The sequence below is a fragment of the Campylobacter sp. US33a genome (genome assembly GCF_004378855.1).
Lineage (GTDB): Bacteria > Campylobacterota > Campylobacteria > Campylobacterales > Campylobacteraceae > Campylobacter_D.
Window position 1 is genome coordinate 57,672 of record NZ_RYYL01000002.1, and the last position, 56,793, is coordinate 114,464.

At 30.7% G+C, this 56,793-nt stretch carries 63 protein-coding genes and 2 pseudogenes (2 of these 65 running past the window's edge); 46 read left to right on the forward strand and 19 right to left on the reverse strand.

Annotated features, from left to right (window positions below):
* The 3 genes in view from ELQ16_RS10135 to ilvE are tightly spaced (at most 16 nt apart) and all read right to left on the reverse strand, a layout consistent with a single transcriptional unit that may run on beyond the window.
* Nucleotides 1-221 carry the 5' portion of a DUF2393 family protein gene (locus ELQ16_RS10135; RefSeq protein ID WP_134237799.1) on the reverse strand. Its footprint begins 310 nt before the window's first position, so the window shows 221 of its 531 coding nt (coding positions 1-221); it begins with the start codon at nt 219-221; the stop codon falls past the left edge of the window.
* 16 nt (nt 222-237) lie between these two features.
* The gene (locus tag ELQ16_RS01455; RefSeq protein ID WP_134237800.1) at nt 238-1,290 is read right to left on the reverse strand and encodes a prohibitin family protein; all 1,053 of its coding nucleotides are present in this window, start codon (nt 1,288-1,290) and stop codon (nt 238-240) included.
* 12 nt (nt 1,291-1,302) lie between these two features.
* Nucleotides 1,303-2,217: a branched-chain-amino-acid transaminase gene (gene ilvE, locus ELQ16_RS01460; RefSeq protein ID WP_134237801.1), complete on the reverse strand. Its 915-nt coding sequence runs from the start codon at nt 2,215-2,217 to the stop codon at nt 1,303-1,305.
* Nucleotides 2,218-2,399: 182 nt separating this feature from the next.
* Between ilvE and ELQ16_RS01465 the strand changes: the two genes are divergently transcribed.
* From ELQ16_RS01465 to mreC, 8 genes are all read left to right on the forward strand, one after another.
* Entirely contained in the window at nt 2,400-2,606 is a 207-nt protein-coding gene (locus ELQ16_RS01465; RefSeq protein WP_134237802.1) for a 4-oxalocrotonate tautomerase family protein, read from the forward strand.
* Nucleotides 2,603-3,061 (forward strand): thioredoxin-dependent thiol peroxidase, encoded by a 459-nt coding sequence (gene bcp, locus ELQ16_RS01470; protein ID WP_134237803.1) that lies wholly within the window; start codon nt 2,603-2,605, stop codon nt 3,059-3,061. The genes ELQ16_RS01465 and bcp overlap by 4 nt, the downstream gene beginning before the upstream one ends.
* Nucleotides 3,061-4,155: an epoxyqueuosine reductase QueH gene (locus tag ELQ16_RS01475; protein WP_134237804.1), complete on the forward strand. Its 1,095-nt coding sequence runs from the start codon at nt 3,061-3,063 to the stop codon at nt 4,153-4,155. The genes bcp and ELQ16_RS01475 overlap by 1 nt, the downstream gene beginning before the upstream one ends.
* A gap of 87 nt (nt 4,156-4,242) precedes the next feature.
* On the forward strand, nt 4,243-4,683 hold the full coding sequence (gene fabZ, locus ELQ16_RS01480) for a 3-hydroxyacyl-ACP dehydratase FabZ (protein WP_134237805.1): 441 nt from the start codon (nt 4,243-4,245) through the stop codon (nt 4,681-4,683).
* Nucleotides 4,683-5,474, forward strand: coding sequence for an acyl-ACP--UDP-N-acetylglucosamine O-acyltransferase (lpxA, locus tag ELQ16_RS01485; RefSeq protein WP_134237806.1), 792 nt, complete (start codon nt 4,683-4,685; stop codon nt 5,472-5,474). Before fabZ ends, lpxA begins: the two co-directional genes overlap by 1 nt.
* Nucleotides 5,467-6,705 carry an ATP-dependent Clp protease ATP-binding subunit ClpX gene (gene clpX, locus ELQ16_RS01490; protein ID WP_134237807.1) on the forward strand — a complete coding sequence of 413 codons (1,239 nt, stop codon included), beginning with the start codon at nt 5,467-5,469 and terminating at the stop codon, nt 6,703-6,705. The genes lpxA and clpX overlap by 8 nt, the downstream gene beginning before the upstream one ends.
* Nucleotides 6,702-7,742 carry a rod shape-determining protein gene (locus ELQ16_RS01495; RefSeq protein ID WP_134237808.1) on the forward strand — a complete coding sequence of 347 codons (1,041 nt, stop codon included), beginning with the start codon at nt 6,702-6,704 and terminating at the stop codon, nt 7,740-7,742. The genes clpX and ELQ16_RS01495 overlap by 4 nt, the downstream gene beginning before the upstream one ends.
* Nucleotides 7,732-8,481: a rod shape-determining protein MreC gene (gene mreC, locus ELQ16_RS01500; protein ID WP_134237809.1), complete on the forward strand. Its 750-nt coding sequence runs from the start codon at nt 7,732-7,734 to the stop codon at nt 8,479-8,481. The genes ELQ16_RS01495 and mreC overlap by 11 nt, the downstream gene beginning before the upstream one ends.
* Before the next feature lie 7 nt (nt 8,482-8,488).
* Here mreC and ELQ16_RS01505 read toward each other — a convergent pair whose 3' ends face one another.
* Nucleotides 8,489-9,424, reverse strand: a complete 936-nt coding sequence (locus tag ELQ16_RS01505) for a hypothetical protein (protein ID WP_134237810.1) — start codon at nt 9,422-9,424, stop codon at nt 8,489-8,491.
* Between the two features lie 244 nt (nt 9,425-9,668).
* Here ELQ16_RS01505 and ELQ16_RS01510 point away from each other — a divergent pair, with 244 nt between their 5' ends.
* The 6 genes and pseudogenes from ELQ16_RS01510 (at nt 9,669) to ELQ16_RS01535 (ending at nt 16,920) form a co-directional block, all read left to right on the forward strand.
* Nucleotides 9,669-11,576, forward strand: coding sequence for a propionyl-CoA synthetase (locus ELQ16_RS01510; RefSeq protein WP_134237811.1), 1,908 nt, complete (start codon nt 9,669-9,671; stop codon nt 11,574-11,576).
* 1 nt (nt 11,577) lies between these two features.
* Nucleotides 11,578-12,453, forward strand: coding sequence for a methylisocitrate lyase (gene prpB, locus ELQ16_RS01515; RefSeq protein WP_134237812.1), 876 nt, complete (start codon nt 11,578-11,580; stop codon nt 12,451-12,453).
* Nucleotides 12,450-13,577 carry a citrate/2-methylcitrate synthase gene (locus ELQ16_RS01520; protein ID WP_134237813.1) on the forward strand — a complete coding sequence of 376 codons (1,128 nt, stop codon included), beginning with the start codon at nt 12,450-12,452 and terminating at the stop codon, nt 13,575-13,577. The genes prpB and ELQ16_RS01520 overlap by 4 nt, the downstream gene beginning before the upstream one ends.
* A gap of 9 nt (nt 13,578-13,586) precedes the next feature.
* Nucleotides 13,587-15,041, forward strand: a complete 1,455-nt coding sequence (prpD, locus tag ELQ16_RS01525) for a 2-methylcitrate dehydratase (RefSeq protein ID WP_134237814.1) — start codon at nt 13,587-13,589, stop codon at nt 15,039-15,041.
* Between the two features lie 290 nt (nt 15,042-15,331).
* Entirely contained in the window at nt 15,332-16,015 is a 684-nt protein-coding gene (locus ELQ16_RS01530; RefSeq protein WP_208335054.1) for a fatty acid desaturase family protein, read from the forward strand.
* Nucleotides 16,016-16,043: 28 nt separating this feature from the next.
* Nucleotides 16,044-16,920, forward strand: a pseudogene (locus tag ELQ16_RS01535) (DMT family transporter).
* Nucleotides 16,921-17,396: 476 nt separating this feature from the next.
* Here ELQ16_RS01535 and ELQ16_RS01540 read toward each other — a convergent pair.
* The 5 genes from ELQ16_RS01540 to ELQ16_RS01565 all read right to left on the reverse strand — a co-directional run bounded on the left by ELQ16_RS01540 (nt 17,397) and on the right by ELQ16_RS01565 (nt 20,076).
* Complete coding sequence (locus tag ELQ16_RS01540; protein ID WP_134237815.1) at nt 17,397-17,630, reverse strand: hypothetical protein; 234 nt, start codon at nt 17,628-17,630, stop codon at nt 17,397-17,399.
* Between the two features lie 58 nt (nt 17,631-17,688).
* On the reverse strand, nt 17,689-17,862 hold the full coding sequence (locus ELQ16_RS01545; RefSeq protein WP_243832563.1) for a hypothetical protein: 174 nt from the start codon (nt 17,860-17,862) through the stop codon (nt 17,689-17,691).
* Nucleotides 17,863-17,951: 89 nt separating this feature from the next.
* A complete protein-coding gene (locus ELQ16_RS01550) occupies nt 17,952-18,197 on the reverse strand; it encodes a hypothetical protein (protein WP_243832564.1) in 246 nt (81 codons plus the stop codon).
* Between the two features lie 340 nt (nt 18,198-18,537).
* Nucleotides 18,538-18,702, reverse strand: a complete 165-nt coding sequence (locus ELQ16_RS01560; RefSeq protein WP_134237816.1) for a DUF2892 domain-containing protein — start codon at nt 18,700-18,702, stop codon at nt 18,538-18,540.
* A 12-nt stretch (nt 18,703-18,714) separates the two neighbouring features.
* Complete coding sequence (locus ELQ16_RS01565) at nt 18,715-20,076, reverse strand: NAD(P)/FAD-dependent oxidoreductase (protein WP_134237817.1); 1,362 nt, start codon at nt 20,074-20,076, stop codon at nt 18,715-18,717.
* 165 nt (nt 20,077-20,241) lie between these two features.
* Between ELQ16_RS01565 and ELQ16_RS01570 the strand changes: the two genes are divergently transcribed.
* Genes ELQ16_RS01570 through ELQ16_RS01600 form a run of 7 tightly spaced genes read left to right on the forward strand, consistent with a single transcriptional unit; the run spans nt 20,242 to nt 25,864 of the window.
* Nucleotides 20,242-21,288 carry a flagellar basal body P-ring protein FlgI gene (locus ELQ16_RS01570; RefSeq protein ID WP_134237818.1) on the forward strand — a complete coding sequence of 349 codons (1,047 nt, stop codon included), beginning with the start codon at nt 20,242-20,244 and terminating at the stop codon, nt 21,286-21,288.
* Nucleotides 21,288-21,653, forward strand: coding sequence for a rod-binding protein (locus tag ELQ16_RS01575; RefSeq protein WP_134237819.1), 366 nt, complete (start codon nt 21,288-21,290; stop codon nt 21,651-21,653). Before ELQ16_RS01570 ends, ELQ16_RS01575 begins: the two co-directional genes overlap by 1 nt.
* A 54-nt stretch (nt 21,654-21,707) precedes the next feature.
* Nucleotides 21,708-21,911: a flagellar biosynthesis anti-sigma factor FlgM gene (locus ELQ16_RS01580; protein WP_134237820.1), complete on the forward strand. Its 204-nt coding sequence runs from the start codon at nt 21,708-21,710 to the stop codon at nt 21,909-21,911.
* A gap of 45 nt (nt 21,912-21,956) precedes the next feature.
* Nucleotides 21,957-22,391 carry a flagellar export chaperone FlgN gene (flgN, locus tag ELQ16_RS01585; protein WP_134237821.1) on the forward strand — a complete coding sequence of 145 codons (435 nt, stop codon included), beginning with the start codon at nt 21,957-21,959 and terminating at the stop codon, nt 22,389-22,391.
* Between the two features lie 14 nt (nt 22,392-22,405).
* Complete coding sequence (flgK, locus tag ELQ16_RS01590; protein ID WP_134237822.1) at nt 22,406-24,235, forward strand: flagellar hook-associated protein FlgK; 1,830 nt, start codon at nt 22,406-22,408, stop codon at nt 24,233-24,235.
* Nucleotides 24,236-24,293: 58 nt separating this feature from the next.
* A complete protein-coding gene (locus ELQ16_RS01595) occupies nt 24,294-25,049 on the forward strand; it encodes a TIGR02757 family protein (RefSeq protein WP_134237823.1) in 756 nt (251 codons plus the stop codon).
* A gap of 35 nt (nt 25,050-25,084) precedes the next feature.
* Nucleotides 25,085-25,864, forward strand: coding sequence for a TSUP family transporter (locus ELQ16_RS01600; RefSeq protein WP_134237824.1), 780 nt, complete (start codon nt 25,085-25,087; stop codon nt 25,862-25,864).
* Between the two features lie 36 nt (nt 25,865-25,900).
* On the opposite strand, the gene prfB is transcribed toward ELQ16_RS01600, so the two are convergent.
* Both prfB and ELQ16_RS10515 read right to left on the reverse strand, forming a co-directional pair.
* Nucleotides 25,901-26,998, reverse strand: a complete 1,098-nt coding sequence (prfB, locus tag ELQ16_RS01605) for a peptide chain release factor 2 (protein WP_134237825.1) — start codon at nt 26,996-26,998, stop codon at nt 25,901-25,903.
* A gap of 130 nt (nt 26,999-27,128) precedes the next feature.
* A pseudogene (locus ELQ16_RS10515) lies at nt 27,129-27,231 on the reverse strand (hypothetical protein); the annotation flags it as partial.
* A 117-nt stretch (nt 27,232-27,348) separates the two neighbouring features.
* On the opposite strand from ELQ16_RS10515, the gene rimO reads away from it, so the two are divergent.
* Both rimO and tilS read left to right on the forward strand, forming a co-directional pair.
* Nucleotides 27,349-28,668 (forward strand): 30S ribosomal protein S12 methylthiotransferase RimO, encoded by a 1,320-nt coding sequence (gene rimO / locus ELQ16_RS01610; RefSeq protein ID WP_134237826.1) that lies wholly within the window; start codon nt 27,349-27,351, stop codon nt 28,666-28,668.
* Nucleotides 28,658-29,629, forward strand: a complete 972-nt coding sequence (gene tilS / locus ELQ16_RS01615) for a tRNA lysidine(34) synthetase TilS (RefSeq protein WP_134237827.1) — start codon at nt 28,658-28,660, stop codon at nt 29,627-29,629. The genes rimO and tilS overlap by 11 nt, the downstream gene beginning before the upstream one ends.
* Here the strand turns inward: tilS and ELQ16_RS01620 are convergent.
* From ELQ16_RS01620 to ciaI, 3 genes are all read right to left on the reverse strand, one after another.
* Entirely contained in the window at nt 29,612-30,325 is a 714-nt protein-coding gene (locus tag ELQ16_RS01620; RefSeq protein ID WP_134237970.1) for an EI24 domain-containing protein, read from the reverse strand. The genes tilS and ELQ16_RS01620 overlap by 18 nt on opposite strands.
* On the reverse strand, nt 30,325-31,017 hold the full coding sequence (locus tag ELQ16_RS01625) for a dUTP diphosphatase (RefSeq protein WP_134237828.1): 693 nt from the start codon (nt 31,015-31,017) through the stop codon (nt 30,325-30,327). The genes ELQ16_RS01620 and ELQ16_RS01625 overlap by 1 nt, the downstream gene beginning before the upstream one ends.
* Nucleotides 31,018-31,079: 62 nt before the next feature.
* Complete coding sequence (gene ciaI, locus ELQ16_RS01630) at nt 31,080-31,637, reverse strand: intracellular survival protein CiaI (RefSeq protein ID WP_134237829.1); 558 nt, start codon at nt 31,635-31,637, stop codon at nt 31,080-31,082.
* Nucleotides 31,638-31,718: 81 nt separating this feature from the next.
* On the opposite strand from ciaI, the gene ELQ16_RS01635 reads away from it, so the two are divergent.
* The 21 genes from ELQ16_RS01635 (at nt 31,719) to ELQ16_RS01725 (ending at nt 51,447) form a co-directional block, all read left to right on the forward strand.
* On the forward strand, nt 31,719-32,144 hold the full coding sequence (locus ELQ16_RS01635; protein WP_134237830.1) for a hypothetical protein: 426 nt from the start codon (nt 31,719-31,721) through the stop codon (nt 32,142-32,144).
* A 38-nt stretch (nt 32,145-32,182) separates the two neighbouring features.
* Nucleotides 32,183-32,965: an ABC transporter permease gene (locus ELQ16_RS01640; RefSeq protein ID WP_134237831.1), complete on the forward strand. Its 783-nt coding sequence runs from the start codon at nt 32,183-32,185 to the stop codon at nt 32,963-32,965.
* A complete protein-coding gene (locus tag ELQ16_RS01645; protein ID WP_134237832.1) occupies nt 32,962-33,627 on the forward strand; it encodes an ABC transporter ATP-binding protein in 666 nt (221 codons plus the stop codon). Before ELQ16_RS01640 ends, ELQ16_RS01645 begins: the two co-directional genes overlap by 4 nt.
* Nucleotides 33,624-34,724: a capsule biosynthesis protein gene (locus ELQ16_RS01650; protein ID WP_134237833.1), complete on the forward strand. Its 1,101-nt coding sequence runs from the start codon at nt 33,624-33,626 to the stop codon at nt 34,722-34,724. The genes ELQ16_RS01645 and ELQ16_RS01650 overlap by 4 nt, the downstream gene beginning before the upstream one ends.
* Entirely contained in the window at nt 34,724-36,391 is a 1,668-nt protein-coding gene (locus ELQ16_RS01655) for a polysaccharide biosynthesis/export family protein (RefSeq protein WP_134237834.1), read from the forward strand. Before ELQ16_RS01650 ends, ELQ16_RS01655 begins: the two co-directional genes overlap by 1 nt.
* A 25-nt stretch (nt 36,392-36,416) precedes the next feature.
* Nucleotides 36,417-37,364: an SIS domain-containing protein gene (locus ELQ16_RS01660; protein WP_134237971.1), complete on the forward strand. Its 948-nt coding sequence runs from the start codon at nt 36,417-36,419 to the stop codon at nt 37,362-37,364.
* A gap of 17 nt (nt 37,365-37,381) precedes the next feature.
* Nucleotides 37,382-38,269 carry a glucose-1-phosphate thymidylyltransferase RfbA gene (gene rfbA, locus ELQ16_RS01665; RefSeq protein WP_134237835.1) on the forward strand — a complete coding sequence of 296 codons (888 nt, stop codon included), beginning with the start codon at nt 37,382-37,384 and terminating at the stop codon, nt 38,267-38,269.
* A 4-nt stretch (nt 38,270-38,273) separates the two neighbouring features.
* Entirely contained in the window at nt 38,274-38,852 is a 579-nt protein-coding gene (gene rfbC, locus ELQ16_RS01670; RefSeq protein ID WP_243832565.1) for a dTDP-4-dehydrorhamnose 3,5-epimerase, read from the forward strand.
* A complete protein-coding gene (rfbD, locus tag ELQ16_RS01675) occupies nt 38,845-39,723 on the forward strand; it encodes a dTDP-4-dehydrorhamnose reductase (RefSeq protein ID WP_134237836.1) in 879 nt (292 codons plus the stop codon). Before rfbC ends, rfbD begins: the two co-directional genes overlap by 8 nt.
* Nucleotides 39,720-40,727: a dTDP-glucose 4,6-dehydratase gene (gene rfbB / locus ELQ16_RS01680; protein WP_134237837.1), complete on the forward strand. Its 1,008-nt coding sequence runs from the start codon at nt 39,720-39,722 to the stop codon at nt 40,725-40,727. Before rfbD ends, rfbB begins: the two co-directional genes overlap by 4 nt.
* A complete protein-coding gene (locus ELQ16_RS01685) occupies nt 40,720-41,646 on the forward strand; it encodes a glycosyltransferase family 2 protein (protein ID WP_134237838.1) in 927 nt (308 codons plus the stop codon). Before rfbB ends, ELQ16_RS01685 begins: the two co-directional genes overlap by 8 nt.
* A 45-nt stretch (nt 41,647-41,691) precedes the next feature.
* Nucleotides 41,692-43,623 (forward strand): HAD-IA family hydrolase, encoded by a 1,932-nt coding sequence (locus ELQ16_RS01690; protein ID WP_134237839.1) that lies wholly within the window; start codon nt 41,692-41,694, stop codon nt 43,621-43,623.
* Nucleotides 43,620-44,831 carry a glycosyltransferase family 4 protein gene (locus ELQ16_RS01695; protein WP_134237840.1) on the forward strand — a complete coding sequence of 404 codons (1,212 nt, stop codon included), beginning with the start codon at nt 43,620-43,622 and terminating at the stop codon, nt 44,829-44,831. Before ELQ16_RS01690 ends, ELQ16_RS01695 begins: the two co-directional genes overlap by 4 nt.
* Before the next feature lie 43 nt (nt 44,832-44,874).
* Nucleotides 44,875-46,794, forward strand: a complete 1,920-nt coding sequence (locus ELQ16_RS01700) for a hypothetical protein (protein ID WP_134237841.1) — start codon at nt 44,875-44,877, stop codon at nt 46,792-46,794.
* Nucleotides 46,795-46,963: 169 nt separating this feature from the next.
* Nucleotides 46,964-48,253, forward strand: coding sequence for an HAD-IA family hydrolase (locus tag ELQ16_RS01705; protein WP_166739639.1), 1,290 nt, complete (start codon nt 46,964-46,966; stop codon nt 48,251-48,253).
* Between the two features lie 17 nt (nt 48,254-48,270).
* Nucleotides 48,271-48,963 (forward strand): cytidylyltransferase domain-containing protein, encoded by a 693-nt coding sequence (locus tag ELQ16_RS01710; RefSeq protein ID WP_134237843.1) that lies wholly within the window; start codon nt 48,271-48,273, stop codon nt 48,961-48,963.
* 37 nt (nt 48,964-49,000) lie between these two features.
* Complete coding sequence (locus ELQ16_RS01715; protein ID WP_134237844.1) at nt 49,001-49,675, forward strand: cytidylyltransferase domain-containing protein; 675 nt, start codon at nt 49,001-49,003, stop codon at nt 49,673-49,675.
* Nucleotides 49,676-50,116, forward strand: a complete 441-nt coding sequence (locus ELQ16_RS10235) for a hypothetical protein (protein WP_243832566.1) — start codon at nt 49,676-49,678, stop codon at nt 50,114-50,116.
* Nucleotides 50,085-50,546: a class I SAM-dependent methyltransferase gene (locus ELQ16_RS01720; protein ID WP_243832567.1), complete on the forward strand. Its 462-nt coding sequence runs from the start codon at nt 50,085-50,087 to the stop codon at nt 50,544-50,546. The genes ELQ16_RS10235 and ELQ16_RS01720 overlap by 32 nt, the downstream gene beginning before the upstream one ends.
* Nucleotides 50,547-50,561: 15 nt before the next feature.
* Nucleotides 50,562-50,702: a hypothetical protein gene (locus tag ELQ16_RS09940; protein WP_166739640.1), complete on the forward strand. Its 141-nt coding sequence runs from the start codon at nt 50,562-50,564 to the stop codon at nt 50,700-50,702.
* The gene (locus ELQ16_RS01725; protein ID WP_208335053.1) at nt 50,677-51,447 is read left to right on the forward strand and encodes a TylF/MycF/NovP-related O-methyltransferase; all 771 of its coding nucleotides are present in this window, start codon (nt 50,677-50,679) and stop codon (nt 51,445-51,447) included. The genes ELQ16_RS09940 and ELQ16_RS01725 overlap by 26 nt, the downstream gene beginning before the upstream one ends.
* Before the next feature lie 49 nt (nt 51,448-51,496).
* Here ELQ16_RS01725 and ELQ16_RS01730 read toward each other — a convergent pair whose 3' ends face one another.
* Genes ELQ16_RS01730 through ELQ16_RS01750 form a run of 5 tightly spaced genes read right to left on the reverse strand, consistent with a single transcriptional unit; the run spans nt 51,497 to nt 54,348 of the window.
* Entirely contained in the window at nt 51,497-52,438 is a 942-nt protein-coding gene (locus ELQ16_RS01730) for a glycoside hydrolase family 19 protein (protein WP_134237845.1), read from the reverse strand.
* Nucleotides 52,439-52,448: 10 nt separating this feature from the next.
* Entirely contained in the window at nt 52,449-52,823 is a 375-nt protein-coding gene (locus ELQ16_RS01735) for a hypothetical protein (protein ID WP_134237846.1), read from the reverse strand.
* The gene (locus ELQ16_RS01740) at nt 52,820-53,089 is read right to left on the reverse strand and encodes a hypothetical protein (RefSeq protein ID WP_134237847.1); all 270 of its coding nucleotides are present in this window, start codon (nt 53,087-53,089) and stop codon (nt 52,820-52,822) included. Before ELQ16_RS01740 ends, ELQ16_RS01735 begins: the two co-directional genes overlap by 4 nt.
* Before the next feature lie 32 nt (nt 53,090-53,121).
* Nucleotides 53,122-53,733 carry a DUF2589 domain-containing protein gene (locus ELQ16_RS01745; protein WP_134237848.1) on the reverse strand — a complete coding sequence of 204 codons (612 nt, stop codon included), beginning with the start codon at nt 53,731-53,733 and terminating at the stop codon, nt 53,122-53,124.
* 30 nt (nt 53,734-53,763) lie between these two features.
* Nucleotides 53,764-54,348, reverse strand: coding sequence for a DUF2589 domain-containing protein (locus ELQ16_RS01750; RefSeq protein ID WP_134237849.1), 585 nt, complete (start codon nt 54,346-54,348; stop codon nt 53,764-53,766).
* A 224-nt stretch (nt 54,349-54,572) separates the two neighbouring features.
* Between ELQ16_RS01750 and ELQ16_RS01755 the strand changes: the two genes are divergently transcribed.
* On the forward strand, nt 54,573-55,124 hold the full coding sequence (locus ELQ16_RS01755; protein ID WP_134237850.1) for a hypothetical protein: 552 nt from the start codon (nt 54,573-54,575) through the stop codon (nt 55,122-55,124).
* 133 nt (nt 55,125-55,257) lie between these two features.
* A protein-coding gene (locus tag ELQ16_RS01760; protein ID WP_134237851.1) for a capsular polysaccharide biosynthesis protein crosses the window boundary here: on the forward strand, nt 55,258-56,793 show its 5' portion. Its footprint extends 537 nt past the window's final position; 1,536 of the gene's 2,073 nt are visible here — the first part of the coding sequence; the start codon lies at nt 55,258-55,260; its stop codon lies beyond the right edge, outside the window.

Here is a 56,793-nt window from a genome sequence, read left to right on the forward strand (position 1 = left end):
CGAATTTTTTTATCTAAAAAATTGTAGCCAAAATATCCTAAAGCTCCTGATAAAATAAAGGCTAAAAAAAATATAAAAAAGGCCAAGAATGGTTTGTGTCTTGCAAACAAGCTAAGAATTAATATAAGTAAAAAGAATATAAGTACAAGGGTAAAAAAGAGATAATCAATTGTATATAAATGATTGATATAAAACATCAAAATTTCTCTGATATTTGTCATTTTTACCCTTTAGAAATTATTGTATAGAGCCTTGTTTTTTGATGTCTTTGGTATCCACCCAAATGTTTGGCACTGCTCCGCCTGGAGTTAAGAAAATTTTAGCATCTTGATTTACTTTTAAAGCCTCATTAAATTTACCTTGGACTTCAATTTGTTTTAAATTCAGTAAAGGAATGTTTAGGCTGTTTGCTATTTCTTTATTTGCATAAGATTGCGCTTGAGCTTCTATTTTAGTAGCATCTGCTTTAGCTTTTGAGTTAATAATAGTAGCATTAGCTTCACCCTCTGCTAAGATTGCTTTTCTTAAAGCTTCTTGTTGGGCACGAACTGCTTCTTGTTGGGCAATTTGTACGAGTTCAATTTGCTCTTTTACTCTAGCCGGTAAGATGATTTCTCTTAATTCTACAGACTGTAAAAATACAGGTTTATTGACAAGAGATGAAACATTTTTTGTAACTTCTTCACGGATTAAATCTGCTATGGCATTACGATTTGCTGGCAAAGTTTCTGCTGTATATTGACCTATAACACTTTGAACGACATTACGCACTGTTGGATCGATAATTTTATCTTCCCAGTTTAAATTCCAATTCGCTATAGTATTTGAAACTTGTTCTGGATTAAGATTATATTTAATGGTAATATTAACAAGAACAGTTAAACCTTTTTTATCAAGCACAGAAATGGAACTTTTGTTGATAATACCCGCCCCAGTTTGTATGCTACTTGTGCTATCTTGAGAAGTGTAAGTCATTTGCCTTTGTCTGGTATCTACAATGATGATTTTTTGAATGATTGGGACAAAAAAGTGAAGACCAGATTTTAAAGGTTTTGGATCATAACTACCTGTGGTTACCTTGATTCCCATTTCCCCTTCATTGATAATAGCAAAAGGTTTTGCAAGAACTAAAAATAAAACAATGATAATTATTCCATAAATTAAAGGCGAAAATTTCCCAAAACCTTTGAAATTAAATTCAGGCACTTTAAAATTGAAATTTTGACGATTGTTTTGGTTGTTTGAATTTCCATTTTTTTTATTAAAATAATCATTTAAATCAGCTGGCATTTATTTCCTTTTTTAGATATAAGTTAACATTGATGCGTATTTTGCATTGCGTCCATAAACCACATCAAAGAATGCATCTTGGAGTTTTTTTGTAATTTCTCCCCTTGCGCCATTGCCTATAATTCTTGTATCAATGTTGTTAATAGGCGTTATTTCAGCAGCAGTCCCAGTAAAAAATGCCTCATCTGCTGTGTAAGCTTCATCTCTTGAAATTCTTTGGCGAAGCACAGCAAGACCAAGATCGTGAGCGATTTTAAGCACAGTATCTTGAGTGATGCTTTTTAGGGAAAAATCGTTTGGCGGAGTGATTAAAACTCCATTTTTTATTATGAAGAAACACTCTCCTGTTCCTTCCGCAATGAAACCTTCTTCATCAAGCATTAAAGCTTCTTCATATCCTGCTTCAATTGCTTCAAATTTAGCGATTTGAGAATTTAGATAGTTTGCGCTTGCTTTGGCTTTTCCCATGCAAGATTTTACGCTATTTCTTGCAAAAGAGGAAATTTTTACCTTAATGCCTTTTTCTAAACCTTCTTCACCAAGATAAGCACCCCATTCCCAAGCAGCAATTCCTACTCTTACTGGAGCTTTTACATGATAAAGTCCCATAACACCATCACCTAAAAAAATCAAAGGACGAATATAAACATTGCCTTTAAAATTATTTGCTTTTAGGAGTTCAATTTGTGCATTTTCAAGTTCTTTTTGAGAAAAAGGACAGTTTAAAAGAGTGATTTTTGCAGACTCTAAAAGTCTTTTAGTGTGATCTTCGAGTCTAAAAATCGCTAAACCTTTATCTGTTTTATAAGCCCTAGTTCCTTCAAAAACAGCATTGCCATAATGCAAAGAATGGGTTAAAAAGTGCAAATTTGCATCTTTAAAATCAACTAATTTACCATCCATCCAAATTTTATCTGCTGAGATCATTTTTTTAACCTTGTAGTTTATATATGCTTAAAAAGCATTAATTTTATCAAAAGTAAATTAATGATAGGCTTTTTATGTTTTTAAATTTAAAAATTCAAAAGAATTAATTTTTGCAAAAATAAAAATAATTGTTTTTATTAAATTTCATTTGAAATAATTATAAAAATTAAAAAGGAGAAAAAATGCCAATAGTAAACATAAAATTAGCAAAACCGGCTTTAAGTAAGGAGCAAAAAGCCGAGTTAATAAGTGATATAACCGAGCTTTTAAGCACAAAATATGGCAAAGCAAAAGAAAGAGTTGTCGTAATGTTAGAAGATATTGAAGGCTATGATATAGGCTTTGGTGGGGAAAGTGTGGAAGCGATAAAAGCAAAGGCAAGCAAATGAATAGTTTGAAAATAGGCGAAAAAGCACCAAATTTTGAGCTTTTAAACCAAGATGGTGTAAAGATAGCCTTGAAAGACTTTTTAGGCAAAAAGGTGATTTTGTATTTTTATCCAAAGGACAATACCCTAGGTTGCACACAAGAAGCGTGTGATTTTAGTGCAAATTATGATAAATTCGGTGATAAAAATGCTGTGATTATCGGTATAAGTCCCGATAGTGTAAATTCACATGAAAAATTCATTACTAAATTTGATTTGAAGCATATTTTGCTAAGTGATAGCGAAAAGGAAGTTGCTAAAATGTATGGAGTTTGGGGACTTAAGAAAAATTATGGCAAAGAATATGAAGGCATTATCCGCTCTACTTTTATCATCGATGAAGCTGGAAAAATCAGCGAAATTTATAGCAATGTTCGCGTAAAAGATCATGCTTTAAAAGTGCTTGAAAGTCTTTAATGCTAGTGCATATTTGTTGCAGTGTGGATAGTCATTATTTCATAGAAGAGTTAAGAAAAGAATACCCTAAAGAAAAAATTGTAGGGTATTTTTACGATCCAAATATCCACCCTTTAAGCGAATATGAGCTTAGATTTTTAGATGTGAAAAGGTCGTGTGATAAGCTTGGAATTAAACTTTATAAGGGCAAATACGAGTATGAAAAATGGCTAAAAGCCGTAAAGGGCTATGAAGATGAGCCTGAAAAAGGTGCAAGATGTGAAATTTGCTTTGATTTAAGAATGGGCTCTAGTGTGGAATTCGCAGCAAAACTTGGAGAAAAAAAGCTTACAACCACGCTTTTAACAAGTCCTAAAAAAGATTTAGAGCAGTTAAAAAATGCTTTGCAAAAAGAATGCGAACCTTATGGAGTGGAATTTTTAGCTCCTGATTTTCGCAAAAATGGTGGCACGCAAAGGCAATTTGCTTTGGCAAAAAAAGAAATGCTTTATCATCAAAATTATTGCGGTTGCATTTATGGGCTTAAGAAGCAAAAGCAAGATAAAAGCTTTATTGATGAATTAATGTCACCTATGAATGGGCAAATAATGCCCGCAAGCATAGAAGCAAGGATTAAGCTTTATAAAAAAGTGAATTTGCTTGAAAAAAAGGGTGTTAAATTTGAAATTATAAGGCAAAAATTTTTAAATTACCGACTTTTAAGTGCTTTAATAAAGCTTGATAAAAAGGCTACAAAAAGCCATATTTTGTTTTATTCTCATTTTAAAAATCATTACACAAGATTTTCTTTAGATGAAAACAATCTAAACCAAAATTTAAAAAATGGAATTTATAAAAGCACAAAAGATGAGATGATTTTTATAGAATTTAGTCGTTTTAATACTTATTTTAAAAGCAAATGGCAAAGCTTTGAAGACTTTTTAAAACACCCTTTAAGCGTAGAAGCAGAGATTAAATTTCGCACGAAATTTTGCGGAGCTTATGATCTTTCGCCCATAATTGTGCTTGAGAAAATTCTACCCGTAAGATATGAAATTATAGCAAAAAGTGAAATTTATCACGATACAAAAGAAATCATTGAAAAATTGTCTTAAATTTTTAAATAAAATTGATTTTGTTAATATAATTTTTAATGATTTTTTTATATAATTAAATTTTTTAATTGTTTTTAAGGCTAATTAATGATAGATGTAATGCAAATTCAAAAAATTCTACCTCATCGCTACCCTTTTCTACTTGTCGATAAAATCACAGATTTAAAAGTTGGAGAAGTAGTTAGAGGATATAAAAATATTAGCATAAGCGATCAAGTTTTTATGGGACACTTCCCAGATCATCCAATTTATCCAGGAGTGCTTATCTTGGAAGGTATGGCGCAAACGGGTGGAGTTTTGGCTTTTGAAAGTATGGATGATAAAGTCGATCCAAAAAGTAAGGTGGTATATTTTACAGGTATAGATGGAGCTAAATTTAGAAGCCCTGTAAGAGTTGGCGATAGACTTGATTATGAAATGTGTGTAGTTAAAAATCGTGGAAATTTATGGATTTTTAAAGGTCAAGCTTTTGTGGATGGGAATTTAGTTGCAGAAGCAGAGCTTAAAGCAATGATAGTGGATAAATAATGAAGCAAATTCATCCAAGCGCAGTGATTGAAGATGGAGCTATAATAGGCGATGATGTAGTTATCGAAGCTTATGCTTATGTAGGCAAGAATGCAAGAATTGGCAATGAAGTTATTATTAAGCAAGGCGCTAGAGTATTACCAAATGTTAGCATAGGTGATAATTCTAAGATATTTTCCTATGCAATAGTAGGTGATATTCCTCAAGATATTTCTTATAAAAATGAGCAAAAAAGTGGGGTTGTTATAGGTAAAAATGCCACTATTAGAGAATTTGTGACTATAAATTCAGGTACAGCTAAAGGTGATGGTTTTACTAGAATTGGCGATAATGCCTTTATAATGGCGTATTGTCATATCGCGCATGATTGTCTTTTGGGGGATAATATCATCATGGCAAACAATGCTACCTTAGCAGGTCATGTGGAACTTGGTTCTTATTCTGTTGTAGGTGGACTTACTCCTATCCATCAATTTGTCAGAGTAGGTGAAGGTTGTATGATAGCAGGAGCAAGTGCTTTATCGCAAGATATAGTACCTTTTTGTTTGGCTGAAGGAAATCGTGCGAGTATTAGGAGTTTAAATTTGGTAGGAATTCGTCGCCGTTTTGATAAAAGTGAAGTTGATATTTTAAGTAAAGCCTTTAGATTTTTATTTAGACGAGGAAATATTAAAGATAATGCCTTGAATTTATTAGAAAATACTTCGAGTGAGAATGTAAAAAAAATGTGTCAATTTATTTTAGAAACAAAAAGAGGAATTCCTATTTATAAGGAAAGAAATAATGGTTAAAAGATGTAGTTTTTGCAATGAAATTGAAAGCGATGAGAGAAGAATTTTAACTAATGATTATGATAATGCTTTTATTTGCGAATATTGCGTGCAAGGTGCTTATAATTTAATTTATGGAGAAGAAGAGCCTAAGCAAAATGATGAATACACGCCAAAGGATTTTTCTAGCATCACTCCAAAGGAGCTCAAAGCGCATTTAGATAAGTATGTAATAGGGCAAGATAGAGCTAAAAAAATCTTTAGCGTAGGGGTTTATAATCACTATAAAAGACTTTTTAGAGCAGATTTAGAAGACGATGATACCGAACTTTTTAAGTCAAATATTTTACTTATTGGTCCTACAGGAAGCGGAAAAACATTACTTGCGCAAACTTTGGCTAAATTCTTAGATGTACCTATAGCCATTTGCGATGCGACTTCTTTAACAGAAGCAGGTTATGTAGGAGAAGATGTGGAAAATATCTTAACGCGTTTGTTGCAAGCTGCAGATGGAGATGTGCAAAGAGCACAAAAAGGTATAGTTTTTATTGATGAGATTGATAAAATTGCTAGAATGAGTGAAAATCGTTCCATCACTCGTGATGTAAGTGGTGAAGGTGTACAACAAGCCTTGCTTAAAATTATCGAAGGAAGCTTAGTTAATATACCACCAAAAGGTGGTAGAAAACACCCAAATCAAGATTTCATACAAATTGATACTTCGAATATTTTATTTGTATGTGGTGGCGCTTTTGATGGACTTGAAACTATACTAAAACGCAAACTTGGCGATAAGGTGGTTGGATTTTTTGATGATAAAAACAAAGAAAGTGACAAAGCTTTGCTAGAAAAAATTGAACCTGATGACTTAGTGCATTTTGGGCTTATTCCGGAGCTTATTGGTAGATTACATGTGATTGCATCTTTAAATGAGCTAAATGAAGATGACATGGTGCGAATTTTAACAGAACCTAAAAACGCGATTATTAAGCAATATCAAAAGCTTTTTGCCATTGATGGAGTGAGATTAAAATTTGAAGACGATGCTTTAAGAGAAATTGCAAGACTTTCTTTGGAGAGAAAAACTGGAGCAAGAGGGCTTAGAAGTATTATAGAAGAGATAATGGTGGATTTGATGTTTGAACTACCAGAATACAAAAATTATGATATTATCATCACAAAAGATGTAGTAAGTAAAGGCGCAAAGGCTTTATTGATTAAAACACAAACAAAACAAAAAGGTGCAGTATGATATTAGATCAGCTTATAGGTTTTTTTTCTAGTGATATGGGTATAGATTTAGGAACGGCTAATACTTTGGTATTGGTTAAAGACAAGGGCGTAGTAATTAACGAGCCTTCGGTTGTGGCTATTGAAAGAGAGAAATACGGTGGGAAAGTAAGAATTCTTGCCGTAGGTAAAGAAGCAAAAGATATGGTGGGCAAAACCCCAGGAAATATTGAAGCTATTCGTCCTATGAAAGATGGCGTTATTGCTGATTTTGATATGACTGAAAAAATGATCCGCTATTTTATAGAAAAAACACACCGCAGAAAAAGCTTTTTACGTCCTAGGATTATCATTTCAGTGCCGTATGGTTTAACTCAAGTGGAAAGAAAGGCTGTAAGAGAAAGTGCTTTAAGTGCAGGGGCTAGAGAGGTATTTTTGATTGAAGAACCTATGGCGGCAGCTATTGGAGCAAATTTACCTATACAAGAACCTAAAGGAAATTTAGTTGTAGATATTGGTGGTGGAACAACTGAAATTGGCGTGATTTCTTTGGGCGGACTTGTGATTTCAAAATCTATTCGTACAGCCGGCGATAAATTTGATATGAGTATAGTTAATTATGTCAAAGAAAAATACAATCTTGTTATAGGTGAGAGAACAGGTGAAGAAATTAAAATTACAATTGGTTCAGCTGTGCAACTTACCAAAGAATTATCTATGATAGTAAAAGGACGCGATCAAGTTAGCGGACTTTTGAGTCGTATAGAGCTTACAAGTGAAGATGTAAGAGAGGCTATGAGAGAGCATTTAAAAGAAATTGCCGATGCTTTAAAAACAGTACTTGAAATGATGCCGCCTGATTTAGCGAGTGATATAGTAGAAAATGGCGTGGTTTTAACAGGTGGTGGAGCTTTGATCCGTGGGCTTGATAAGTATTTATCTGAAATTGTCAAACTTCCTGTTTATATTGCAGATGAACCTTTGCTTGCAGTTGCAAAAGGCACAGGTAAAGCTTTGGAGGAAATTTCATTATTGCAGCAATTAACAAATGAAGAATAAAATTCGTAATGTTTTAATTTTATCTTTTTTAGTATTTATTTCTTTTTATTATGGGGGAGTGATTAAGAAAAATATTTTAAATACCAATGATGTTGTGATTACAAGCTTTTATGACTTCATTGAGTATTTAAAAAATAAATTTAATGAGCATTTCGATCAAGCCGATGAGATTCGAAATTTGCGAAGTGAAAATGAAGAGCTTAGAAAAACAAGTATTTTAGTATCTTCGCTTAGTAATGATTTAAATCAAATTCTAGAAGATAGAAATTCTAGTCAATATTTTCCTAAAGTGTCTTTAGTCAGAGCGATTTCGTATGTGCAAGTGGGTGATTATAAAAAGGTGTGGCTTAATTCTTTTATTAGAGAGCATGATAGAAATAGGGGACTGATTTATAAAGGCTACACAGCAGGTATTGCGATCAATAAAGAAGATCGACTAATGGGTCTATTACAAGGCGATGAGCAATGCGTTTTTTCTGTATATATAGGTAAAGATCGTCTGCCTGGTTTGGTACAAGGACAAAATGATAGGGCTATGGTTAAATTTATTCCCAAATGGGCAAAGGTTCAAGTCGGTGATGAGGTTGTAACTAGTGGCTTAGATGAGATATTTTTCCCTGGAGTTCCTGTGGGTAAAATTACAAAAATTATAGATGAAGATATGTATCAAGTTGCTTATATAGAACCTTATGCAAAAATCAATACCCCAGCTTATCTTTATATGGTTGAAAGTTTTTAAAATTTAATCATATTTTATTTTTAAGTTCCAAGCTTAAAACCTTTGTAAAAAGATTTCCATAAATAGTTTTTTCATCTATAATTTTACAACTTTGCAAAAGATCAAAATCTTCTTTTAAGCAATACAACAAAATTTCCATAATAATGCTTGCATCTTTAGGATCTATATGAGTAGGGCATTCTTTTGCATTAGTATAATGATGGTGTATTTTTCTTATAAGCATTGTGTTACGAATTTCTACAATCAACATTTCAAGCGGGGCTTTAAAAAACATAGAATTTTCTTTAATATTAATAGAAAGATAAAACATATCAAGCCCATAAATTTTCTTATCATAAGAATCAAAGAAATATAATGATTTATTCAAATTATCTTTAAAAGTATGTATCATAAGTTCTAAAATTTTGATTTTTTGTTCTTTGGTGTAGAAATTTCCTATAGGGGAAAAGCAAAATTCAAGTAAAGACTTAATCGAATACCACTCGCTAGCTCCAAAAGAATAAGCTCGCATTTTTTCTCCGCGTTTGGAGCGAAAAATTTTAGCTTCCTCATTGTCAATATCTTTATAGATAAAAGGCACAATAAAATCTCTATAAGCGGGATTTGGAAAGGCAGGATGAAGTATCAAAGAACCCTCATTTTCATTCTCAAAAATATATTTTAAACCACCGATATATCCTTCATCAATAATACGAATTTCATCATTTTTAATATTGTTTAAAAGTTGATAAAAATCAAAGTCTTTACTGTCCCAGATTTCGGTGGGATAGCGAAAAACTTCACAAATTTTTTCTTTTACCTTACCATCTAATTCTTTTTTTGTATTTTTTTCAAGCCAATTTGCTATTGTTCTGCGATCTTTTTCCAAAACTGTTGCAAATTTACTCATACTTAAGCCAGATTTTTTAAAAATTTCTGATAATTTATCAAGAGAGCTAAGCATTTTGAATTCTTTGGGCAGATATAATTACTTTATGTAACATTTTTATGATTTATTCCTTTTTTATTTTGTAGATTTTTGAAAAAATTTTAACAAATAATTAAACAAAAATATAAAAAATGCACAAAAAATATACATAAATTATCAAAGCAGTTTAAAATTTATACATTATGTAACAAAATAAAGCATTTAATTTTTTTTTCAAAAGCTTTATAATGCAAATTCAACATTACAAGAAAGGAAAATCATGGGCAGTGTTTATGAACAAACTTATCAAGAGTCCTTAGCTACTCCTGAAAAATTTTGGGCTGAAGCAGCAAAAAAAGTCCATTGGTACAATGAGTGGGATAAAGTACTTGATGATAGTGATGGGCATTATAGATGGTTTGTAGGTGGATGTATGAATACTTGTTATAATGCACTTGATTTGCACATTCACAATGGTAGAGGCGATCAGCTTGCTTTAATTTATGATTCACCAGTTACAGATACGAAGAAAAAATATACTTATAAACAACTTAGAGATCGTGTAGCAAAAGTAGCAGGAATTTTAGCAAATAAAGGCGTGGTTAAAGGAGATCGTGTTGTTATTTATATGCCTATGATACCTGAGGCTGTTATTGCTATGCTTGCTTGTGCAAGGCTTGGGGCAATTCACAGTGTGGTATTTGGAGGTTTTGCAGCGCATGAACTTGCTACAAGGATAGAAGATGCCAAACCGCGTGTTGTGATTAGTGCAAGCTGTGGTATTGAAGTGAGTAATATTATAGAGTATAAACCTATTTTAGACGAAGCAATTAAAAAAAGTTCTCATAAACCTACAACTTGCTTGATTTGGCAACGCCCACAATATAGAGCTAATATGCTTCCTTGGCGTGATGTAGATTGGGAAAGCGAAGAAGAAAAAACAAGAGGGGTTGATCCTGTTCCTGTTTTGGCAACAGATCCGCTTTATATACTTTATACCTCAGGAACTACAGGTTCTCCAAAAGGCGTGATTCGATCTAATGGCGGACATTCTGTTGCGATGAAATGGTCGATGGATAATATCTATAATGCAAAAGCTGGAGATGTATTTTTTACAGCTTCAGATGTAGGTTGGGTTGTAGGACACTCTTATATAGTTTATGGACCTTTGATGAATGGTTGCACCACTATTGTATATGAGGGAAAACCTGTCAGAACGCCTAATCCTTCAGCATTTTGGAGAATTATAGATGAGTATAAAGTTAATGTGCTTTTTTCAGCTCCAACAGCTTTTAGAGCGATTCGAAGAGAAGATCCAAAAGCAGAATGGCTTAAGAAATTTAATCTTGAAAGCTTAAAAGCGATTTTTGTAGCAGGGGAGCGATGTGATAGTGATACTTTAAAATGGATACAAAAAGTAACCAAAAAACCTGTTGTGGATAATTGGTGGCAAACTGAAACAGGTTGGGCAATCGCGGCAAATCCTATGGGTTTAGATCCTCAAGTAATTAAAGCAGGAAGTCCAACAAAACCTATGCCAGGTTTTAATCTTAAAGTTTTAGATGAAAATGGCAAGGAGCTTGGAGCTGGAAAAAAAGGTGCTTTATGTCTTAAACTTCCTTTACCTCCTGCTTGTTTGATGGGAATTTGGGAAAATGACGAAAGATATCGTAGAGGGTATTTAGATCAATTCCCAGGATATTATTTAACCGGAGATACTGGCTATATTGACAAAGAAGGTTATGTTTATGTTTTAGGCAGAATGGATGGCATTATCAATGTCGCAGGGCATAGACTATCAACAGGCGAAATGGAAGAGATTATCTCTAAGCATCCTGATGTTGCAGAGTGTGCGGTAATTGGCGTAAATGATGAATTAAAAGGCGAGCTTCCTATGGGCTTTATCGTGCTAAAAAATGGAATCGAAAGAGATCATAGAGGCATAGTAGAAGGCGTGGTTGCTTTGGTGCGTCAAGAAATTGGCGCAGTAGCTGCTTTTAAAATTGCTACTGTGGTTGATGCTTTGCCAAAAACAAGAAGTGGAAAAATTTTGCGTAAGAATTTAAGAGAAATTGCAGATGGCTTGCCTTTGCAAATTCCAGCCACTATAGAAGATGAAAAAGTTTTAAAAAATTGTGAAAAAGCAATTAATGCTTTAGGTTATCCAAAAAACAAAGGAGAGAAATAAAATGAGTGCAGGAAAAAAATTTAAAGAATTGGTTAAAACAAATAAGCCCTTGATGATAGTAGGTGCAGTTAATGCCTATTCAGCTTTGCAAGCTACAAAAATAGGGCATAAAGCCCTTTATCTATCAGGAAGTGGTGTGGCAAGCGCGAGTTATGGCTTGCCTGATCTTGGTATTATCGCACTTGAAGAAGTTTGCATTGATGTTAGACGCATTTGCTCAAGAGTGGATACTCCTTTGCTTGTTGATGCAGATACAGGCTTTGGCGGAGCTTTTAATATAGCAAGGACTATTAAGGAATTAATCCGCGCAGGTGCAGCAGCCACACACATTGAAGATCAAGTCGCACAAAAAAGATGCGGACATCGTCCAAATAAAGAGCTTGTAAGCACAGAAGAAATGTGCGATCGCATTAAAGCAGCTATGGATGCTAAAATCGATCCTGATTTTGTTGTTATGGCAAGAACAGATGCACATGCCATTGAAGGACAGCAAAGAGCTATTGAAAGGGCTTTAGCTTATGTTGAAGCAGGGGCTGAAATGATTTTTGCAGAAGCCATTCATACTTTAGAAGAATACGAGCAATTCACAAAAGTGATTAAAGTGCCGGTTTTGGCTAACATCACTGAATTTGGAAAAACTCCTTATTTTAGCACCAATGAGCTTGCTAAGGTTGGCATTTCAATGGTGCTTTATCCTTTAAGCGCAAATCGTGCGATGAATAAAGCTGCAGTGCAAGTTTATGAAAGCATATTAAAAAATGGACATCAAAAAGAAGTCTTAGATATCATGCAAACAAGAGAAGAGCTTTATGAAATGCTTGATTATTATGCTTATGAGAAAAAATTAGATGATTTATTTAAAAGGAGTGCTAAATGAGTGTAAGTGAAGCAAAGAAAAAACAAGGCGGATTAGCAGGAGTTATTGCGGGGCAAAGTGCAATTTGTACTTGTGGACTTGGAAATGGGCTAAATTATCATGGATATAGCATAGAAGAATTAGCACAGAATGCAGAGTTTGAAGAAGTGGCTTACTTGCTTCAATTTGGAGAATTACCAAACGCAAAAGAATTAGAAAATTACAAAACAAAAATCATTGCTCAAAGAGCTTTGAGTGAGAATTTAAAAAGTGTTTTAAAGGCTATTCCAAAAGAAGTTCATCCTATGAATTTAATGCAAGCAGCTGTTGCAACATTAGGAGCTTTAGAAGGTGAAAATGAAGATTTTAGCAACCAAGATGAAAAAATCATCAGACTTTTAGGAATTTTACCAAGTGTGCTTTGCTATTGGCATCATTATGTGAATTTTGGTAAAGAAATTGATTTTGACTCTAAACAAACAAGCATAGCGGGATATTTTTTAGAAAAATTAAAACTTGAGAGCCCAACAGAAGACTTTATCAAGGCTATGCAGTGTTCATTAATCCTTTATGCAGAGCATGAATTTAATGCTTCGACTTTTACAGCTAGAATTTGTGCTTCAACAAAAAGTGATATTTTTAGTGCAGTTGCTGCGGCTATTGGGGCTTTAAGAGGGCCTTTGCATGGTGGAGCAAATGAAGCGGCTATGCATTTGATACAAAGTTTTAACAGTGTTGAAGATGCCATTAAGGGCGTGAATGAAAAATTAGAAAACAAAGAGCTTTTAATGGGCTTTGGACACCGTGTTTATGGACTTGGTGGTGATCCTAGAAATGCACTTATTAAAGTATGGAGTAAGCATTTAGGGGGTGATAATTTATTGTTTAAAATCAGCGAAGCTATAGAAGTTTTGATGAAAGAAAAACGCCCAAGTTTACCGCCAAATGCGGATTTTTATAGTGCTTCAGCTTATCATTTTATGGGAATTCCGACTGAGTATTTTACGCCGATTTTTATTATGAGTCGCGTAAGTGGTTGGTGCGCACACATTAAAGAGCAAAGAGCAAACAATAAACTCATTCGCCCAAGTAGCGAATATATAGGCGTTGAACCAAGAAAATTTGTAAAAATTCAAGACAGATAAGGAGAAAAGATGAGTGATATGGGAATTTTAGAGGCAAAACGCCCTGAATTTGATGAACTTTTAACAAAAATTGCAAAATATGCCAATGAGTTTGAAATCACAAGTGATTTGGCTTTAGAGACAGCTAGATATTGTTTAATGGATACTATAGGTTGTGGGCTTTTAGCGCTTAAATATCCTGCTTGTACCAAGCTTTTAGGACCAAGTGTAGAAGGGGCTGAATTTAGACCTTTGGGTGCGAAAGTGTTTGGAACTTCTTATCAATTAGAGCCAATCCGTGGGGCTTTTAATGTGGGTGCTATGGTAAGATGGCTTGATTTTAATGATACATGGCTTGCAGCTGAATGGGGACATCCAAGTGATAATTTAGGTGCGATTTGGGCAGTGGCTGATTATGTGAGTCGTAAAAATATCAGCGAAGGAAAAGAACCTTTAAAAGTAAAATGTGTGTTAGAAGCTATGATAAAAGCTCATGAAATTCAAGGGGTTTTAGCACTTGAAAATTGCTTTAATAAAGTAGGAATGGATCATGTTTTACTTGTAAGAATAGCAAGCACTGCAGTAGCTGCAAAGCTTTTGGGTTGTGATTTTGAAGAAATTCGTAATGCCATCTCTCATGCTTTTATTGATGGTGGAGCTTTAAGAACTTATCGTCACGCGCCAAATACAGGTAGTAGGAAAAGTTGGGCAGCAGGTGATGCTTCAAGTCGCGGGGTGGATCTTGCTTTAAAAGCTAAAACAGGAGAGATGGGTTATCCTTCAGCTTTAAGTGCTAAATTTTGGGGCTATGAAGATGTGAAAATGAAAGGACAAAAACTCACCATTCCTCAAGAATTTGGCTCTTATGTAATGGAAAATGTTTTGTTTAAAATTTCTTTCCCAGCTGAATTTCACGCACAAACCGCAGTAGAAGCAGCTTTGGCCTTACATGATGAGGTAAAAGATCGTTTGGATCAAATAGAAAAAATCATCATCACAACTCAAGAATCAGGCCATCGCATCATCAATAAAGTAGGTGAGCTTGCAAACCCTGCTGATAGAGATCATTGTATCCAGTATATGGTCGCTGTGCCGCTTATATTTGGACGTTTAAATGCAGATGATTATGAAGATAGTGTTGCAAGCGATGAAAGAATTGATGCTTTAAGAGCTAAAATGCAAGTAGAAGTGGATGATCGCTATACAAAAGAGTATTTAGAAAGTGATAAAAGAAGCATAGCTAATGCCGTGCAAGTTTTCTTTAAAGATGGCACAAGCACAAAAAAAGTCGAAGTTGAATATCCTATAGGACATAAAAGACGCAGAAATGAAGGAATCCCTCTTTTAATCGCCAAATTTAAAGCCAATCTTGCTACGCGTTTAAGTCCAAAACAATGCGAAAAAATCATGCAAATTTGCGAAGATCAAAAAAGCTTAGAGCAAATGAATTTTAACAAATTTAGCGATCTTTTTTGGATGGGTTAAGGTAGACACAAGACTATTTTAGTCTTGTGTTTAATATAGTTAATATAATGAATAATTTTTAGGATTAAAATGTTATTTGAAAAAGCTATTCTAAAAGAATTTAAAATACTTTATAAACTTGATAACTATCATGAAATTTTTGCTGTATTATAAGATTTTTGGTAAATTACTTTGATAATAGTCATTTCTTGTTTTATGCAAAACATTTTTATGTATTTATTTGCAGTTTTATTTATTGGCATGGGACAAAGGGCTTTAGCGACTATTTTACACGAGTCAGCCCATAGAATATTGCAAAAAATAGAAAATTAAATGATTTTTTAGGTAAATATCCAAGCGGATATCTTATTTTTCAGACTTTTGAAAAATACAGACAAAGTCATGTTATTAAACATCATGGTTTTTTAGGAGTTGAAAATAAAGATCCTGATTATGATTTTTATATACAATCAAAGCTTTTTGCTTCCCGTTCTTTAAAAGAATTTATTTTTAGGCACCTTATCTTGCCTTTGTTTTTGGGTAAGACTTTTGATTTTATTTCTTATCTTATAAGAAATCGCTTGGGTGATTTTAAGGATAAAGAAATTAAATATCTTATTTTATTTTGGATTGCTATTTTTGGTATTTGTTTTTATGTTAATGTTCTTGATATTTTGTTAATGTATTGGTTTGTGCCTTTACTTACAAGTTTTTCTATGGTAGGACATTTTATAGAGATGGCAGAACATTTTCCTATTATAAAAAACAAAAGAGAAATAGAAAAATCTTGGAATAGATTTGGCAATAAAATTGAATTATTTTTTACTGGCTTACATAAGGAAAATTATCATTTAATCCGCCATTTGTTTGCAAATATTCCTTTTTGGAATTTAGATAAAGCTCATAATATTTTATGTAAAAATGAAGAATACAGACTTTTAAACTCTAATATGGGAGGTATTTTTAGCTCTTCAAATAAAGCTTCCTCTCTATGAAAAAAATAATTAAAAAGGAGCTTAAAATATGCTAAAAAATCCTAAATTTCAAGCTTTCTTTTTTGCTTTTTTAGCCGCTATATTTAACGCTTTTGTTGGAATTTTTAGCGTTTTTCTTTTTAGAAAAGGTTTTATGAGTTTTGAAGTAGCTTTTTATAAATGTTTTGTGGCTAGTTTGATTTTGTTTGCGATTTTAATTTATATGAGAAAATTGGGTGCTTTGCTAGTTTTTATCAAACAGAAAATTTTCACACTTTTACTTCTTGCTTTTTTTGGATTTTTTTATGCTTTATCATTTTGAGAGTGCTGCTTATACAAGTATAAGTGTGGCTAATGTAGTTTTTGTGCTTTTTGGTGTGGGGATGATTATCGCTTTTATTTGTGAAGCATTGGATGCTAAACGCTTTTTTCATTTAAATGAGCTTTTGGCTATGGTTTTTGCACTTTTGGGGCTTTGGATGATTTTTTTGGCTGAAGGTGGAACTTTGGAAAATTTCACTCATTTAAAAGGCCTGATAAATGCTATTTTAGCAGGACTTGGTTATGCTTTATTTTTGTTTTTTACTAGAAAATTAAAACTGGGTTTTGGATTAATTCCTCTTTGTGCTTTGCTTTTTATAGGAAGTTTGTATTTGAGCACTCCTTTATTTGGAGCAAATTTAAATCTTAATTTTTCTTTAGAGAGTTTTATCTTAATTTTAGCTTTGGCGTTTTTGCCTACTATAGGTGGATTTTACTGCACTACTAGAGCCTTAAGTTTTGCAAAGTCAAATTCAGTCCAGCTTATAGAACTTAGTGAGCCTTTATTTGCTATGCTTTTTGGGTTTTTATTTTTGGCTCAAAGTATTTCATTTTTGCAAATTTTAGGTGGAGTTTTTATACTTTTTGCTATTTTTATCCACTAAATATCAATTTAAATTTAATGTAAATGAGAAATTGTTTTAATGTATTACATTTTTAAAATATTTTGTATTATTTATATAATATTAAATTCATTATAAATCTGTTTTATATACTAAAATTTAGTTAATAAAATAAATATTTTAAATTTTTTAACATTTTTTAATTAAAAATGTTACAAATTTATACATTTTTAATTAAAAATTTTTATTTTTAATGAATTTTTCTATCTGTAAAGATAAATTATTGCTAATATTCGAACAGATTATCACGGTAATAAAATACATTAAATAAGCAAAAATAAATTACGAATATTTTAAAGGATATCAAATATTGATTAAAAAATACAAAATAAAAACTTTAGCAATAAAATTATGCGAACGCTTGCAAAAACCAAAATGGCTTTTAATTTCAGTTTTTATGCAGTCTATGATCGTGGCAATAATGGCATTTGTTGTAGAGATATTACTTGGGACGCAAGTTATTGATTATTTACAGGTCCCATTCTAAAAAGCAAATTTGAAATGAATTTTTGGATATTTTCTATGTATTGATTGACTTTCATGCTAAAAATAATATTCTTAATGTTTTTCACTTTATAGTAACCATTTTCATTGCCATTTAATTTGCAGAGATTTTCTTGATATTTTTTTGCAATTTTTAAAAGATAAATAGACTTAGCCAGACCTTTTTTAGAATCTATATCCACTGCCATATCGCAAACATCATAATATCTGGCTTTACAAGATTTATAAAAAAGTTTTTGGGGTAAATCAATTAAATTCTATGTCGATAAACATAGGTTTGCCACTTGATAAATTGGCTAACTTGTTTAACATATCATTTTTGTTAAATAATTCCACCCAGCCTTGTGCGAAGCAAAGTTTTGTATTTTTTTCACAAAGCTTAGAGCTTAATTCTTTAGCTTTTATCAAATCTTTTTTCACATCTCCCCATGCATACCCATAAGCAAGTCCTGCGTAAATGATATCATGTCCTTGTTCGCAACCTTTTTGGGCTAAGAGAATTGTCGAGTTTATATCTTTTTTATCAAGTTTAGAAATATGTAATCTACTAAAGCAATACTTGAGTTGTGATCTAAAAAATATTGTAAATTGCTTTGATAAGTTTTTTCATCTAAATCTTTTAAATACTTAAATTTTATGTAATTAACTTTTGCACAAGATTCTAATCTTCCTAATTTACAAGCTTTTTGCATGAGTAATAAAGCTTTGTTTAAATCTAAAGAAAGTCTTACGCCCATTTGAAATTCTGAACCCAAATTTCCACAAGCACCGGCGTTGTTTTCTAAGCATTCTTTTTGAAAAAGGCTTAAATTCTCATCAAAAAATATTCCCCATTTGGAGCAAAGATAAAATTTTCTTTTAAAGGCTCATTTAAAATTTCTTTTAAATTTTCATCCACAAATTTTTCAATGCCTAAATTTTCTTTTATATTTTGAGGTAAATCACTAGCTAGAGCGCAAATTTGATAAAAAAGATTATTAAAAAAAGATAAAATTTGGATTTTTTCACTTATTTTTCCTTATAAAATAAAAATGATAGCAAAATAAAAGTGAAATTTGTATAAAATTTTAGAGTGCAAAAAACACTCTAATAAAATCAGTTTTTCTTTTTAAATATCTTATAAAGCGGACAATAGCTATAAACCGCACTTAATAAAGGAAATAAAGCTACAACCCACCACCAGCTTTGGCACACAAAGCCAAAAAAGAAAAACCAAATTGCTGCGATTATTAATCTTATTGTTTTATCAAAATTACTCATTTTTAACCTTTCTTATGCTTTAGCATTTATCATAGCTTTCATTACCATTGGTTTCATCAAATAAACTTTAACAAACCAATTCATCCAGCTTTCTCTTGTTGCGCCCATACATTCTAAAGTCGGAGCTGTGCCTTCATAGTCAAATTCAACCATCACGGCTTTTCCATATCTTGTCAGCAAAGGACAAGCAGTGTAGCCACTAAATTTGGCAGTGAGTTCCTTGCCTTGTAAATGCGAAAGTATGTTTGCGCCAATTACTGGGTATTGCTTTCTAATACTTGCGCCTGTTTTTCCTTTAGGAACTCCGGCACAATCGCCTATGGCAAAGATATTATCGTATTTTTTGTGTTGCAAGGTGTATTGATCCACATCAACCCAGTTTCCTTCTACATCGCCTTTGCTAACCCCAAGTCCTGCTTCGCTAATAATTGGAGTTGTAATCATTCTAGGTATGACAAATAAATAATCAAATTTACTCTCAAATCTTTCTTTAGCAACCTTTTTAACCCCATTTTCACTATAAGGCATAAGCTTATCAAAAATAGCGATATTATTTTTAGTATCAACTTCAACGAGCAAATGTTGTTTTAAATAAGGCATTTTTCTTTCTATATAAAATTGCTCTATCATCATAGCGTGAGCTGGGCTTGAAAGCATGGAATTTCCACCCACGCAAAGTAGCATTTCAACTTTATCTCTTGAATTTTCTTTCACAGCTAAATCTTCAAGTAAAAAATTCACTTTTTTATTTGCCCCACCGCATTTAATCGCAGTATTTGGTTCTGCAAATACAGCTCTTCCGCCATTTTTTACAAGTTTTTGTATAAAATCTCTTGCTTTTACAGCTCCATTGGCAGTATAAATGCTTGTGATATTTGAATTTGGATCGTGTATGGTATTAAGATCAAGTCCTTTTACCTTTTCAAATTCATAATGCACGCCTGTTGCGATGATGAGGTAATCATAGTTGTATTCTGCATTTGTTTCAGTTTTAAGCTTATTTTGCTTAGGTTCTATTTTACTGATATCTTCTTTAATCCAAGTAATGCCATCTTGAATGAGATCGGCTTTATTATACTCCACATCTTCTTTTGTGTAAATTCCAGCCGCAATCAAAGTAAAACCTGGCTCATAATACATGGTTTCTTTTTTGTCAAAAAGTGTGATTGAGGCACGAGGTAGAATATCCTTTAAATGTGCTGACATGGTAATGCCTCCAAGTCCAGCTCCAATGATAGCAATTTTTGGTGCAAAAGAATTTTCTGCCTTAACTTGTTTTGGTAAAATCACATTACTAGCTCCTAATGTGGCAACTCCGCCAAGTCCCATAAGTTTAAGTAAAGCTCTACGATTTTTTTGGTGAGAATCTTTCATGAGTCATCCTTTATATTTGAAAGTAATTCATTTTACTTATATTTAATTTTTATTGATGTGATAAAGTTACAAAATAAGAAAATAGTTGTTTTGAATTTGGAATTTAAATTTTTGGAACTTTTTTTGCTTTTCTCGTATTAAGATAATAGATTAAAGGATTAATCAATGAGAATTGCACTTGTTTTTGCATTTTTTACCTTGAGTGTTTTTGGGGTGCAAATTAAAGATGTAGCAAATACAGTAGGCGTTAGGGATAATCAACTCATAGGATATGGTTTGGTTGTTGGACTTAATGGAAGTGGCGATGGGACTAGTTCTAAATTCACCCTACAATCCATTTCAAATTTACTTCAAGGAATGAATATCAAAGTCAATCCTAATGATATCAAGTCAAAAAATACAGCCGCAGTAATGGTAACGGCAAAGCTTCCAGCCTTTGCAAAATCAGGAGATAAGCTTGATATCGTCGTTTCGTCTATGGGCGATGCAAAATCTTTGCAAGGTGGGACACTTTTACTGACAGCATTGCGCGGAATTGATGGGGAAATTTATGCTATTGCGCAAGGTTCTCTTTCTATTGGCGGTTTGAGTGCTAGACCAGGAGGAAATGGGGGAAATCACTCCACTGCTGCAACTGTTTTAGGTGGAGCGCATGTAGAAAGAGAAATCATGCAAAATTTTGAAAACAATGATTTAACTTTAAGTCTTAAAAATGCAGATTTTAAAACAGCAAGTGATATTGAAAGAGTTTTAAATGCTATGTTTGAAGATGGAGTGGCAAAGGCTGTGGATTCAAGAACGATAAAACTTAAAAAACCTGAAGATCTTTCAGCGGTAGAATTCATGGCAAGGGTTTTGGAGCAAGACATTGCATATACTCCAGAAAGCAAAGTCATTATTGATGAAAGAACAGGGACAGTTATTGCAGGAGTGGATATAGAAGTAGAGCCAGTGCTTATTACACATAAGGATATTACTATAAAAGTAGACCCTAATATTGCAACACTTGATGCTACACAAGGAATGGATATGAAAGATGGTGGAATGATAGATCCTGCATCAAATATGCTAAGAATCAATACGCCAAAAACCACAGTGGCAAATATCGCAAGAATGTTAAATAAGCTAGGTGCTACGCCAAATGATATTATCGCAATTATGGAAAATTTAAAAAGAGCAGGCGCGATTAATGCAGAACTCGAGGTTATTTGATGAGAGTAGATAATTTTTTAGCAACTTATAATACGAACAATCCTTTATTGGAAAGTGTGGCAAAAAATTCTTCAAGTTTGCAAGCAGTGAAAAATTATGCAAGTGTAAAGTATAAAGTTAATGAAAATGAAGTGGTTGCAAATTCTGATTATGATAAGGCTTTAAAAGAGCAAACTGATGCTTTTGAGGCCTTTTTGATTAAAAGTGTGCTAGATGTTTCACTTAAAGAAAAGGCTTCACTTTTTGGCAAAGATGCCAGTGATGAAATTTATTCATCTATGTATAATGATACTATGAGTAAGGCTTTAAGTGGCGGACTTGGCTTTTCTAAATTATTATTTGATTTTTTGAAAGAAAGGAGTTAAATTTTTTAAGTTTTAGCCGATCTTGTTGCTAGGATAAAGATTGAAGGAGAAAAAATGATAAATCCAATTAAACAAGGCTATGCGACAGGCATTGCGGTGAATAATGCAGACAGTAAAAACAAACAAACAAAAACTAATGAAACTCAAAAAATGGAAAGCGATAGTAGGGTTTCTAAAATTGCAGAGCAGATTAAAAATGGAACTTATAAAATTGATTTAAGTGCTACAGCTACTGCAGTTGCGGATTCTTTACTTTAAACCCCTTCTCCCTTTTTTGAGCAAATTTAATTAAGGGAGAAATTTATGATTAAACAATACTTAGATACGGCAAATTCTATTCTTGAAAAGCTTATTAAGCTTACAGAAAGCGATATTAATGATATACAAAATGCCAAACATGAAAATGTTGCTAAAAGCGTAGAAGAAAAAAATAAACTCATTGCAGAGTTTCAGCTTGCAAAAAAGCAGCTTGATGATGAATTAATAAGACTTAATAATAGCAATCCTAAAGGTTTTATAGAGCTTTTAGATGATGAAGATAAGACTAAATTGGCTGAGTTAAAACAAAATCTTCAAACCCTACATAGTAAAAATAAAGAATATGCTAAATTTGTACTTATTGTGAAAGATTTTTTTGATGGTTTGTTAAACACCATGTTTGAAAATGGAAATGGAATGAATAATGCTTATGGAGATAAGAAAACAGAATTGGAATCTCTTTTTAAAATTAATGTTTAAACGAAGGAGCGAAAATGAGTATTTTTTCTAGTTTATATACAGGAGTTTCAGGACTTAATGCCGCTGAAATTCAAATTGCAACCACAGGAAACAATATTTCAAATGCTAATAGCACTTTTTATACGCGTCAAAGGGTGGTACAAACAACAGGTGGCTATATTACTGCACCAGGTGGTGCACAAGTAGGAACGGGAACTTCTATAGAAACTATAGTGCGCCTTCATGATGAGCATGCTTATTGGAAATTAAAAAACGCCACTACTCAACTTGAATATACACAGTATATGGGCAATATTTTAACAGAGATCAGTCAGCGCTTTCCGGATATACAAAGTACAGGTATTTTGAAAGATTTAGAAAGTTATAATAAGGCGTGGAATGATTTTGCATCAAATCCTAATGAGTCAGCAACAAAAATTGCTCTTATAGAAGCTACAAAAACTCTAACACAAAATATCAATAACACTTTTTCAAATTTAGATAGAATTCAAAAAACAATTAATGATGATATTAAGCTTACTGTTGATGAAATCAATAAAATTGGTTCAGAAATCGCAAATATTAATAAGCAGCTAAGTGGCGAAGAGATTTTAGATAGTGAACGAGCTAATGAATTAAGAGATAGAAGAGATGAACTTGAACTTCAGCTTTCTAAACTGGTTGATGGGGTTGCATCTAAAAATAAAATCACTCAAGATAGTTCGCTTGATTCTACTATTACAGATGGTGGAAAGTATTATAATCTTAGCATCGAAGGTATGACTTTGGTTGATGGCGATAGCTTTCATCCTTTAGAGCTTGAATTTGACAATCAACAAGAATCTTATAGCATACTTTATAAGATGAGTGATGAGAAGGTTATTGACTTAACCGGTAAATTAAAAGGTGGAAAATTAGGCGCACAACTTGATTTGCGTGGAAGATATTATGATCAAACTGAAAATAAATATACTGATGGTATGATACAAGAATACAAAGATATGCTTGATACTTTCGCAAAGACTTTAATCACGCAAACTAATAATATTTACGCTTCATCTGCAACCGAAGGAAAGGTTTCTGATCCTTTGAAAGGTTTGTCGCGTGATTTTCCATTGATGAGCTATGATAAAAATTTACAAGCAGGAACTTTTGATATAGTGGTTTATGATGCTTCCGGTAAGGAAGTAGGCACAAAAAGTATTACTATTAATGAAAATACTACGATGGAGTCCTTGCTTGCGCAAATTAATGCAGACACTGATGATAATGGTGACAACAACAATACTAATGATGTTGACGATTTTTTAAGTGCTTCATATAATTATGATGCAAAAACCGGTAGCGGAACTTTCCAGCTTAGTCCAAAAAATGGACATAGAATTGCAATAAAAAGTAATGATACAAATTTTGCTGGAGCTTTAAATATTGGAGGTTTTTTTAGTGGAAATGATGCAAGTTCTATTAAGGTAAATTCAAACATTGAAAATAATCCTGATAGCTTAAAAGCAAGTTCTAATGGGGTTGATGGAAATAATGATGTTGCAAATGCTATAGTGCAACTTCAGTATGAAAAAGTGAATTTTTATAATGAAGACGGTACGGTGAGCAATTTAACTATGGAGGAGTATTACCGAAAATTCACAGGACAAATTGCAAGTGATGGTGAAAATAACAATATAGTTCATTCAAGCAATGCAACGCTTTATAATTCTGTTTATGGCGAGTACCAGTCAAAAACAGGTGTGAACACTAATGAAGAATTAGCAGCCTTAATCCAATACCAATCAAGTTATGGCGCAGCAGCTAAGATTGTCTCAACTGTGGATCAAATGCTTGAAACCTTACTTGGAATCAAGTCTTAATTTTAACTTTGAAATTTGCTCTATGAGTCGATAGGGCAAATTTTATATTTAAATACAAATGCAAAATTTCAATCAATTAAAAAAAGAACTCGATCGATTAGCAAATGAGAAAAACACTATCCAAGCTCTTTTTGATGCACCCGATCCTTTGCAAATAGCCAAACGCCATAATGATGAATTTATTGCTTTAATTTGTGCTTTATTTGCTTATGGAAATGCTAAAAATATAGTGAATTTTTTAAACAAGCTTGATTTTTCTTTGCTAAATTTAAGCCAAAATCAAATTCAAAAAGAGTTAAAAAACTTAAAATATCGCTTTCAAAACGAAGAGGATATCACGCAGATTTTCATTACCTTTTCAAGATTAAAAAACGAAATTTCGCTTAATGAACTTTTTACCAAGCCTTATGAAAAAAGACAAAATATCACAGATTCTATACTAGCATTTATGCAAAAAATCAAGACTTTAAATTCATATTCAAGCTATGGTTATGACTTTTTCTTTAGTAAAATTTGGCAAAACACCCCCACTTCGCCACTTAAACGCTACAATATGTATTTAAGATGGATGGTTAGAAAAGATGAGCTTGATCTTGGGCTTTTTGCAAAAATTGATAAAAAGGATTTGCTCATACCCCTTGATACGCATACACATAAAGTTTCATTAGAACTTAAGCTTTTAAAGCGTAAGATTTATGATTTTAAAAGTGTTTTAGAACTCACGCAAAAATTAAAAGAATTTGATCCAAATGATCCTGTAAAATACGATTTTGCACTTTATCGTTTGGGGCAAAGTAAGCAAGATTTAAAATAAAAAACTTATAATACACAAAAATTAAAAGGTTTAAAATGCAAACCATTCTTTCACAACTTAATGAGCTTGAAACATTTTATTATTTTGTCTTATTTTTTATCGCGATTTTTGCTGGATTTATTGATTCTATTGTTGGCGGAGGAGGGCTTATTACATTACCTGCTTTACTAGCTTGTGGCATAGCGCCGCATTTGTCAATCGCCACAAATAAGCTTCAAAGCGTTTTTGGCTCTTTTACTGCGGCAATGACCTATTATAAATCCACTACCATTAAGCATTTGGCTTGGGGTGTGACTTTCACTGCGCTTGGAGCAGCTTTAGGGGCTTATAGTGTTTTGCTTATTAATTCTGAATACCTAAAGCTTATCATTTTGATTTTTCTAACTTTAACCTTTCTTTATACAGCTTTAAAGCCAAATTTGGGGAGATTTCCTACTAAGGCAAAGATAAAAAATATCAAAATTTTTCATATCATTTGTGGTTTTACTTTGGGATTTTATGATGGATTTTTAGGACCTGGAACGGGTTCGTTTTGGATTTTTGCTTGTGTGATGTTACTTGGTTTTAATATGAAAGATGCAAGTATGAATACCAAAATCTTAAATTTTTCAAGCAATATAGTTGCTCTAATCATCTTTTTATGGCGTTATGAAGTGCTTTGGCTTGTGGGTTTTTTGATGGGTTTTGGGCAAATTATTGGCGCGTATTTGGGCTCAAAACTTGTTTTAAAAACTCAAGGAAATTTCATTAAAAAATTATTTTTATTTGTTGTGGGTGCAACTATTGTAAAAGTTGCTTGGGATTTTTTTCGTTAAAATTTGGAATTTAATGGGTTAAATTCCAAATTTGGGTTATTCTGATTTTAAGGCAATCAAAACGCCTTCTATCATTTTTTTAATATCTCCATCTAAGATATTATCCACCTGCGAAAAGGCTTCGCCGCTACGATTATCTTTAACTTGCTGATAAGGAAAAAGCACATAAGAGCGGATTTGATGTCCCCAGCCTATCTCGCTTTTTTCACTTGAATTCGCACTATCTTGTTGCTTCATAAGTTCAAGCTCATAAAGGCGCGATTTTAGCATTTTAAAAGCAGTGGCTTTGTTTTTGTGTTGGCTTCTATCATTTTGGCATTGCACGACTATTCCGGTTGGAAAATGTGTGATTCTAACCGCACTTTCTGTTTTATTGACATGTTGTCCGCCTGCACCACTTGCTCTATAATAATCAATCCTTATATCTTTTTCTTCGATTTCAATTTCAATATCATCATCAAGTTCAGGGCTTACCATAACACTTGAAAAGCTTGTGTGACGGCGTCCAGCACTATCAAAAGGTGAAGTTCTTACTAAGCGATGAATGCCATTTTCTGCTTTTAAATAACCATAAGCATTATCGCCCTTAACCAAAAAACTTACATCTTTAAGTCCTGCTTCTTCACCTTCTTGAAAGTCTAAAGTTTCTACTTTAAAACCTTCTCTTTCGCAAAACCTTAAATACATTCTATAAAGTATGCTAGCCCAGTCATTACTTTCTGTTCCGCCCGCTCCAGGATGGATAGAAACAATAGCGTTTTTGCTGTCATTTTCCCCACTTAAAAGCATAGAAATTTCAAGACTCGTGATAGTATCTTCAAGGCTTGGTGCATCGTTAAATAATGCTTCTAGCGTCTCTGCATCGTTTTCGCTATTAGCTAAATCAAAAAGTTCACTCGCATCATTTAAGGCATTAAAAGCATTTTCGTATTTTTTAAGTAAATTGGTAATTTTTGTCTTTTCTTTGCCGATAATGCCTGCTTGTTTTACATCACTCCAAAATGATGGAGAATTTTCAAGTTCTTCAATTTCTTTAAGTCTTGTTTTGATTTCATCAGGTTTTATGATAGAGGCTATATTGCCTACTTTATTTTTAAGAGTTTTTAAAAGTTCGCTAAATTCGTAATTATCCATAATTCTTTCCTAAATTTCATAAAGCGTAATTTTAGCAAATTGCGTTAAAAAAGTCTATAATGTGAGTTTTGGTAATTTTTGTTGTTATTTGTTAAATTTGTTTTTCAAAAGAAAATTGAGTTTGATGCGAAATAGACCTTATCTTGGTATAGATTTGATTAATTACACTGTTTAAATATTTTCTTAGATACTTTTCTACATTATATAAAGATGACCACTTCAACTTTTTTCATAAAATTTCAATAAAACACATTTTTCTTATGCATAAAAAACCCTTAAATATTATTTTGATATTATTTTGATATCAAAAAAACGAATTTCAATACAAAAATTAAATAAAAGTGAGAAAAATGTCAAAACTTTATCTGATGTCTTTAGGTTGTAATAAAAATTTAGTCGATAGTGAAATCATGCTTGGGCGTTTGCAGCATTTCACCCTAGTTGATGATCCAAGCCTTGCTGATGTTTTGATTGTCAATACTTGCGGTTTTATCGATAGTGCAAAAAAAGAAAGTATAAATGCTATTTTAAATTTACACGAACAAAGAAAAAAAGATTCTCTTTTAGTCGTTACTGGCTGTTTGATGCAAAGATATCGCGAGGAGCTTATGAAGGAACTTCCCGAAGTTGATCTTTTTACCGGCGTGGGAGATTATGAAAGAATCGATGAAATGATACTTAAAAAGATGAATTTATTTTCAAATTCTACCTATTTACAAGGTGAGAATAGCGATAGAATAATCACAGGAAGCAATTCTCACGCTTTTATAAAAATCGCTGAAGGATGCAATCAAAAATGCTCATTTTGTGCAATTCCAAGCTTTAAGGGTAAGTTAAAATCGCGTGAAATCTCAAGCATTATAAACGAGCTTGAAAGCCTAGTAGCCAAAGGTTATAAAGACTTTTCATTTATTGCACAAGATACGAGTTCTTATTTGTTTGATAAGGGCGAGAAAGATGGACTAATTAAACTCATTGATGCAGTAGAAAAAGTAAAAGGCATAAAAGCGGCAAGAATTTTATATCTTTATCCTACAAGTGCGAGTGAAGCGTTAATCAAACGCATTATAAATTCCAACATTTTTGTAAATTATTTTGATATGCCACTTCAACACATCAGCGATAAAATGCTAAAAATTATGAAGCGTGGAGCAAATAGTACAAGGCTTAAAGAAATGCTGACTTTAATGAAAAGTGCGCCAAATAGCTTTTTACGCACTGGTTTTATCGTAGGACACCCAGGGGAAAGTAACGCAGATTTTGATGAGCTTTGCGAATTTATAAAAGAATTTGGTTTTGATAGAGTGAGTATTTTTGCATATTCTAAAGAAGAAGATACTGCCGCTTTTGATATGGAACAAGTGCCATTTAAAACTATCAATAAAAGACTAAAAATCATCGAAAAAGTCGTAGATGAGGTAATAGAAAAAAGCTTTGAAAAAGAAGTGGGTAAAAAGCGTTTGGTGGTTTGTACCGGAGAAAGTAGTGAAGGTGAGTTTTTCATCGCAGCTAAAGATTTAAGATGGGATAGAGAAATTGATGGGGAAATTCTCATCAATGAAAGCGATTGCGGTGATTTGGAAATGGGGCAAATTTATGAATGCGAAATCACACAAAATGTAGATAAAAAGCTAATCGCTAAGGCTTTAAGAAAAATTGATGAAAATTAAAGATGAGATTTTATCTCTACTAAAAAAGGGTAAAAATTTACTTGCTTTTTCTTATGGGAGTGATTCTAGTGCGCTTTTTCATCTTTTAGTGCAAGAAAAAATTAATTTTGATCTTGTGATGATAAATTATAAAACGAGAAAAAATAGCGTTTTAGAAGAAAAAAGCGCAAAAGAGCTTGCTTTGAAATTTAATAAAAAGATTTTTATCGCCCACGCGCCTAAATTTGAAAATAATTTTGAAAAACAAGCAAGAGATTTTCGCTATGAATTTTTTGAAAAAATTTGTCTTGAAAAAAATTACGAAAATCTCATTTTAGCACACCATTTAAACGATGTCTTTGAGTGGTTTTTAATGCAACTTTCGCGTGGGGCTGGTTTGGCTGAAATTCTAGGAATGAATGAATTTGAAAAAAGAAAAAATTACAATATCATCCGCCCTTTGCTCGGTATTAGCAAAGATGAAATAAAAACTTTTTTAAAACAAAATGAAATTTTTTATTTTAATGATGAAAGCAATGAAGATGAAAAATATTTTAGAAATTATATAAGAAAGCATTTTTCTAATGATTTTGTAAGCAAATTTAGCGAAGGTTTAAAAAGAAGTTTTGTGTATCTAAACGAAGATAAAAATAAGCTTTTCAAAAATGAAATTAAAGAATTTAAAGGGATTTTAATCTGCGCTAAAGATGAAAGCTTAATTGCAAAGGCTTTAAAAATGCAAGGCATTGTGCCAAGTGCCAAACAAAGAAAAGAAATGCTAAAAAACGATTGTGTGATAAGTTCTAAAATCGCAGTGGTTTATAAAGATGAAAAAGCCTTTGTTTTCAAATATGAAAATTGCGAAAAATTGCCAAAAATTTTCAAAGAAGAATGCCGCTTGGCAAAAATGCCAAAATTTTTAAGAGCTTATTTTTATAATCATGGCATTTTACCTAATGAATTTTTAAGCTTTTGGGCTTAAATTTAAGATTCTTTGATAGCTTAAATGTGTAAGAAAAATCACAAAAAATACAGGTAGAAAAAGACCCAAAAACGGCACTGAAGCAATAAGATAAAAACAAAGTGTGGAGAATTTAAATTCAAAAGGTGAGTTTTTGGCCCAGAAATTTTTGTATTCATCCTTTGAAAAAGCGCAACTTGCAACATCTAAAAGTAATAATTGATGGAAGAGATAATAAAATACAAAATAAAAAATAAAAAGATTAATAAAAGGCAAAAAGAGTAAAAGCAAAGCAAGAAGCAAAAAAGCGATGAATTTGACAAAAATTTTAAGCAAATCTTTCATCACTAAAAAATTTGAAACTTCATTTTCAATTATATGCCCATAATGTTTAGCGTTGATTTCTTTGACTATAAAAGGCGTTAAGAAAGATACGATAAAAATGGCAAAAAATACCGAAGCAAATACTGTAACAAAACCTGCCAGTAAAAAACTTAAGGCATGGATGATAAATTGCACGATGCTTAAAGCATAAAACCAAGCCAAAAAAGAGTCAGGTTTTACACTAAAAAATGTATTAAAATAATCAAGCAGAATTGAAAAGGCAAAATAACTCAAAACAGTGAAAATGACAAGGCTAACCAGCAACGGTAAAAGTGAGAATTTTAAAAATCTTGTGCTCAATAAATCTCTCAAAGATAGCATTAAAATTTGTATCATTTAACGCCCTTATAAGCAAGTTCAAGTTTTTCATAAATAAGGTCAAATTTAAGTTCGTTTTCTAAAATTTGATTTAAAATTTCATTGTCTTCAACTCCATTCCAAATTTTTTTATAAGTACCTTCTTTGTAGCCGTGATCTTGACGGAATTTATTTAAAACATTTTTTCCTATATAAATTTTATAAAGCTGATGCAAATTCAAACCACATTTCATCGCTAAAATAAAATACGCTGATAAAAGCTCGCCTAAATCAAATCCAAAACCGCTGCATTTATGGATGATAAGCTCAATGTCATTTAAAATCCCATAAGTATCACTTTCGCTTGGCTTGCTTTTTTCTTTGCAAAAGTCGTTAAAAAGGCTGACTGAGGCAAGATCTTGTGCGATTAAATTTTTGTCTGTGATGTGTTTTGCCTTGTATTCTTCAAGTAAGAGACTTAAGATAAAATGCCAAATATCGACAATTTCTATACAAACATTATCCCAATTTGTCGGTGCACTGATATTTTTCCAATGTTTCCAAGCAAAAGAGTCGATGAGTTCTGCGCATTCCATATAAATGCAACGACGAAAACTGATCAATTTACCTTCTTTAGTATAGCCATCTTCCCAGCCCACGCCATTGGTTTCATCATTTAATTTTTGCTGAAGAGTAAGCATGTTTTCTAGAATTTGAATATTTGTCATTTTTTAGCCTTTGAAGTCTTTTATCAAAAATTATACTTAAAGAGTTATAAAAACTCTTTAAATTAGGCATAAAGATTTAAGGAATTTGAATTTTTATCCTCGTTTTGTTGCTCCATTTGTTTTTCAAGCTGTTTTTTCATTTGCTCTAAAATTTCTTCGATCAATTTTTTGCTATCTTCTAGCATAGAGGTATTTGCGTTTGTATCAGGACTTTGGTTTTCTTTAATGAGATTATTAAGTTTATTGGTGAAGTTATTCATAATGGCATTTTTATGATTTTCATCTTTTGGAGTTGGTAAAACATCTGCCATTTGCATTGCTGAAGTGATAAGTTCTTTAGGGTTTAATTCCCCAACCTTAGAATTTGCAAGGAATTCTTGCATCAAAGGCTTGATCTCTTCCATAGCGTTTTTAATTTCATCAAGTTCATTTTGCGTAAGTTTAGAACCTTCAAAGCTAAAGCTAAAACCGTATTGTCTTTTTAAATTTAGGGTTTTGCCTTCTTCGTTGTTATTATAATTAATACTTTGATTATCATACATTGCAAGGCTTAGATGCTTGCCACTTTTTGTGGTATAGTCCATTGAAAAATTTTGATTTTTACTGATATCAACTTGCATAAAAACTCCTTGAAATTTATCATTTTTTGCAAATCGACATTTTTTTATTTTTCTTAAATTTATAAGAGTATAATTTTATCTATGGACGAAAGAATTAAAAAATTTATCGCCTCTTGTAAGCTTTTAAGCTGGGCTATGAGAGATGAAAAAGGTGTTTATATCGCTAATGCTTTTTATGCTTTTGATGAAAGAAATTTGGCTTTAATTATCGCTTCACATGAAGATACAAAGCATATAAAACTGGCTTTTAAAGAGTCAAAAGTTGCGGTAAATATCGCCAAAGAAAGTACAATAGCTTTTTTGCAAGGCGTGCAAATCAAAGCAAATTTTTGTAAAGCCAATGAAATGCAAATTCAAATTTATTATAAAAAATTTCCTTTTGCAAAGCTTTTGGGTGGCACGATATTTGCTTTAGAAATTGAATATGTAAAATTCACAGATAATAGCCTAATGCTTACAAAAAAACTTGAATTTTACCAAGATTTTGTTAAAAAAAATGAGTTATGATTTTAGTTTTAATTCAAACTATAAATTATGGAAGTTGAATGTTTAATGTAATTTATGCACTTTTTTTTAGAGAGCTAAAAACTAGATTTGGCAATAATAGACATTTGGGATATTTTTGGGTTGTGGGCGAGCCTATGAGTGTTGTATTGACAATCACAGCTATCGTAACCGTAATAAGAGAATATCATCATCAAGTGATGCCACAAGGAATTTCTATTTTTATGTTTTTGGTTGTGGGAATTGTGCCTTATTTTATGTTTAGAAGTATTGTTACTCAGCTTATGAATGGCATTGGTGCAAATTTATCTTTATTTGCTTATAAACCTGTAAAGCCTATACATGTATTTATTTCTAGAACTTGTTTGGAATTTTGTATTTATTTTGTGATTTTTGTTTGTGTGTTGTTTTTAGCAGGTTGGTTTTTTAAGATCGATGTTTTTCCAAGACATTTTTTAGATGTGATGTTTTCTTTGTTTTTGCTTATTTGTTCAGGCTTTGTTTTGGGTATGAGTTTTGCAATGATAGCTTTTTTTTTCGAGCCTTTAAAAACGCTTTTGAATTATTTTAGTATAGTGTTTTATTGGGGTTCTGGGGTGATTTTCCCCACTTGGCTTATGCCAAGACCCTTGCTTGATGTGTTTTATTATAATCCCTTGCTTCATGTTATGGAGCTATTAAGATATAATTTTTTTGATAATTATCCCTTGCAAGATGAATATAGCTATATTTATCCTATGTATTGCATTACTATATTGCTTTTTATATCTTTAGTGGCGTATTATCACAATAGACAAGCATTAACGGCGGCTAGAAAATCATGATTAAAATTTTAAATTTAAGTAAATCTTATCCGCTATTTAATGGTTCTAGGCATTATGTTTTTAAGGATTTTACTTTTGAATTTCCTGAAAATTGTAGTATTGGCTTAATGGGCGGCAATGGTGCAGGAAAATCAACTCTTATGAAACTTTTAAGCGGTGCTGAACTTCCTGATAAAGGAAAAATTATTACCAACAAAAAACTCTCTTGGCCTTTGGGTTTAAGCGGAGCTTTTCAAGGTTCTTTGAGTGCTAGAGACAATGTAAAATTTGTAGCTAGGGTTTATGGTTATAAGGGCGAGGCTATTAAGGAGAAAGTGGAATTTGTGCAAGATTTTGCTGAGCTTGGTAAATTTTTTGATGAACCTATGAAAAATTATTCTTCAGGAATGAGTGCTAGGATAGCTTTTGGTTTAAGTATGGCTTTTGATTTTGATTATTATCTAATTGATGAAGCAGGAGCAGTCGGCGATCCAAAATTTAGGGCAAAAAGTGTTAAACTTTATAAAGAGAGATTAAGTCGCTCAAAAGTGATTATGGTTTCGCACAATGTGGCTGAAATTAAAGAATGGTGTGATAAAATTATTTTTATGAAAGATGGAAAAGCAACGGTATATGATGATGTCGATGAGGGTATAGCCGTATATCAAGGAAAGAGTAAATGAAAAATAAGTTAAAGAAACTAAACGCATTGCTTTCATTTAAAACAGTTTGGTATGTTATGATTTTAGTGTGTTTGTATTATTTATTTATTGCTGCAGATCGCTATGTAACCACACTTAGCTTGGGTGTAAGATCAACCAGTGGGAATAATCTTCAAACCAGCGGACTCATTTCTTTGCTTTCTAGTACTTCAAGCACTAATGAAGATATTAAATATCTTCAAGCTTATATTGGCTCGATTGATATGTTAAAAATTTTAGATAAAAAAATCAAATTACGACAACTTTACCAAGAACAAAAAATCGATCTTCCTTTTAGAATTTATGACTCTAGTTCTTTGGAAAGTTTTTTAAAATATTATCAAAGCAGGGTTAAAATCAAAGTCGATGATAAAACAGGACTTTTAATCGTTGATGTAGAGGGCTTTACTCCAGAATCTTCTTATTTAATAGCAAAAACCATTATGGAAGAAAGCGAAAAATTCATCAATGAAATTTCTCACAAAGCTGCAAGGGATCAAATGGCTTTTGCGGAAAAAGAACTCAATAATTTTAAAGAAAGATTGCAAAAAGCAAAAGCGGATTTGATTAAATTCCAAAACAAATACGGTGTTTTTGATCCGCTTAAGCAAGCTGAAGCCAAGGCGACATTGGCGACTCAAATTGAAAGCTCTATAGCACAAAAGGAAGCTGAGCTTTCTACAATGTTGAGTTATATGAATGAAAAAGCTCCACAAATCGTAGGTCTTAAAGCTGAAATTTCAGCACTTAAAAAACAACTCGAAAAGGAAAGTGCTAAAATTTCTTCTTCAAATGCCTCTAAAAAGCTTAATAATCTTGCTGCGCAGTATCAAGATTTAATGACTGAAGCTGAATTTGCACAAAATGCTTATACAACGGCTTTGCAAACCTATGAAACTACTAGGATAGAGGCAATGAGAAAGATTAAACAGCTTGTAATTGTGCAAAGTCCTACTAAGCCAGAGAGTGCAACTTATCCTAATAAATTATATAATATAGCGACTATTTTTATGATTTTAGTTTTAATTATTGCTATTGCAAGGCTTGCAAAAACCATTATAGAGGAGCATAAATATTAATGAAAAAAGTTATAATTTCACTTATATTTTTAAATCTTTTCGTTAAAGCGGTGGATATTTCACAAATTTCAGCAGTGCAAAGCCAATTATCTATGCAAGACAATAACCTTAGTGCAAATTCTATAACTTTGCCTGATCAAAATATTAGCTCTTCTTTAAAGCCTATTGCACCTGTTTTTGGCGCGCATTTATTCAATGGAAATTTCAAGCAATTTACTCAGCATGTTTATAATCCTGAGTATAAAATTACTGTTGGAGATCAAATCAGCCTTAAAATTTGGGGTGCCGTAGAATTCACTCAAATTCTTGTTGTAGATTCGCAAGGTAATATTTTCATACCGCGTGTTGGAGCTATTAAAGTGCTTGGTGTGGCAAATAAAGATTTATTATCGGTTATCCAAACAGGAGTGAGGCAAATTTATAAAAATAATGTTTTTGTTTATGCAGACTTAAATATTTATCAAAATGTCTCCGTTTTTGTAACAGGGAATGTCAATCAGCCAGGGCTTTATCAAGGACTTAGCTCAGATTCTATTATCCAATACATTGACAAAGCAGCGGGTATAAATTTAGATTATGGAAGTTTTAGAGATATTCAAATTTTAAGAGACAATAAAATCATCGAAAGTATTGATTTGTATGAATTTTTACTTCAAGGTAAAATGAACCTTTTCCCTTTTAGAATGGGCGATGTGATTTTAGTTGGCGATGTAAAAAAATATGCTTTTGCTAATGGAGATGTGCAAAGACCGTTTAGATTTGAAATTGCAGATGATGTTAAAACTTTGCAGGATTTAGCAAAAATTTCAGGTGCAAAACCTATTGTTACTAATGCTGTTGTGAGAAGTTATGGTGAAGATCATAAGTTGCATGTGAATTTTTACAGCAAAAAAGATTTTAATACAATTCTTATTAAAACCGGCGATGAGGTGGAATTTAGACCTGATTATGTAGCCGAAAAAATCAGCATTAATATAGAAGGTGAGCATAATGGCTTACATACTTTTGTAGTAAAAAAAGGTACAACTTTAAAAGATGTAGCGGAAATGATTAATCCTAATGAGCAGTCTGATTTAAATTCACTTCAAGTTTTTAGAAGAAGTGTTGCTAGAACCCAAAAAGAACTTATAGCTGCACAGCTTAAAGAACTTGAAACCTTGGCGCTTACTAGCTCTTCAGTCAATGCTGAGCAAGCTAGCATTAGAGCACAACAAGCCAAGACCATACTAGAATTTATTGAAAGGGCTAAAAAGGTTGAGCCAAAAGGGCAAATTGTTATTGATAATACTAAAGCTTATGATTCTATTGTTTTAGAAGAAGGCGATGTGATTAATGTCCCTAGCAAAAATAATCTTGTGATAGTTCAAGGCGAGGTCTCATTACCAGGAGCTTTTGTATTTATGGATAAAGAAAAAATGAGATATTATATTGATTTAGCTGGTGGATATAGTGATAGAGCAGATACTTCAAGGGTGTTATTAATAAGATCAAACGGAAAGGCAGAAAAATACAGTGCTGGATGGGGAGGCGGAAGTGCAACAATGAAACCAGGGGATTCTATCTTGGTTTTACCAAAAGTGGATAGCCAGAATTTACAAGTCTTTAGCATGCTGACTCAAATTCTTTATCAAATTGCTATTGCAACAAATGTTGTGTTGAATTTATAATGAAAACTAGGATAACGAAATGAAAATTGATGCTTTAAAAATCGCCAAAGAAGTTTTTGAAACCGAAGCAAAATCCATACAAGATTTAGCTTCAAATTTAGATGAAAATTTCAGCAAAAGTGTAGAGCTTATTTTAAATTCCAAAGGGCGCCTTGTTATTACTGGTATGGGAAAATCAGGACACATTGGTGCAAAGATAGCTGCAACTTTAGCAAGTACAGGAACGCCTAGTTTTTTTATGCATCCCGGAGAAGCTTTGCATGGAGATCTTGGAATGCTTACTCCAGAGGATGTTGTTATTGCTATTTCAAATTCAGGTGAAACTGAAGAGGTTTTAAAGATCATTCCGGCTATAAAACGCCGCCAAATCAAACTTATCGTAATGGCAGGTAATAAAAAATCTACTTTGGCCAAACAGGCTGATTATTTTTTAGACATTTTTGTGAAAAAAGAAGCTTGCCCTTTGCAACTTGCACCTATGTCTTCGACTACAGCTACTTTAGTGATGGGCGATGCTTTGGCCGCTGCTTTGATGAAAGCAAGAAATTTCAAGCCTGATGATTTTGCACTTTTTCATCCAGGTGGAAGTTTGGGTAGGAAGCTTTTAACTAAAGTTAAAGATTTGATGGTCTCCAAAAAACTTCCTATTGTTAAGCCTGAAACTTGTTTTAATGATCTTGTAGATGTTATGACTAGTGGAAAATTAGGACTTTGTATAGTGCTTGAAAATGAAAAATTAGTAGGCATTATAACAGATGGGGATTTGCGTCGTGCTTTAAAAGCGAGCGATAAACCAAGATTTGATTTTAAAGCTAAGGAAATCATGAGCAAAGATCCGAAAGTCGTTGATGCTGATGCTATGGCAAGTGAAGCAGAAGAAATCATGTTAAAGCATAAAATCAAAGAAATTGTTGTAGGTAAAGATGGAAAAGTTGTAGGTATCATCCAACTTTATGCGATAGGGAATGTTTAAAATTTAATGAGAAGTATATGAAGGGAATTATTTTAGCAGGTGGAAGTGGTACTAGATTATATCCTATTACTAGGGGGATCAGTAAGCAATTATTGCCAATATATGATAAACCAATGATCTACTATCCTTTGTCGGTTTTAATGCTCTCTGGAATTAGAGAAATTTTGATTATTTCAACTCCTAGAGATTTGCCAAGATTTAGAGAACTATTGGGAAGTGGACATGAATTAGGCATTAATTTGTTTTATAAAGAACAGCCAAATCCAGATGGTTTGGCACAAGCTTTTTTATTAGGTGAAGAATTTATAGGTGACGATAGTGTATGTTTAATACTAGGTGATAATATCTTTTATGGCCATACTTTGACACAGTTTTTGGAAAATGCAATTCAAGATGTTGTAAATAATTCCAAAGCAGTTGTATTTGGATATCATGTTAATAATCCAGAACGCTATGGTGTGGTAGAATTTGATGAACATAATAAGGCTATAAGTATTGAAGAAAAACCTAAAGTGCCAAAGAGTAGTTATGCGGTTACCGGCTTATATTTTTACCCTAACGATGTGATTAAAAAGGCTAAATTAGTTCGGCCTTCAGAAAGAGGTGAATTAGAGATTACAACATTAAATCAGTTTTATTTAAATGAAGATAGATTAAGTGTGGAACTAATGAGAAGGGGTTTTACTTGGTTAGATACAGGAACTCATGACTCTTTAATACAAGCAAGTCTTTTTGTTCAAACAATAGAAGAAAGACAATCTTTAAAAATAGCATGTTTGGAAGAAATAGCTTATAATAAGGGCTATATTAATGAGAAAGAATTGTTAGATCTTGCCAAGTCGCTAAAGAAAAACCAGTATGGTGAGTACTTAGTTAATATTATCAAAAATACGCATTTAAAATAGGGATATGATGCAGATATTGGATACAAATTTTAAAGAAGTAAAATTATTAAAAAAAAGGATTTTTTCAGATAATAGAGGATATTTTGTTGAAAATTTTCATCAGCAAAAAATTGAAGAGTTTTTGTCTAAAAAAATATCTTTTTGCCAAGAAAATGAAAGTTGTTCTAAAAAACACACTTTAAGAGGATTGCATTATCAAATGCACCCTTTTTCTCAGACAAAACTAATCAATATTATTAGTGGCGGTATTATGGATATAATTGTAGATTTACGCAGAAATAGTCCAACTTTTTTAAAACATATAAAAATTATAATGTATGCTAATGACAATTTGCAATTATTTATTCCTCGTGGGTTTGCACACGGCTTTATTGCTTTGGAAGATTTTACTAAAATTAGCTATATGGTGGATAATTTTTATAATCCGCAAAGTGAAAGAGGAATTTTATATAACGATCCCTTATTGGGAATTGATTGGGAAGTGGAAGATAAAGATATAATTCTTTCTGAAAAAGATTCTTGTTTACCTAGAATTAAAGATATTGAAGATTTTTTTGATTATAGTGTAGATTATTATGAATAATAATATAGTTGTTTTTGGTTCTAATGGGCAATTAGCTAAATCCTTGCGACTTATTTCAAATGATTATAAGAGTTATAATATATTTTTTATAAGTATAAAAGAACTAAATATACAAAATAAAGAATTACTGAGTGAGTATTTGATAAATAATAATATAAACACTATAATTAATTGTATGGCATATACGGCTGTAGATCAAGCTGAAGTTGAAAAAGAGAAAGCAGACGAAGTTAATAGTAATTTTGTTGATTTTATAGCAAAATTTAGTAAAGAAAATAATTTTAAGTTTATTCATATTTCTACGGACTATGTTTTTAATGGAAAGACAAATATTCCCTATAAAGAATACGATAAAACAAATCCTATAAATGAATATGGTAGAACAAAATTAAAGGGTGAGCAAGCTATTTTAAGTATAGCTCCAAAAAATACCATTATCATCAGAACTTCTTGGTTGTATAGTATTTATGGAGAGAATTTTGTCAAAACAATACAAAAACTTGGTATGCAAAAACAAGAGATCAATGTTATTTTTGATCAAATTGGAACACCAACTTATGCAAAAGACTTGGCGGAAGTAATTTTAAATATCTTACCAAAGATAAGTAATGATAAACCAGAAATTTATCATTATTCCAATGAGGGAGTTGCTAGTTGGTATGATTTTGCAAATGAAATAGTAGAATTATTGCAATTAGAATGTAAAATCAATCCTGTAGAAACTAAAGATTTTCCAACATTAGCATCAAGACCTAATTATTCGGTATTAAATAAACAAAAAATTAAAGAAAAATTTCATATACAAATCCCTTATTGGAGAGATAGTTTAAAAGAATGTATTAGACAAATGCAAAAGGAATTAAATCGATGAAAAATTTATTATTAACAGGAACTGCTGGTTTTATTGGTTCAAATTTTGTTCAATATTTTTTAAAAAAATATGAGGATTATAATTTAATTAATCTTGATGTATTGACATATGCTGGAAGTTTGGAAAATTTAAAAGAATGCAAAAATCATCCAAGATATAAATTTATAAAAGGAAACATTTGCAACAAAGAATTGATAGAATTAATTTTTGAAGAATATAATATTCAAGGAGTAATTCATTTTGCTGCAGAATCTCATGTGGATAACTCTATAAAAAATCCAGAAATTTTTATAAAAACTAATGTAAACGGAACTTTTAATTTGTTGCAAACAGCTTATAAGTATTGGATGAAAAAACCTTTTATTAGTAAAGAGAATTATGAAAAAAATAGATTTCACCATATTAGTACAGATGAGGTTTATGGGAGTTTAGGTAGTGAAGGATTGTTTAATGAAGAAACTCCTTATGCTCCAAATTCGCCTTATTCTGCCAGTAAAGCAAGTTCTGATATGCTTGTAAGATCATATCATGAAACATATGGTTTAAATACCATTATAACTAATTGTTCTAATAATTATGGTCCAAAACAACATGATGAAAAATTAATACCAACAATTATAAGAAATGCATTAGCAGGGAATAAAATTCCAATTTATGGAGATGGAAAAAATATCCGCGATTGGTTATATGTTTTAGATCACTGCAAGGGAATTGATCTTGCTTTTCATAATGGAAAAGCAGGTCAAACTTACAATATAGGTGGAAGAAACGAAAGGACAAATTTACAGATTGCTTATAAAATATGCGAGTTGTTAGATCAATATAAGCCAAAAAATGTTAGTTATAAGGAGCAAATTGCCTTTGTAGAGGATAGAGCAGGACATGATAGGCGTTATGCTATTGACGCTAGTAAAATAGAAAAAGAACTCGGTTGGAAGGCTGATGAAAATTTTGAAACAGGTATTATTAAAACTATAGAGTGGTATTTAAGAAAATATGAATGATACAATTGCAGTTTTGCTTGCTACATATAATGGTGAGAAATATTTAAAAGAGCAAATTGACTCGATTTTAAATCAAACTTATAAAGATATTAAGATTTATATAGGTGATGATTGCTCAAAAGATGGTACCATTGGTATTATTAGAGCTTATAAAGACTTATATCCTGATAAAATTGTATATTATCAGAATGAAGTAAATATAGGTTTTATTAAAAATTTCGAAAAACTTCTTCAAAGTTGCAGTGAAGATTATATAGCTTTTAGCGATCAAGATGATATTTGGTTATCTTCTAAATTAGAAGAGCAGATAAGAGCAATTAAAAAAGAAGAAAAAAATGATTTATCTATAATGACTCATAGTGATTTAATTATGATAGATGAAAATGAACAAATATTACACAAATCTTTTTTTAAGTTTAAAAAATATAAATTAAAACCAGAAAAAGATTTGGGACATATACTCGGACCTTGTGGAGTTATGGGTAATACTATGATGATAAATAGAGCTTTAAAAGAAAAAGTATTGCCCTTTCCAGAAAATATCGATTTTCACGATTATTATATAGCTGTTATGTGTGAACTTTTTGGAAAAAGAATAACAATTTTTACTTCTTTGGTATATTATAGGATTCATCAGAATAATACAAGCAATAATAAATTAAATCCCTTGGTTTTTAACAACATTCCATATAAAAATACTCAAAAAAATATAACTCTTAGAGCTATAAGAAAAAATAATAAAATCAAAAAAGATGATTTAATAAAAATTAATTTTTTAATTAGATATATTGAGAATAATTGTAGTTTTTTTTATTATTTTAATATAATTAGATATAAACTTCTAAAAAGAAGTTTTATTTATAATGTATTATTTTTTTTAAAAATAATACATTATAAATTAATAAAAAAAAATATATAATTTTTAAAAGAATGTTGTTTTACAATAATATTAAAAAGGAATAAGATGCTAGAACAGATAAACTCTAAAGTTATTTTCGTAGATTTTTTTGATACTTTGGTTTTTAGATCGACGTATCCTGAAAACACTAAAAAAATATGGGCAAAAGAGTTAAATTTTATAAACGAAAGACTTTATGAATTAAGAAAGGAAATAGAAAAAGAATTATGTGAAGAAAATTATAAAAAAAATGGTTCCTATGAATTTAAATATAGAGATATGTGCAGTAGGCTTTATGCTCAATTTTCATCTATAATATCTTTTGAAGATTTTTATCGTCTTGCGCAAAAAACAGAATTGCAAGTAGAAAAAAAAGTACAATATCCAAATATAGCATTAATTAAGGAGTTAAAAGAATATAAAAATAACAATGGTGCGAAAATCTATTGTATAAGTGATTTTTATTTTGATAAGAATATGATGTTGAATCTTGTTAATTTTCATTCATTGGATTTGATTTTAGATGACTTATTTGTTTCTTCTGAATTTATGCAAACGAAACACTCGGGACAATTATATCAAATAGTTTTAAAGAATATCAATGCAAAGTTATCAGATGTTGTTATGATTGGTGATAATATTTACTCTGATATTGCTATGGCAAATAAAAATAATATAAAAACTTTACATATCAATAGCAGTAAGCAATATGATTATTATGAAAAGATGAAACAAAATGAATTTCTAACATTTACACAATTTGAAAATATTTTACATGAAATTCCTGAATACAAAAAATTTATTTTTCCAGAGATATTACTTGTTTTGTATTTATTTGTTAATCAAATTTCTAATATTGTTGTAAAAAAGAATATAAGAAAGATTTTTTTTATTGCGAGAGAAGGTGAATTTTTAAAAAAAATATTTGATATTTATATTAAAAATTCTAAGTATGAAAATATAAAAAGTTGTTATCTTTGTGTATCTAGAAAATCAACTTTTATGCCATCTTTGACTGAGCTAAAAAATGAAACCTTTGAGAGATTATTTAGACAGTATAATAACATGTCTATTAAAGAATTTTTATCAAATTGTTCTTTTACAGAAAAAGATATCACTACGGTCAAAAGTTTTTTTCCAAAACTAAATTTCAATCTTAAGATAGATAATTTTAATAATAGTATCGAATTTAATACTCTAAAAAAATCTAAAAATTTTCAAGATTTGTTTAATAAAATAAACCGAGAGTGCAAAAGTAGTTTGTTGACATATTTAGATGGTATTGGTTTTTTGAATAATTCTTCATTATTAGTAGATGTTGGATGGAAAGGAACAATTCAGGATAATATAGCTTGTTTATTAAAAGATAAGCGAATTGAAGGGGCTTATTTGGGATTAGTAGATTTTGGTTCTGCGTCTGATAACAATCAGAAATTAGGGATTTTATTTAATCCGAGTAATTGTTTTAATACAAAATGTAAAAATAGTGTATTTAATGAATCTAGGTGTTTATATGAATTATTTCTCGAGGCATCTCATGGAAGTACAATTGGTTATAAAAAAAATAGTCCAATTTTTGAAGTAAATCAAGAAGAAGAACAAAATTTTAATAATTATATTCTACCTATGCAAAATGAAGCTTTGGTAGTATGGGAGAAAATATGTAAATTTTTATATCCATATTATAACCAAGAAAAATACTTATATGATATAATATCACACAAGTATTTTGAATTTATTTTAAATCCTAGCAATAAACAAATTGATTTTTTTGCATCATTAAAACATTATGAAAATTTTGGAGAATTTGGTTTTTCTATTTTTACTAATAAAAAATCAAGTGTTGTAAAAAATATTCTTAATTTTTTAAAATATCGAAAAAAATATTTAAGTAGTGCTTGGTGGAAAGCTGCAAAGTTAAAACAAGATAATTTAAATTTTATATTGTACATTTATCGCTGTTATAGAAAATATCATTTCAAAAAAGGAAATAAATGAAGATAGCTTTTTTAATAGGTAGTCCCAATATTAGTGGTGGAAGTTTTGTAATATTTGAGCATGCTTTATTTTTAATGAGAAATAATCACACAGTTGTTATGATTACAACCGATGCATTGAGTTATGACATGAAAGAACTAAATTGGCATAATGATGCAAAAAATCTTTCATGGAGGACTTATCAGCAAATTGGTAATATTTCTTTTGATATTGCAATAGCAACTTGGTGGAGAACTTTTTATGAATTACATAGAATTCAGTCAAAAAAATATGTTTATTTTGTGCAATCTATAGAATCAAGATTTTATAATCATACAGAGAAACCATTGAGAAAGCTTGTTGATTCTACATACATTTTAGATATACCCATTATTACAGAAGCAACATGGATTAAGAAGTTCCTTTATGATAATTATAATAGGCATTCTTTTTTAGTGAAGAATGGTATAAGAAAAGATCTTTTTCGTCATGAAGGTGAATTTTGCCAAAAGAGAAATGCAAACGATTTAAGGATTTTGGTGGAAGGTCCTATTGATGTGGATTTTAAAAATGTAATGAAAACTATAAAATTATGTAAAAAATCACAAGCAGATGAAATATGGCTTTTGACATCATCTAATGTTGAAAAAGTGCATGGTGTAGATAAGGTTTTTTCTCGTGTTTCTATTGAACAAACACCATATATTTACCGATCTTGCGATGTTATTGTAAAATTAAGTTATGTTGAGGGGATGTTTGGTCCGCCATTGGAGATGTTTCATTGTGGTGGAACTGCTATTGTTTATAATGTTTCCGGTTACGATGAATATATAAAAAATGGTGTTAATGGCTTAGTTGTTGATACTGATAATGAAGATAAAGTGATAGAATTTATTAATGAGTTAAAAAATAATACAACAAGAAGAGATGAATTAAAAAAAGAAGCTATTAAGACAGCAGAACAATGGAAAGATTGGAGTGATAGCTCAAAAGAATTTGAAGAAGCTTTGGTTGTTATAGATAAAGAAAATTATAGTAGTGCAGATTTATTGAAAATAAATTCTAAATTTTTGTTTGATTGGTATGTTATTGCAGAGAACTATAAAAATCAACTAAAAAATAAAAAAGCTAATTCTCATTTGAAAAGAGTTATTTGTTGGCATAAAAAAAGATTTCCAAAAATCTATGATTTTATAATAAAAAAGAGAAATAATTACAAATACAGTTAAATTCGATAGATAAAAATTTTTTATCAAAATTAAGGAAAATATAATGAAGCAGGAATTATTAGATTTTTTAGAAAGATTAACGGATGTTGATAAGAACTTTATATATAAGGATTTTAATCAATATTGCTTGTCGGACGATATTCTTAATATTATAGATATATTAAAAACCAGAAATATTGAAAAAATGCTTATTCTATGGGATAAAATTTTATCAAGCGGTTGTGTTCAATTACAACATCCATTAAATAATAATATCACAACTAGAGCTGTGTTTAATTTAACTTTAGGTTCTGTTAATACTATTTTTATGATTGACTCAGAAAATAAACATCCATGGATTTTTACTCAAGCGACAGATTTTATGAATCATATAATAGTTGATGATGTGATTTTTACGGTACGTGGAAATTGGCCAGTGGTAAATTTATTTAGATGGAAACAAGTATCATATGAGTCTTTAAAATACTCTGAAGAAAAAAAAATAGGACTAACTATGTCTATGGAATTACCACAACATTTTGTTTTTCATATAGGGCAATTTTTTTATTTAATGGATCAGAATAATATTATTAAAAACACGCAAATAAATCCGGAAAAATGTTTTTTTCTTTTTCAAAAATATGTTAAAAACACTCTAAATTTAGATAAGAATAATGTATATTTGTATCCAATGGGTATAAGTAATTATGCTACTAGAGAATTTGAAAAAGCTGTATATAGAGAAGCTATGGAGACGATAGAAATAGAAGAAGAAAAAAATCAATTTGATTTGATTATTTGGATGGGATTTTCTTCTGGGAATTATCGTAAGTGGATTGAAATGGAAAAAGGGATAGTGAATTTTATATTGGAACTTAATAAATATTTCAAAAATATAAAATTGTATTATAATGGCTTAACTGACTTTGACAGTATCTTGAACATAGCTCATCAAAACTATGGAAGTAATTATGACCGTAATAATGATATTTTTAAACGGATTTATTTAGAAATATCAAAAGTTGGTGCTAACTGCACTTGTGTATCATTAGATAATATGGACTATAGACATAAAATTGCTATTTGCGAAACGGTTGATATTTGCATATCAGAGTCTAATACTACAGCTTTAGTACCGTTTTCTTTTTGCAATAAAATAGGTGTAAATTTGATTCCCCCACAGAATCCATTATCAAGAAAAGTGGGAACAATTGTCACTAATGATGATAAATACATCTTAGCCTCTAGTGATAATAAGAATTATCATGTTTCTTGGCAATATTTATTTAATTTATCTGCAGAGTTGCTAGAAAAACTTAAAGCAATAAAAATGCACCGTTTGGATGTTCCATCTATCACTTTGTTAAAATGTCAATACGAATTAGAACAAAAACTAGGGATTAAACTTCCTATAGAAAGTGTAGCTTTATATAATGAATTAGAAAAACAAATCAATACTTTAGCCTTACATAACAATACAAGTTTAAACCAAGCATTAGAAAGTGTCAATACAAACAATACTTTAAATTCTACTTTGCAACATTCCTTACAAAGCAAAGATCAAATCATACAAAATCTAGAAGATAAGATTAAAGACATAGAATTTAAACTTCATTTCAAAACAGCCAAAGCAAGAATTCAAAACCACTTAGCTTATAAACTTGGAAGTGCTTTAATAGAAAATTCAAAAAGTATGTTTGGTTACATAAGAATGCCTTTTGTATTATCTTATATAAGAGATAAACACAAACTTCAACAAAAAAAGTATAAAGAAAATATTAAAAAACATCCAGAACTTACTCTGCCTCCTTTAGAAGATTATTTGGATTATGAAGAAGCTTTAAAAGAAAAAGAATGCTTTACTTATAAACTTGGACTTGCTTTAATGAAGGCTGATAGGGAATGGTATAAAGGCGGGTATATAAGGTTTTATTTTGAAAGTAGGAGAATGAAGAAAGAGTTTTTAAAAAGGAAAGAAGTATGAGTGTATTAAAAACTTTAAGTACATAGTTTTAACAAAAATGCCTTTATAGCAAATGAAGCCTTAAACAAAAGCAAAGCATTGTTTTTTGGTACTTTAAGAAGTATTGCAAAACAGATTTTAAGATGAAATTAAGATAAAAAATAAAAGTTAATTTTAGGAAAGGATGGAGATGAAATTTACAGCAATAGTTCCATTGTATACAGATGTAGATATGAAAAAGAATTTTTTATTAATCAACAATAAACCACTTTTTTTATATATATTTGAGACTTTAATACAAACACCGATGATTGATGAAATTATTTGCTATTGTAGTAATGAGGTAGTTAAAGATTTTTTACCCAAAAGGGTAAAATTCTTAAAACGAAACAAACTATTAGATCAAGATGGTACGAATTCTTTTGATATTTTAAAAAATTTGGGAAATGAGATTGAAACCGATTATTTTATTTTATGCTCAGTCACAAGTCCATTTATAAAAAGTTCTTCTATTGTTAAGGGAATAGAAGCAATTTTAGAAGAAAAAGAATATGATTCCGTTTTTTCCGTGGTAAAACATCAGACATATGCATGGTTTTTAGATGTGCCATTAAATTATTCCTTAGAAGCGAAGAAAAGAACTAATAAAATCGAGCCTTTTTATTCTGAAACTAAAGGCTTTTATATTTTTGAAAAATCTTTAGCGTCGAAATTTGGTAGAGATATTGGATTTAAAAGCAAAAAAATAGAAGTAAGTCAAATAGAAGCTATTAATGTAAAAAAAGAGTCGGACTTAGAACTGGCACAAATAGTTGCAAAAGCTATAAATTATAATTATACAACACCTTATTTTTTGCTTTCTAAAATATGCACACATCTTATTTTAGATATGGATGGAGTTATTATTGATTCTGTTGATTTGATGGAATTATCTTGGGAATATTCTGGCGGGATTTCTCATGCCCCCTTTAGCGAATACAAAAAGCTTATTGGGCTACCATTTAACGATATTTGTTTAAAGCTTGGAATTGAGGTCCAAGAAATTCCCGCTATTAAAGAAAAATATTTTACTTTTAGTGAACAAAATATTAAAAAAACAAAGCTTTATCCAGAAGTTAAAGAAACTATAGACTTTTTAAGAAATAAAGGTGTTAAAGTAAGTATTGTTACTTCTAAAAGTTATCATTCTGCTAAAAATATTATTCAATATTTTAATTTAAACATTGATTGTCTTATCGCCCCAGATATGCCACACTATATAGGTAGAAATAAACCATTTGGAGATCCCTTATTGGCAGCTTGTTTAAACAATAAAATGGAACCATATCATAGTATATTTGTTGGAGATATGCTCTCTGATTATCAAAGCGCAAAAGAAGCTAATATTGATTTTATTTTTGCGGATTATGGTTATGGAAAACTTGAAATTACAACTAATAAAATTGAAAAATTTGCAAGTTTAAAATTGCTATCAATATAAATGAATGGGAAAAAATAATGAAAATTAATGTATTTTTACCTTGTAGAAAAGGAAGTCAAAGGATTTTAAATAAAAACACTAAACCTTTTGGAAAATTTAAAAATGGGCTTTTGGAAATAAAGCTTAAACATCTAATACAAAGCAATTTGATCGATAGAATTTACTTGAGTACAAATGATGATGAAATTCTAGCTTATGCTAAGAATTTAAACCATAAAAAACTTGTTTTACATAAGAGAGATGAGAAGTTAGCTTCAAATACAGCGAGTGCCGATGATCTTATAAATCACGCTTATGAACTTATACAAGATGGAGAAATTTTATGGACTCATGTAACCTCGCCATTTTTCACAGATCGAGATTATAATAAGGTTGTTAAAACTTATACTAAAGTTTTGCAAGATGGGTTTGATTCTTTGGTAAGCGTAACGCCGTTAAAAGGTTTTTTTTGGAATGAAAATGGCCCGATAAATTATGATATTAAAGTTAAAAACTGGCCTCCAACTCAAGAAACCCAAACAATCTATGAATTAAATTCGGCTGTATTTTTGGCAAATGCTAGTATTTATAAAAATTTAAAAAATAGAATGGGCATCAAGCCTTATTTTTACGAAACAGATAAAATTAAAGGTTTTGATATTGACTGGAAGGAGGATTTTTTAATGGGTGAAGCCATATTAAAAGCAAATTTAGTTAATGGGGGGGGGTAAGTCTTAAATTCTCACTCCTAATTTTAAGGAGTGTGGCATGAAAATTAGCGCATTAATCCCCGTTCGTTCAGGTTCTCAAAGAGTTAAAAATAAAAACATAAGACCTTTTGCAGGAAGTTCTTTGCTTGAAATAAAAATCAAGCAAATGCTAAGAATTAAAAAAGCAGGTTTTATTGATGAAATAGTTGTAAACTCTAATAGCGATGAAATGCTAGAAATTGCTAGATATTTGGGAGCCAAGACGGTAAAAAGAGATGAGTATTTTGCTCTTGATTTGACACCAAATGAAGAAATTTATGAAAACTATGCAAAAAATCTTGATTGTGATGTTGTTTGTTTTTGTGATGTAACAAACCCACTTATCAAAGATGAAACTATTTTGAGAGCTATAAGTTTATATAAAAATCTTGAGCAGGAATTTGATAGCGTGGTAAGTGCAAATGTTGTTAGATTTTTTATGTATAAAGATGGAAAGACTTTAAACTATGATGAAAATCACAAGCCTAGAAGTCAAGATTTGCCTTTGATTTTAGCTTTAAATTATGCTATACATATTTTAAAGAAGGATTTTATGCTAAAACATAAAAGAATAGTTGGCTTTAAGCCTTATCTTTTTGAGATTGACAAAATGGAAGCTTTAGATATTGATGAGAATTTAGACTTTGAAATAGCAGAAATTTTGTATAGTAAATTTTATATAGAAGGAGAATAAATGAAATGTTATCTATGTGGTAGTGAAAGTCATCACAAAAGAGAGGGAAAAGTAAGAGATAATCCAAATATAGAGATATTAGAATGTGATGAGTGCGGGTTGGTGTTTTTAGATACGCAAAATACTAGCGAAGAGTTTTATGTACAAGGCAATATGCATAATCAAGAAGAAATCTATAAGCTGGCACAAAGAATAGATTTTATAAATGATATGTATTCTTTCAATAAATCTAGAATGGATTTTATACTTAATAATGCTATTGGCAAAGATATTTTAGATTTTGGAAGCGGATATGCTGGTTTTTTAATGCAAATTAAACCATTTGCCAAGAGTGTAGCAGGAATAGAATTAGAAGAGCAAGTACAACCTATTTATAAAAAACACAATATCCCTTTATATAGAAGCATTAGTGAATCTATGGGGGGGGGGGACAAAATATGATATTATAACAGCCTTTCATGTAGTAGAGCATTTGCAAGATCCTATTGCGATGTTAAAAGAACTTTCTACTTGCTTAAAAGAAAGTGGAAAGATAATTATAGAAGTTCCCAACGCAAATGATGCACTACTTACCATCTATAAAAATAAAGCATTTAGGGAGTTTACTTACTGGAGCCCACATCTCTATCTTTATAGCCTTCATACACTAAGGCTACTTGGGAAAAAAGCAGACTTAAAAGTTGAGTTTGTAAAACATATTCAAAGATATCCATTGTCAAATACTTTATATTGGTTGGCAAATGGACTTCCTGCAGGACAAAAGCATTGGGGAAATTTTATAGATAATCCTATTTTACAAAATGCTTATGAGCAAACTTTAGCATCACTAGGTGCTACAGATACATTAATAGCGCAATTTAGTTTGGAATAATAAGGAGAAAATAAAATGAAAAAAGCTTTAATTTGGGGAACTGGATCTGTTGGAATGTCTGTAATATGGCATATTAGTTTAGATCATGAAATTGTTGGTTTTATAGATAGTGATAAAAGAAGACATAGTATTGCTGGGGGGGGAGGGGGATTGTGATCCTATAAAATATAATAATCATTCTTATGAAATCTATGCGCCAAGTAAAATAAAAGAATTAGAATTTGATAAGATATTTATTGCAAGCGTTGTTGATCATTTTATAGATGAAATAACTCAAAATTTGAAAGATTTAGATATATCTAAAGAAAAAATTGATTTTGGAACTTTTGGCAAAGTAGCAAAATTTGCAAGATTAAATTTTATAAAAACTCTTTCCATGCGATTTAAAGAAAATAATACAAAAGGCGCAGTAGCAGAACTTGGAGTATGGAGAGGTGAAACTGCAAGATATATCAATGAATTCTTTAAAGATGATATTTTTTATTTGCTTGATACCTTTGAAGGATTTAGTGAAAAGGATATAAGCAAAGAAATAGGCGTAGCAAAAAAAGCAAATACAAATGATTTTAGTGATACTTCATTAGATTTTGTAAAAAAACAAATGTTGCATTTAGACAAATGCTATTTTATCAAAGGCTATTTCCCGCAAAGTGCCACGCAAATTCCACAAGATGAAAAATTTAAATTTGTAAATATTGATGTAGATCTTTATCAACCTATTTTAGAAGGATTAAAATATTTTTATCCAAGAATGGTAAAAGATGGTGTTATTTTAGTGCATGATTATTTTCATCCTTATTATACAGGGACTAAAAAAGCTGTGGATGAGTTTTGTGAAAGCTTAAATCTAAAAGCACTCCCAATAGGTGATGCTTTTAGTGTGATGATTGTCAAAGAATAAATTATTTTATGTCTTGAAAATATCAAGACATAAAAATTTTTATAAAAACTTAAGCAAATATTATCCTTAATTTTTTATGTTTGCTTTCTCTATCTTCTAAGCCATTAAAGCCACCATTGATTTTTTTAGTCATTGTTTTAATATCATCTTTATCGCAAAGTTCATTTAAATTCTCTCGTTTCCAAAAATAAAGTGCCGATTCTAAAGCCCCTTCATCGCTTAGACAATACTCAAGGGTTTCATCTATGCTTTTTCCTATACTTTTGGCAAAATCTTCATAGTTATTTTTGCCTGTAAGCTGGATAAAGCCTCTTCCTCGGTATTTGTAGCCATCTTTGCTGGCTTCATCACCATTTCCCATGCAATTTGCATAAATTTTACTAGCGATTTTTTCAGGATTTCTCTCGTATCCTTTCGCCTCATCTATGCTTTTAAAATATTTTGGAAACGCTGCTAAAAGAGCATTTGCGCTGTAATTTAAATTTTCTTCTTTAAATTTAAAATTGCCACTTTCATGAGCGCATTGGGCCAAAAAGCCACAAACGCGATTTAATGTGTTGATTTCGTATTTTTCAAACAAAGATAGCAAAGTGTTTAAATTGAGATTTATCCCTGCTTTATTTAAATTTTCTTGTGTTAGATTTGCCTTAAATTTCTTTAAGCGATCGTTTTTGTGATTACTAAATAGATTATTTAAAGTGCTAAGTTTTATTTTATCAATTAGATAGTGTCCTATATTTTCATGGGTTTCGTCTGGAATTAATTTAGTTCCTGTTGATTTTAAATTGTTATAAGTAGTAATTCCATAAGTAAAATTGCCTTTTATTTGATTAGCTAAATATATACAAGCAAGCTTTTCGGTTTTGGCGACATAAACACTAATTTGTATGCCTATTTGATTAAAATCATCTTTTTCTTCATTTTTAATGTCTGAAATTCTTCTTATTATTACCCAATTATCTGGTAATACTACTCCTGTTTCTTTTCCCATTTTACTCTCCTTATATTATAAGCCAAATTTTTTGGGCTAAATCATCATTTATGGGCTTATTATCTATAAACAATTTTTGATTATTTATAGTGATTTTATGCGTGCTAAAATGTTTTAATATTCGCTTAAAAAAAATTGGCCTTTTGATTAAATATCTATCTTGTTTTTCTTTATATACGCTAAAACTTAGCTCTATGTTTAGTGTATAATTTGGATAAAAAAGCATTTTAAATGCCTGTTCTAGCGGAATATTAAGGCGTTTTTCTACCAAAAAAGCTAATTTTTTGTAGTTTCTTTTAGAGAATTCTTTAAGCTTTTCTTCGCAAAACGCCTTTTCATTTTGTAAAAGAAAAACAAAATGTCTTAAAGAAATGGCTTTTTTCATTGATTTTCCATCCATAAAGGTTTTTTCTCAAATCCTATATGATACACAACCCATTGTTGCACCACTTGATGTTCCCCAAGATTTAAAACATTGAAATTTTTCTCACAAGCTATGATATGTCCTTTTGGGAAGCTATTTAGACATTTGTTTAAAAATTCCATATCTTGCTTGGCTTGTTCTTCGGTATATAAAGATTTCGTATCCTTTTGTCCTAAGGTGATTCTTTTGATAAAACCTACCGAACTTAAATCAAAAATTTTAGCCACAACTACTCCTTAAATATTTGATAAATTATTTTTTATTCTGTTATACTGTCTGCGTCATTGGCGGTTTGTGTATTTTCTATTTGCCTAGCTGTACTTTCCGCTTTTGGCTGTATAGAGTTTTGGATGATATCTAAAACTCTTGAGAGTCCTTCGCTCATTCCATCGTCTCTAGCGTGTAGTTCTACATGGTATTTTGCAGAAGTGTCTGTTCTTCTAGTGTTTTCTTTATGAGAACTAATAGAGCCTTTGACAGAAACTCTAGCTTTAAAGCAAGCAAAGCCAACGGAAGCTTCAGCATCTAAAGATCCGCTTTTGTCGCTTGATTCTTTTGATTCTTCAGCGGTTTTAACTTCCATATCAAAGGTAATATCTAGGCTACTAATAGCTAAACTCGGTACTTTAACAATAGCAAGCAATGGAGCTTGAATGCTCATTTTTTGAGTACTACCATCTTTTTGTATTTGTTCATAATGAAAATCAGCAGTTCTGATGGTTTCTCCATCTTCTTTCATTCCTACGGTTTTAATAAAATTTGCTGTAGTATTTGCGAGTTGTAATTGTGCATCGCAAGCTGCTTGTAAAGGTCCACCAATGAGTGAAGCCATCGGAAGCCCTGAAAATTGATTGATAATTTCTGTTGCCATTTTTTGCTCCTTATAATTTTAATTTTATTGTTAATTTGTTTTATTTTCTACACTTTCTTCTTCCTCCTTTCTTAAGATTAGATCTTCTTGATAGCCTTGTGCATTGTTGATAAGTTCATTTATCATTCTTGAAGTGCCTTCAGGTAAATCATGCTTACTCATAGTTAAGCAAATATGCGCCGAAAGTCCTTTTTCTTTGCCAAAACCAGCTCCAACGACATCGATTTTTAAAGAAGGTAAATCTTTAAAATCTTTCATATTTTCGTTATTTGTGTTTGGATTTTCAAGTCCTACTAAACTTACATCAAATTCTGTTTTGATGCTTTCTATATGAATGGGGGTTATGGGCAAAAGATTTATATAGGGAACGCTGTAATATTTTGTTTTAAAAATTTTAGAATTAGAATCAGGAATTCCTATCTTAAGTCTTTTTGGAAAAATCCCCGGTAGTAATTCATCTGTAACTTCTCCTTTTTCATCTTTTTTGAATTTTCTTTCAAAAAATGTAAATATATGGGAAAGTTGAGATTCTTCGACATCGCTTTGTGCTTGTGCGACTGATTTTGCGATAGAAATGATAATATCGCTTAAAGATTTATTAGTTTCATTAGCCATTTTTTTGCCTTTTTAAAAATTTTTTGCATCATACAATAATCACTATATAGTGATTATTCAAATGTTTTCATTTGAATAATCACTATGCCTTTGTCAAGAGTTTTTAATATTTTTTTCTTAGTTTTTGTATTTGATTATTGACTTTTACAATTCTTTTTATATACAATTTCGCTCGGATAAAAAAGCTCTATGTTTTTGTGATTTTATAAATTCAAGGAGATAAAATGTTTTTTAAAAAAATATTATTGGCTTTTGTTGTTTTAGCTATAGGAATTTCATCTACTTTTGCAGGGGTTTTAAAGGAAAAGACTAATTTAACGCAAAAATGTGAGGTTTATGCTAAAGAAATTGGTGGAAAAAATATAGGTGATGTTTATCCTTATTTTTCTAATAAAAATGGCAAACAGATGAACAGAGATGGATTTTCTTATCTGAATTTAAATTCTGGTAAAACTGATGCTTTTATCCGCGTGTATGAGTTTAAAAATGCTTCTTTAGAACAGGCTTATGAAAATTTAAAAAGCATTCTAAAAAAGAATGCAAATATCAAAATAAGAAGTGTTTTGCCTAAGAAAAATGCAGAGGATGCTTTAGAATACGAAGAGAGTGTTGATAAAGATGAAAATGATGGATATACTTGTTATGTCTATAAAGGTCCTAGCGAACTTTGGATTAATTCTATTCCACAAAAAGGCGAAGAATTTATTTTTATTTTAAAACAAGTCGGTGAAAATTCTAAGCTTTACTATTATGAAAAAATAACTTTTAAGGATTAAATTTAGAGTGATAGTTTTAAGCTTTTATGCAAAAATAAAAACATAATGAATGTGACTGGCTTAATATAATTTGCTTTAGCAAAAGCTAAAAGCTTTTAAGTTATAATCTCTCTTTTATTTTCAAAGAGAGATTATGCAATTTTTTAGTGTTTCAAAAAAACTTATTTATAGTGTTAAGAATTTCTACGAAATAAATTTTTTTCATATTTTTAAAAGTATTAAAAATAGCGATTTTTTCATAGGTTGGGGTAGGAAAAAATCGGGCTTAGAAGCTATGGAATTAGCTAAAAAATATAATGCTAATTTTACGCTTTTAGAAGATGGCTTTTTGCGTTCTTTAAATTTGGGTGTGGAAAATAGTCCAAGTTTTTCTATTGTTAAAGATGATATTGGAATTTATTATGATGCGACTATGCCTTCTAAACTCGAAAATATTTTAAATACCTATGAATTTGGCTTTGAAGAATTAGAGCAAGCAAAAAAAGCTATAAGGCTTATAAAAAAGGAAAAACTTAGCAAGTATAATAACAATCTTTGCGTGCCAAAAGAGCTTTTTAGCGCCAAAGAAGAACGCATTTTGGTTATCACACAAGTGGCAAATGATGCTTCGCTTAAATTTGGTTTAGCTAATAATTTTTCAACTCAAAATATCATAAATGATGCTATCAAAGAAAACCCAAATGCTAAAATATATATCAAAATTCATCCTGATGTATTAAGTGGTAAAAAACAAAGTGATTTTGATGTAAAAGATTTGCCAAAAGAATGTGTAATTTTAAAAGAAAACTATAATCCTATTGAGCTTTTGAGTTATTTTAAAAAGGTTTATACCAAAACTTCTGGTATGGGCTTTGAAGCTTTGCTTATGAATTGCGAGTGTGTTTGTTATGGTATGCCTTTTTATGCGGGTTGGGGGTTTACACAAGATAAGCTGATATGTAAAAGAAGAATCAAAAAAAGAAGCTTAGAAGAGGTTTTTTGTGCTGCTTATATCCTATATAGTGAATATTTTAATCCTTATTTAAATCAAAAAAGTGATATTTTTGATACCATTAGAACTTTAGCAAAATATAAAGATGTAGAAAAACAAAATTCAAACAGACTTTTTTTCTTAGGTTTTACTTTATGGAAAAGGTCATTTATAAAGCCTTTTTTTAAGGCTAAGGATAATAAAATCATTTTCCTAAATTCCTTAAAAAATCTTAAAAAATACAAATTGCAAATTAATGATAAATTTTTTATTTGGGGTAAAAGGATAGATTTTGACACGCTTAAAAATACTCTTATTTTAAAAGCAAAAGATGAAAATTTAAAGGATTTTATCCCGCAAATTTCTTTTGTTGAAGATGGTTTTATCCGTTCGATTTCTCTAGGTTCTGATCTTACACGCCCTTTTTCTTTGATCGTTGATGATAAAGGGCTTTATGTTGATCCAAACAAAGAAAGTCACTTGGAAAATATCTTACAAAATGAAATTTTTGATGAAAAATTATTAAAAAGAGCAAGTAAAATTATAGAAATTCTTATTAAAAATAAATTCTCAAAATACAATGGAATACAACATAAAAATTTAAAAATCAATGCCAAAAAAGGACAAAAAATTATTTTGATCCCTGCACAAGTTGAAGATGATATTTCTATGATTTTGGGTGGTTTTGGTTTAAGCACT

Excerpts from the sequence above, each read along its gene's own strand:
- ELQ16_RS01455 (WP_134237800.1), bottom strand. The coding sequence starts at position 1,290 with ATGCCAGCTGATTTAAATGATTATTTTAATAAAAAAAATGGAAATTCA.
- ilvE (WP_134237801.1), bottom strand. The coding sequence starts at position 2,217 with ATGATCTCAGCAGATAAAATTTGGATGGATGGTAAATTAGTTGATTTT.
- ELQ16_RS01465 (WP_134237802.1), top strand. The coding sequence starts at position 2,400 with ATGCCAATAGTAAACATAAAATTAGCAAAACCGGCTTTAAGTAAGGAG.
- bcp (WP_134237803.1), top strand. The coding sequence starts at position 2,603 with ATGAATAGTTTGAAAATAGGCGAAAAAGCACCAAATTTTGAGCTTTTA.
- ELQ16_RS01475 (WP_134237804.1), top strand. The coding sequence starts at position 3,061 with ATGCTAGTGCATATTTGTTGCAGTGTGGATAGTCATTATTTCATAGAA.
- fabZ (WP_134237805.1), top strand. The coding sequence starts at position 4,243 with ATGATAGATGTAATGCAAATTCAAAAAATTCTACCTCATCGCTACCCT.
- lpxA (WP_134237806.1), top strand. The coding sequence starts at position 4,683 with ATGAAGCAAATTCATCCAAGCGCAGTGATTGAAGATGGAGCTATAATA.
- clpX (WP_134237807.1), top strand. The coding sequence starts at position 5,467 with ATGGTTAAAAGATGTAGTTTTTGCAATGAAATTGAAAGCGATGAGAGA.
- ELQ16_RS01495 (WP_134237808.1), top strand. The coding sequence starts at position 6,702 with ATGATATTAGATCAGCTTATAGGTTTTTTTTCTAGTGATATGGGTATA.
- mreC (WP_134237809.1), top strand. The coding sequence starts at position 7,732 with ATGAAGAATAAAATTCGTAATGTTTTAATTTTATCTTTTTTAGTATTT.
- ELQ16_RS01505 (WP_134237810.1), bottom strand. The coding sequence starts at position 9,424 with ATGCTTAGCTCTCTTGATAAATTATCAGAAATTTTTAAAAAATCTGGC.
- ELQ16_RS01510 (WP_134237811.1), top strand. The coding sequence starts at position 9,669 with ATGGGCAGTGTTTATGAACAAACTTATCAAGAGTCCTTAGCTACTCCT.
- prpB (WP_134237812.1), top strand. The coding sequence starts at position 11,578 with ATGAGTGCAGGAAAAAAATTTAAAGAATTGGTTAAAACAAATAAGCCC.
- ELQ16_RS01520 (WP_134237813.1), top strand. The coding sequence starts at position 12,450 with ATGAGTGTAAGTGAAGCAAAGAAAAAACAAGGCGGATTAGCAGGAGTT.
- prpD (WP_134237814.1), top strand. The coding sequence starts at position 13,587 with ATGAGTGATATGGGAATTTTAGAGGCAAAACGCCCTGAATTTGATGAA.
- ELQ16_RS01540 (WP_134237815.1), bottom strand. The coding sequence starts at position 17,630 with ATGGCAGTGGATATAGATTCTAAAAAAGGTCTGGCTAAGTCTATTTAT.
- ELQ16_RS01560 (WP_134237816.1), bottom strand. The coding sequence starts at position 18,702 with ATGAGTAATTTTGATAAAACAATAAGATTAATAATCGCAGCAATTTGG.
- ELQ16_RS01565 (WP_134237817.1), bottom strand. The coding sequence starts at position 20,076 with ATGAAAGATTCTCACCAAAAAAATCGTAGAGCTTTACTTAAACTTATG.
- ELQ16_RS01570 (WP_134237818.1), top strand. The coding sequence starts at position 20,242 with ATGAGAATTGCACTTGTTTTTGCATTTTTTACCTTGAGTGTTTTTGGG.
- ELQ16_RS01575 (WP_134237819.1), top strand. The coding sequence starts at position 21,288 with ATGAGAGTAGATAATTTTTTAGCAACTTATAATACGAACAATCCTTTA.
- ELQ16_RS01580 (WP_134237820.1), top strand. The coding sequence starts at position 21,708 with ATGATAAATCCAATTAAACAAGGCTATGCGACAGGCATTGCGGTGAAT.
- flgN (WP_134237821.1), top strand. The coding sequence starts at position 21,957 with ATGATTAAACAATACTTAGATACGGCAAATTCTATTCTTGAAAAGCTT.
- flgK (WP_134237822.1), top strand. The coding sequence starts at position 22,406 with ATGAGTATTTTTTCTAGTTTATATACAGGAGTTTCAGGACTTAATGCC.
- ELQ16_RS01595 (WP_134237823.1), top strand. The coding sequence starts at position 24,294 with ATGCAAAATTTCAATCAATTAAAAAAAGAACTCGATCGATTAGCAAAT.
- ELQ16_RS01600 (WP_134237824.1), top strand. The coding sequence starts at position 25,085 with ATGCAAACCATTCTTTCACAACTTAATGAGCTTGAAACATTTTATTAT.
- prfB (WP_134237825.1), bottom strand. The coding sequence starts at position 26,998 with ATGGATAATTACGAATTTAGCGAACTTTTAAAAACTCTTAAAAATAAA.
- rimO (WP_134237826.1), top strand. The coding sequence starts at position 27,349 with ATGTCAAAACTTTATCTGATGTCTTTAGGTTGTAATAAAAATTTAGTC.
- tilS (WP_134237827.1), top strand. The coding sequence starts at position 28,658 with ATGAAAATTAAAGATGAGATTTTATCTCTACTAAAAAAGGGTAAAAAT.
- ELQ16_RS01625 (WP_134237828.1), bottom strand. The coding sequence starts at position 31,017 with ATGACAAATATTCAAATTCTAGAAAACATGCTTACTCTTCAGCAAAAA.
- ciaI (WP_134237829.1), bottom strand. The coding sequence starts at position 31,637 with ATGCAAGTTGATATCAGTAAAAATCAAAATTTTTCAATGGACTATACC.
- ELQ16_RS01635 (WP_134237830.1), top strand. The coding sequence starts at position 31,719 with ATGGACGAAAGAATTAAAAAATTTATCGCCTCTTGTAAGCTTTTAAGC.
- ELQ16_RS01640 (WP_134237831.1), top strand. The coding sequence starts at position 32,183 with ATGTTTAATGTAATTTATGCACTTTTTTTTAGAGAGCTAAAAACTAGA.
- ELQ16_RS01645 (WP_134237832.1), top strand. The coding sequence starts at position 32,962 with ATGATTAAAATTTTAAATTTAAGTAAATCTTATCCGCTATTTAATGGT.
- ELQ16_RS01650 (WP_134237833.1), top strand. The coding sequence starts at position 33,624 with ATGAAAAATAAGTTAAAGAAACTAAACGCATTGCTTTCATTTAAAACA.
- ELQ16_RS01655 (WP_134237834.1), top strand. The coding sequence starts at position 34,724 with ATGAAAAAAGTTATAATTTCACTTATATTTTTAAATCTTTTCGTTAAA.
- rfbA (WP_134237835.1), top strand. The coding sequence starts at position 37,382 with ATGAAGGGAATTATTTTAGCAGGTGGAAGTGGTACTAGATTATATCCT.
- rfbC (WP_243832565.1), top strand. The coding sequence starts at position 38,274 with ATGATGCAGATATTGGATACAAATTTTAAAGAAGTAAAATTATTAAAA.
- rfbD (WP_134237836.1), top strand. The coding sequence starts at position 38,845 with ATGAATAATAATATAGTTGTTTTTGGTTCTAATGGGCAATTAGCTAAA.
- rfbB (WP_134237837.1), top strand. The coding sequence starts at position 39,720 with ATGAAAAATTTATTATTAACAGGAACTGCTGGTTTTATTGGTTCAAAT.
- ELQ16_RS01685 (WP_134237838.1), top strand. The coding sequence starts at position 40,720 with ATGAATGATACAATTGCAGTTTTGCTTGCTACATATAATGGTGAGAAA.
- ELQ16_RS01690 (WP_134237839.1), top strand. The coding sequence starts at position 41,692 with ATGCTAGAACAGATAAACTCTAAAGTTATTTTCGTAGATTTTTTTGAT.
- ELQ16_RS01695 (WP_134237840.1), top strand. The coding sequence starts at position 43,620 with ATGAAGATAGCTTTTTTAATAGGTAGTCCCAATATTAGTGGTGGAAGT.
- ELQ16_RS01700 (WP_134237841.1), top strand. The coding sequence starts at position 44,875 with ATGAAGCAGGAATTATTAGATTTTTTAGAAAGATTAACGGATGTTGAT.
- ELQ16_RS01705 (WP_166739639.1), top strand. The coding sequence starts at position 46,964 with ATGAAATTTACAGCAATAGTTCCATTGTATACAGATGTAGATATGAAA.
- ELQ16_RS01710 (WP_134237843.1), top strand. The coding sequence starts at position 48,271 with ATGAAAATTAATGTATTTTTACCTTGTAGAAAAGGAAGTCAAAGGATT.
- ELQ16_RS01715 (WP_134237844.1), top strand. The coding sequence starts at position 49,001 with ATGAAAATTAGCGCATTAATCCCCGTTCGTTCAGGTTCTCAAAGAGTT.
- ELQ16_RS10235 (WP_243832566.1), top strand. The coding sequence starts at position 49,676 with ATGAAATGTTATCTATGTGGTAGTGAAAGTCATCACAAAAGAGAGGGA.
- ELQ16_RS09940 (WP_166739640.1), top strand. The coding sequence starts at position 50,562 with ATGAAAAAAGCTTTAATTTGGGGAACTGGATCTGTTGGAATGTCTGTA.
- ELQ16_RS01730 (WP_134237845.1), bottom strand. The coding sequence starts at position 52,438 with ATGGGAAAAGAAACAGGAGTAGTATTACCAGATAATTGGGTAATAATA.
- ELQ16_RS01735 (WP_134237846.1), bottom strand. The coding sequence starts at position 52,823 with ATGAAAAAAGCCATTTCTTTAAGACATTTTGTTTTTCTTTTACAAAAT.
- ELQ16_RS01745 (WP_134237848.1), bottom strand. The coding sequence starts at position 53,733 with ATGGCAACAGAAATTATCAATCAATTTTCAGGGCTTCCGATGGCTTCA.
- ELQ16_RS01750 (WP_134237849.1), bottom strand. The coding sequence starts at position 54,348 with ATGGCTAATGAAACTAATAAATCTTTAAGCGATATTATCATTTCTATC.
- ELQ16_RS01755 (WP_134237850.1), top strand. The coding sequence starts at position 54,573 with ATGTTTTTTAAAAAAATATTATTGGCTTTTGTTGTTTTAGCTATAGGA.